This is a genomic window from Roseococcus sp. GW821-FHT12F05, from assembly GCF_058806835.1.
Genome location: NZ_JBXAQB010000009.1, coordinates 171,563 through 225,496, shown reverse-complemented (window position 1 = coordinate 225,496; position 53,934 = coordinate 171,563). Strand labels below are relative to the sequence as shown.

The 53,934-nt window shown below is 70.7% G+C and carries 54 protein-coding genes and 1 pseudogene (2 of these 55 only partly in view); 19 read left to right on the top strand and 36 right to left on the bottom strand.

Features of this window, described 5'->3' with window-relative positions:
- The 7 genes from AC1ROY_RS21470 to AC1ROY_RS21440 all read right to left on the bottom strand — a co-directional run.
- Positions 1 to 437 carry the beginning of a branched-chain amino acid ABC transporter permease gene (locus AC1ROY_RS21470; RefSeq protein WP_493150924.1) on the bottom strand. The gene continues 499 nt to the left of window position 1, outside the view, so the window shows 437 of its 936 coding nt (coding positions 1-437); it begins with the start codon at positions 435 to 437; the stop codon falls past the left edge of the window.
- Positions 434 to 1,288 carry a branched-chain amino acid ABC transporter permease gene (locus AC1ROY_RS21465; protein WP_493150923.1) on the bottom strand — a complete coding sequence of 285 codons (855 nt, stop codon included), beginning with the start codon at positions 1,286 to 1,288 and terminating at the stop codon, positions 434 to 436. Before AC1ROY_RS21465 ends, AC1ROY_RS21470 begins: the two co-directional genes overlap by 4 nt.
- Before the next feature lies 1 nt (position 1,289).
- Positions 1,290 to 2,009 carry an ABC transporter ATP-binding protein gene (locus AC1ROY_RS21460; RefSeq protein ID WP_493150922.1) on the bottom strand — a complete coding sequence of 240 codons (720 nt, stop codon included), beginning with the start codon at positions 2,007 to 2,009 and terminating at the stop codon, positions 1,290 to 1,292.
- Positions 2,006 to 2,743: an ABC transporter ATP-binding protein gene (locus tag AC1ROY_RS21455; protein ID WP_493150921.1), complete on the bottom strand. Its 738-nt coding sequence runs from the start codon at positions 2,741 to 2,743 to the stop codon at positions 2,006 to 2,008. Before AC1ROY_RS21455 ends, AC1ROY_RS21460 begins: the two co-directional genes overlap by 4 nt.
- Entirely contained in the window at positions 2,743 to 4,056 is a 1,314-nt protein-coding gene (locus AC1ROY_RS21450; protein ID WP_493150920.1) for an ABC transporter substrate-binding protein, read from the bottom strand. Before AC1ROY_RS21450 ends, AC1ROY_RS21455 begins: the two co-directional genes overlap by 1 nt.
- A 100-nt stretch (positions 4,057 to 4,156) precedes the next feature.
- A complete protein-coding gene (locus tag AC1ROY_RS21445; RefSeq protein WP_493150919.1) occupies positions 4,157 to 5,116 on the bottom strand; it encodes a tripartite tricarboxylate transporter substrate binding protein in 960 nt (319 codons plus the stop codon).
- Positions 5,117 to 5,120: 4 nt separating this feature from the next.
- Entirely contained in the window at positions 5,121 to 6,131 is a 1,011-nt protein-coding gene (locus tag AC1ROY_RS21440; RefSeq protein WP_493150918.1) for an NADP-dependent oxidoreductase, read from the bottom strand.
- A 99-nt stretch (positions 6,132 to 6,230) separates the two neighbouring features.
- Here AC1ROY_RS21440 and AC1ROY_RS21435 point away from each other — a divergent pair, with 99 nt between their 5' ends.
- From AC1ROY_RS21435 to AC1ROY_RS21425, 3 genes are read left to right on the top strand one after another with little or no spacing between them, the layout of a single operon-like run.
- Positions 6,231 to 7,196 (top strand): Bug family tripartite tricarboxylate transporter substrate binding protein, encoded by a 966-nt coding sequence (locus tag AC1ROY_RS21435; RefSeq protein WP_493150917.1) that lies wholly within the window; start codon positions 6,231 to 6,233, stop codon positions 7,194 to 7,196.
- A gap of 38 nt (positions 7,197 to 7,234) precedes the next feature.
- A complete protein-coding gene (locus AC1ROY_RS21430; protein WP_493150916.1) occupies positions 7,235 to 7,579 on the top strand; it encodes a carboxymuconolactone decarboxylase family protein in 345 nt (114 codons plus the stop codon).
- Between the two features lie 5 nt (positions 7,580 to 7,584).
- Positions 7,585 to 8,517, top strand: coding sequence for an NAD(P)-dependent oxidoreductase (locus AC1ROY_RS21425; RefSeq protein ID WP_493150915.1), 933 nt, complete (start codon positions 7,585 to 7,587; stop codon positions 8,515 to 8,517).
- Positions 8,518 to 8,535: 18 nt separating this feature from the next.
- On the opposite strand, the gene AC1ROY_RS21420 is transcribed toward AC1ROY_RS21425, so the two are convergent.
- The 8 genes from AC1ROY_RS21420 to AC1ROY_RS21385 form a co-directional block, all read right to left on the bottom strand.
- Entirely contained in the window at positions 8,536 to 9,429 is an 894-nt protein-coding gene (locus AC1ROY_RS21420; protein ID WP_493150914.1) for an NAD(P)-dependent oxidoreductase, read from the bottom strand.
- Between the two features lie 16 nt (positions 9,430 to 9,445).
- Positions 9,446 to 10,429 carry a Bug family tripartite tricarboxylate transporter substrate binding protein gene (locus tag AC1ROY_RS21415; RefSeq protein WP_493150913.1) on the bottom strand — a complete coding sequence of 328 codons (984 nt, stop codon included), beginning with the start codon at positions 10,427 to 10,429 and terminating at the stop codon, positions 9,446 to 9,448.
- Positions 10,430 to 10,455: 26 nt separating this feature from the next.
- Positions 10,456 to 11,244, bottom strand: coding sequence for an N-acyl homoserine lactonase family protein (locus tag AC1ROY_RS21410; protein ID WP_493150912.1), 789 nt, complete (start codon positions 11,242 to 11,244; stop codon positions 10,456 to 10,458).
- A complete protein-coding gene (locus AC1ROY_RS21405; RefSeq protein ID WP_493150911.1) occupies positions 11,241 to 12,599 on the bottom strand; it encodes an MmgE/PrpD family protein in 1,359 nt (452 codons plus the stop codon). The genes AC1ROY_RS21410 and AC1ROY_RS21405 overlap by 4 nt, the downstream gene beginning before the upstream one ends.
- 12 nt (positions 12,600 to 12,611) lie before the next feature.
- On the bottom strand, positions 12,612 to 13,439 hold the full coding sequence (locus AC1ROY_RS21400) for an N-acyl homoserine lactonase family protein (protein WP_493150910.1): 828 nt from the start codon (positions 13,437 to 13,439) through the stop codon (positions 12,612 to 12,614).
- A 116-nt stretch (positions 13,440 to 13,555) separates the two neighbouring features.
- Entirely contained in the window at positions 13,556 to 14,938 is a 1,383-nt protein-coding gene (locus AC1ROY_RS21395; RefSeq protein ID WP_493150909.1) for an LLM class flavin-dependent oxidoreductase, read from the bottom strand.
- Positions 14,939 to 14,961: 23 nt separating this feature from the next.
- Positions 14,962 to 15,273 (bottom strand): DUF4387 domain-containing protein, encoded by a 312-nt coding sequence (locus AC1ROY_RS21390; protein ID WP_493150908.1) that lies wholly within the window; start codon positions 15,271 to 15,273, stop codon positions 14,962 to 14,964.
- A gap of 4 nt (positions 15,274 to 15,277) precedes the next feature.
- Positions 15,278 to 16,636, bottom strand: a complete 1,359-nt coding sequence (locus AC1ROY_RS21385; RefSeq protein WP_493150907.1) for an acyclic terpene utilization AtuA family protein — start codon at positions 16,634 to 16,636, stop codon at positions 15,278 to 15,280.
- 259 nt (positions 16,637 to 16,895) lie between these two features.
- On the opposite strand from AC1ROY_RS21385, the gene AC1ROY_RS21380 reads away from it, so the two are divergent.
- The 6 genes from AC1ROY_RS21380 (at position 16,896) to AC1ROY_RS21355 (ending at position 22,766) form a co-directional block, all read left to right on the top strand.
- A complete protein-coding gene (locus AC1ROY_RS21380; RefSeq protein WP_493150906.1) occupies positions 16,896 to 17,885 on the top strand; it encodes an NAD-dependent epimerase/dehydratase family protein in 990 nt (329 codons plus the stop codon).
- 38 nt (positions 17,886 to 17,923) lie between these two features.
- A complete protein-coding gene (locus tag AC1ROY_RS21375; protein WP_493150905.1) occupies positions 17,924 to 18,898 on the top strand; it encodes a Bug family tripartite tricarboxylate transporter substrate binding protein in 975 nt (324 codons plus the stop codon).
- Between the two features lie 12 nt (positions 18,899 to 18,910).
- A complete protein-coding gene (locus tag AC1ROY_RS21370) occupies positions 18,911 to 20,311 on the top strand; it encodes an MmgE/PrpD family protein (RefSeq protein ID WP_493150904.1) in 1,401 nt (466 codons plus the stop codon).
- A gap of 1 nt (position 20,312) precedes the next feature.
- Complete coding sequence (locus AC1ROY_RS21365; RefSeq protein ID WP_493150903.1) at positions 20,313 to 21,281, top strand: Bug family tripartite tricarboxylate transporter substrate binding protein; 969 nt, start codon at positions 20,313 to 20,315, stop codon at positions 21,279 to 21,281.
- Positions 21,282 to 21,396: 115 nt separating this feature from the next.
- Positions 21,397 to 22,164, top strand: coding sequence for a GntR family transcriptional regulator (locus tag AC1ROY_RS21360; protein ID WP_493150902.1), 768 nt, complete (start codon positions 21,397 to 21,399; stop codon positions 22,162 to 22,164).
- Positions 22,161 to 22,766, top strand: a complete 606-nt coding sequence (locus tag AC1ROY_RS21355; RefSeq protein ID WP_493150901.1) for a TetR/AcrR family transcriptional regulator — start codon at positions 22,161 to 22,163, stop codon at positions 22,764 to 22,766. The genes AC1ROY_RS21360 and AC1ROY_RS21355 overlap by 4 nt, the downstream gene beginning before the upstream one ends.
- A gap of 6 nt (positions 22,767 to 22,772) precedes the next feature.
- Here the strand turns inward: AC1ROY_RS21355 and AC1ROY_RS21350 are convergent, their stop codons facing one another.
- Genes AC1ROY_RS21350 through AC1ROY_RS21320 form a run of 7 tightly spaced genes read right to left on the bottom strand, consistent with a single transcriptional unit; the run spans position 22,773 to position 31,746 of the window.
- A complete protein-coding gene (locus tag AC1ROY_RS21350; RefSeq protein ID WP_493150900.1) occupies positions 22,773 to 23,885 on the bottom strand; it encodes an FAD-dependent oxidoreductase in 1,113 nt (370 codons plus the stop codon).
- A gap of 4 nt (positions 23,886 to 23,889) precedes the next feature.
- Entirely contained in the window at positions 23,890 to 25,257 is a 1,368-nt protein-coding gene (locus tag AC1ROY_RS21345) for a metal-dependent hydrolase family protein (RefSeq protein WP_493150899.1), read from the bottom strand.
- A gap of 51 nt (positions 25,258 to 25,308) precedes the next feature.
- Complete coding sequence (locus tag AC1ROY_RS21340; RefSeq protein ID WP_493150898.1) at positions 25,309 to 26,103, bottom strand: ABC transporter permease; 795 nt, start codon at positions 26,101 to 26,103, stop codon at positions 25,309 to 25,311.
- On the bottom strand, positions 26,104 to 26,904 hold the full coding sequence (locus AC1ROY_RS21335) for an ABC transporter ATP-binding protein (protein ID WP_493150897.1): 801 nt from the start codon (positions 26,902 to 26,904) through the stop codon (positions 26,104 to 26,106).
- Positions 26,904 to 27,896, bottom strand: coding sequence for an ABC transporter substrate-binding protein (locus AC1ROY_RS21330; protein WP_493150896.1), 993 nt, complete (start codon positions 27,894 to 27,896; stop codon positions 26,904 to 26,906). Before AC1ROY_RS21330 ends, AC1ROY_RS21335 begins: the two co-directional genes overlap by 1 nt.
- Before the next feature lie 15 nt (positions 27,897 to 27,911).
- Positions 27,912 to 29,648 carry a hydantoinase B/oxoprolinase family protein gene (locus tag AC1ROY_RS21325; protein ID WP_493150895.1) on the bottom strand — a complete coding sequence of 579 codons (1,737 nt, stop codon included), beginning with the start codon at positions 29,646 to 29,648 and terminating at the stop codon, positions 27,912 to 27,914.
- Positions 29,641 to 31,746 carry a hydantoinase/oxoprolinase family protein gene (locus AC1ROY_RS21320; protein ID WP_493150894.1) on the bottom strand — a complete coding sequence of 702 codons (2,106 nt, stop codon included), beginning with the start codon at positions 31,744 to 31,746 and terminating at the stop codon, positions 29,641 to 29,643. Before AC1ROY_RS21320 ends, AC1ROY_RS21325 begins: the two co-directional genes overlap by 8 nt.
- Before the next feature lie 199 nt (positions 31,747 to 31,945).
- Between AC1ROY_RS21320 and AC1ROY_RS21315 the strand changes: the two genes are divergently transcribed.
- Together AC1ROY_RS21315 and AC1ROY_RS21310 are read left to right on the top strand one after the other, a co-directional pair.
- Positions 31,946 to 32,560 carry a TetR/AcrR family transcriptional regulator gene (locus AC1ROY_RS21315; protein ID WP_493150893.1) on the top strand — a complete coding sequence of 205 codons (615 nt, stop codon included), beginning with the start codon at positions 31,946 to 31,948 and terminating at the stop codon, positions 32,558 to 32,560.
- Positions 32,561 to 32,854: 294 nt separating this feature from the next.
- Positions 32,855 to 34,522 (top strand): FAD-dependent oxidoreductase, encoded by a 1,668-nt coding sequence (locus tag AC1ROY_RS21310; RefSeq protein ID WP_493150892.1) that lies wholly within the window; start codon positions 32,855 to 32,857, stop codon positions 34,520 to 34,522.
- 89 nt (positions 34,523 to 34,611) lie between these two features.
- Here AC1ROY_RS21310 and AC1ROY_RS21305 read toward each other — a convergent pair.
- Positions 34,612 to 35,355, bottom strand: a pseudogene (locus AC1ROY_RS21305) (FadR/GntR family transcriptional regulator); the annotation flags it as partial.
- A 174-nt stretch (positions 35,356 to 35,529) separates the two neighbouring features.
- On the opposite strand from AC1ROY_RS21305, the gene AC1ROY_RS21300 reads away from it, so the two are divergent.
- Entirely contained in the window at positions 35,530 to 36,438 is a 909-nt protein-coding gene (locus tag AC1ROY_RS21300; protein ID WP_493150891.1) for a LysR substrate-binding domain-containing protein, read from the top strand.
- Between the two features lie 4 nt (positions 36,439 to 36,442).
- Here AC1ROY_RS21300 and AC1ROY_RS21295 read toward each other — a convergent pair whose 3' ends face one another.
- Positions 36,443 to 37,411 (bottom strand): Bug family tripartite tricarboxylate transporter substrate binding protein, encoded by a 969-nt coding sequence (locus AC1ROY_RS21295; RefSeq protein ID WP_493150890.1) that lies wholly within the window; start codon positions 37,409 to 37,411, stop codon positions 36,443 to 36,445.
- A 16-nt stretch (positions 37,412 to 37,427) separates the two neighbouring features.
- Entirely contained in the window at positions 37,428 to 38,315 is an 888-nt protein-coding gene (locus AC1ROY_RS21290) for a fumarylacetoacetate hydrolase family protein (RefSeq protein ID WP_493150889.1), read from the bottom strand.
- Positions 38,316 to 38,594: 279 nt separating this feature from the next.
- Between AC1ROY_RS21290 and AC1ROY_RS21285 the strand changes: the two genes are divergently transcribed.
- Together AC1ROY_RS21285 and AC1ROY_RS21280 are read left to right on the top strand one after the other, a co-directional pair.
- Positions 38,595 to 39,638, top strand: coding sequence for a cupin domain-containing protein (locus tag AC1ROY_RS21285; protein ID WP_493150888.1), 1,044 nt, complete (start codon positions 38,595 to 38,597; stop codon positions 39,636 to 39,638).
- Positions 39,625 to 40,476 (top strand): SMP-30/gluconolactonase/LRE family protein, encoded by an 852-nt coding sequence (locus AC1ROY_RS21280; protein WP_493150887.1) that lies wholly within the window; start codon positions 39,625 to 39,627, stop codon positions 40,474 to 40,476. Before AC1ROY_RS21285 ends, AC1ROY_RS21280 begins: the two co-directional genes overlap by 14 nt.
- Positions 40,477 to 40,483: 7 nt before the next feature.
- On the opposite strand, the gene AC1ROY_RS21275 is transcribed toward AC1ROY_RS21280, so the two are convergent.
- The 8 genes from AC1ROY_RS21275 to AC1ROY_RS21240 form a co-directional block, all read right to left on the bottom strand.
- A complete protein-coding gene (locus tag AC1ROY_RS21275) occupies positions 40,484 to 41,446 on the bottom strand; it encodes a Bug family tripartite tricarboxylate transporter substrate binding protein (protein WP_493150886.1) in 963 nt (320 codons plus the stop codon).
- 75 nt (positions 41,447 to 41,521) lie between these two features.
- Positions 41,522 to 41,815, bottom strand: a complete 294-nt coding sequence (locus AC1ROY_RS21270; protein WP_493150885.1) for a DUF1330 domain-containing protein — start codon at positions 41,813 to 41,815, stop codon at positions 41,522 to 41,524.
- A gap of 11 nt (positions 41,816 to 41,826) precedes the next feature.
- Entirely contained in the window at positions 41,827 to 43,005 is a 1,179-nt protein-coding gene (locus AC1ROY_RS21265) for an NAD(P)/FAD-dependent oxidoreductase (protein WP_493150884.1), read from the bottom strand.
- Positions 43,002 to 43,772, bottom strand: coding sequence for an enoyl-CoA hydratase-related protein (locus AC1ROY_RS21260; RefSeq protein ID WP_493150883.1), 771 nt, complete (start codon positions 43,770 to 43,772; stop codon positions 43,002 to 43,004). Before AC1ROY_RS21260 ends, AC1ROY_RS21265 begins: the two co-directional genes overlap by 4 nt.
- Positions 43,772 to 45,052, bottom strand: coding sequence for a CaiB/BaiF CoA transferase family protein (locus AC1ROY_RS21255; protein WP_493150882.1), 1,281 nt, complete (start codon positions 45,050 to 45,052; stop codon positions 43,772 to 43,774). Before AC1ROY_RS21255 ends, AC1ROY_RS21260 begins: the two co-directional genes overlap by 1 nt.
- On the bottom strand, positions 45,045 to 45,239 hold the full coding sequence (locus AC1ROY_RS21250; RefSeq protein WP_493150881.1) for a ferredoxin: 195 nt from the start codon (positions 45,237 to 45,239) through the stop codon (positions 45,045 to 45,047). Before AC1ROY_RS21250 ends, AC1ROY_RS21255 begins: the two co-directional genes overlap by 8 nt.
- A 16-nt stretch (positions 45,240 to 45,255) precedes the next feature.
- Positions 45,256 to 46,461 (bottom strand): cytochrome P450, encoded by a 1,206-nt coding sequence (locus AC1ROY_RS21245; RefSeq protein ID WP_493150880.1) that lies wholly within the window; start codon positions 46,459 to 46,461, stop codon positions 45,256 to 45,258.
- Between the two features lie 5 nt (positions 46,462 to 46,466).
- Positions 46,467 to 47,273, bottom strand: a complete 807-nt coding sequence (locus AC1ROY_RS21240) for an SDR family oxidoreductase (RefSeq protein ID WP_493150879.1) — start codon at positions 47,271 to 47,273, stop codon at positions 46,467 to 46,469.
- Between the two features lie 193 nt (positions 47,274 to 47,466).
- On the opposite strand from AC1ROY_RS21240, the gene AC1ROY_RS21235 reads away from it, so the two are divergent.
- Positions 47,467 to 48,156 (top strand): FadR/GntR family transcriptional regulator, encoded by a 690-nt coding sequence (locus tag AC1ROY_RS21235; protein ID WP_493150878.1) that lies wholly within the window; start codon positions 47,467 to 47,469, stop codon positions 48,154 to 48,156.
- Positions 48,157 to 48,220: 64 nt separating this feature from the next.
- Here the strand turns inward: AC1ROY_RS21235 and AC1ROY_RS21230 are convergent, their stop codons facing one another.
- Positions 48,221 to 48,844, bottom strand: a complete 624-nt coding sequence (locus AC1ROY_RS21230) for a CGNR zinc finger domain-containing protein (RefSeq protein ID WP_493150877.1) — start codon at positions 48,842 to 48,844, stop codon at positions 48,221 to 48,223.
- 38 nt (positions 48,845 to 48,882) lie between these two features.
- Here AC1ROY_RS21230 and AC1ROY_RS21225 point away from each other — a divergent pair, with 38 nt between their 5' ends.
- Positions 48,883 to 49,578: an AzlC family ABC transporter permease gene (locus AC1ROY_RS21225; RefSeq protein WP_493150876.1), complete on the top strand. Its 696-nt coding sequence runs from the start codon at positions 48,883 to 48,885 to the stop codon at positions 49,576 to 49,578.
- A complete protein-coding gene (locus tag AC1ROY_RS21220) occupies positions 49,562 to 49,867 on the top strand; it encodes an AzlD family protein (protein WP_493150875.1) in 306 nt (101 codons plus the stop codon). Before AC1ROY_RS21225 ends, AC1ROY_RS21220 begins: the two co-directional genes overlap by 17 nt.
- Positions 49,868 to 49,891: 24 nt before the next feature.
- Here the strand turns inward: AC1ROY_RS21220 and AC1ROY_RS21215 are convergent, their stop codons facing one another.
- Positions 49,892 to 50,998, bottom strand: a complete 1,107-nt coding sequence (locus AC1ROY_RS21215; protein WP_493150874.1) for a Bug family tripartite tricarboxylate transporter substrate binding protein — start codon at positions 50,996 to 50,998, stop codon at positions 49,892 to 49,894.
- Here AC1ROY_RS21215 and AC1ROY_RS21210 point away from each other — a divergent pair.
- Positions 50,979 to 51,905 carry an amidohydrolase family protein gene (locus tag AC1ROY_RS21210; RefSeq protein WP_493150873.1) on the top strand — a complete coding sequence of 309 codons (927 nt, stop codon included), beginning with the start codon at positions 50,979 to 50,981 and terminating at the stop codon, positions 51,903 to 51,905. The genes AC1ROY_RS21215 and AC1ROY_RS21210 overlap by 20 nt on opposite strands.
- Before the next feature lie 50 nt (positions 51,906 to 51,955).
- Here the strand turns inward: AC1ROY_RS21210 and AC1ROY_RS21205 are convergent, their stop codons facing one another.
- Complete coding sequence (locus tag AC1ROY_RS21205; protein ID WP_493150980.1) at positions 51,956 to 52,279, bottom strand: FCD domain-containing protein; 324 nt, start codon at positions 52,277 to 52,279, stop codon at positions 51,956 to 51,958.
- Between the two features lie 179 nt (positions 52,280 to 52,458).
- On the opposite strand from AC1ROY_RS21205, the gene AC1ROY_RS21200 reads away from it, so the two are divergent.
- On the top strand, positions 52,459 to 53,934 hold the 5' portion of the coding sequence (locus AC1ROY_RS21200) for an ATP-binding protein (RefSeq protein WP_493150872.1). Its footprint extends 1,446 nt past the window's final position; the window shows 1,476 of its 2,922 coding nt (coding positions 1-1,476); it begins with the start codon at positions 52,459 to 52,461; the stop codon falls past the right edge of the window.

The window sequence follows — 53,934 nt, the reverse complement described above, 5'->3', positions numbered from 1 at the left end:
AAGGGCGCATCCGGCGCCAGCCGCGGCGTCATGCCGAGCGAGCCGCCCGTATACTCGCGCAGCGCCACGATCAGCAGCCGCACGATCTCGCCGGCGGCGAGCGTCACCAGTGCGAAGTAGTGCCCCACCACGCGCAGCCGGAAGCAGGGATAGCCGAGCAGCGCCGCCAGGATCATCGCCGCGCCCACGCCGATGGGCAGGCCGAGCCAGGGCGTCAGCCCCACATCGTTCCACAGCAGCGCCATCACATAGGCCGCCGTGCCGATGAAGGCGCCATGGCCGAGCGAGACCAGGCCGAAGCGCCCCATCATCGCCCAGCCGGTGCCTGAGACCGCCATCAGCATCGAGGTGATGCCGAGATGCAGAAAGTAGTCCGGCGTGCCGAGCAGCGGCACGACGGCCAGGACCGCGACGATCGCGACGACGGCTGGAATCATCGGGCGAAGAGCCCCTGCGGCCGCGCGAAGATCACCACGATGAAGAAGCCGAAGGCCACGACGTAGCTCATCTCGGTGTTCCACCAGAAGCTGCCGGTGGAGACGATCACGCCCATCAGGAAGGCCGCAAGGAAGCCGCCGAGCATGTTCCCGAGCCCGCCCATCACGCAGATCATGAAGGTGATGGGACCGAAGGAGAGGCCGATGAAGGGATGCACGTCGAGCTGCACGACGAGCAGGCAGGCCGCCAGACCCGCCAACGCGCCGCCCACTGCCGAGGCCACGACATAGACGCGGCGGGGATCGACACCCATCAGCGGCATCACCTCGCGGTCGCGCGCGATGGCGCGGATAGCGATGCCGATATAGGTGAACTTCAGGAAGGCCCAGAGCGCGCCCGCGCCGACCAGCGCCGCGCAGAAGGCGGCAAGCTTGGTGCCGGAGACAAAGACGTCCTGCCATTCCATCGGCGGGAGCTCGACGCCGAGGCTGCGGAAATCCGTGCCGAAGACCAGCATGGCGCCGCCCTGCAGCATGAAGAGCACGCCGCCGGTGGCGAGCAGCTGGTTGATCGGTGGCGCGCCCAACAGCGGCTTCACCACCAGCAGGTGCAGCAGCACACCGAGCACCGCGACCAGCGGCAAGGCGGCCGCAAAGGCCAGATACAGCGGCCAGGCCTGCTGCGTGTGCAGGAACCAGACGGCGTACATCCCCACCATCACAAGCTCGGCGTAGCAGAGCCACACCACGTCCACGACGCCGAAGACCAGGTTGCAGCCCAGCACCGGCAGTGCGAAGACACCGCCCAGCAGGATGCCGTTGACGAGGGCCTCGATCAGGAAGGGATCCATGTCAGTGCCCCAGGTAGGAATTGCGGATCGCGGGGTCGGCGGCCAGTTCGGCGGAGGCGCCCTCGGCCACGACGCGGCCGGCGTCGAGCACATAGGCCCGGTCCACCACGCGCAGCACCTGCGCCACGTTCTGCTCGACGATGAGCACGGTCAGCCCCTCGTCGCGGATGCGCTTCACCAGCTCGAAGACCTGCGCCACGACCAGCGGCGCGAGGCCCGCGGAGGGCTCGTCCAGCAGCAGGATGCGCGGGCTGCACATCAGCGCGCGACCGATCGCGCACATCTGCTGCTCGCCGCCCGACATGGTGCCGGCGAGCTGGTGCCGCCGCTGCGCCATCTTCGGGAAGAGGCTGAAGACGTAATCCGCGCGCTCGGCGAAGCGCTTGCGCGCCGCGGGAATGAAAGCGCCGACCCGCAGGTTCTCCTCCACCGTCAGATGCGGGAAGAGACGACGGTTCTCCGGCACATGCGCGATGCCGCTGGCTGGAAGCGCGTGGGACGGCGTGGTGGCGATGTCCACATCGCCAAAGCGCGCGGTGCCGCTGCGGGGCCGGATCATGCCGGAGATCACGCGCAGCAGAGTCGTCTTGCCGGCGCCGTTCGGGCCGACGACGCCCACGGCCTCGCCGGGGCTGACGCGCAGGCCGACGTCGAAGAGTGCCTGGAAATCGCCGTAGCCGGCGCGGATTCCCTCCAGGACGAGGGCTGGCCCTTCCGTCATGCTGCGCGCGTCTCCGGCGGGCCGAGATAGACCTCGGCCACGCGCTCGTCCTGCTGAGCCTCGCGTGGCGTGCCCTGGAAGATCACGGCGCCGTGGTCCAGCACGACCACGCGATCAACGACGGACAGCAGTACGCCCATGATGTGCTCGACCCAGACGATGGTGATGCCACGGACGTCGCGGATGTGCTTCAGCATGTCGGCGGCCTGGCGCATCTCGCCGGCATCGAGGCCGCCCAGGCTCTCGTCGGCCAGCAGCAGCTTCGGCTGCGTCGCCAGCGCGCGGGCCAGTTCCAGCTTCTTCAGCCCCGCCGCGCCCAGTCCGCTGACGCGCGCCGAGGCATCGACCGAGAGCTGCGCCAGGGCGAGCGAATCGCGCGCGCGGCTCTCGGCCTCGGCGCGCGTGATATGGCCGTTCGCGCCGTAATAGGCGGCGAGCGTGGCATTCTCGAGGAGCGAGAGCTCGCGGAACGGGCGCGGGATCTGGAAGGTGCGGCCGATGCCCTTGTGGCAGGTCGCATCCGCGTTCAGGCCGGCGATCTCCTCGCCGTCCAGCTTCACGCTGCCCGAGGTCGGCCGCAGCATCCCCGCGATGCAATTGAAGGTAGTGGACTTTCCCGAGCCGTTCGGGCCCAGCAGGCCCAGGATCTCGCCCTGGGCCACGCTGAAGCTGACATCGTCCACCGCCGTGAAGCCGCCGAATTTCTTCGTCAGCCCCGAGACCTCCAGGAGCATCAGCTCCTCAGCGCGAAGGGGCTGGAGGCCGGGAAGGGCAGGATCGGCGGGCCGCTGGAGATGGCGGTGGGCCACACGACCTTCGCCCGCGCATTCTCGTACTGCATCACCACGGTCGAGCTGCGCTCGTTCTGTCCGGCCTGGATATGGCCCGGCGGGTTGAACTTCAGCCCATGGCCCTGGATCGTGCCGCCGACCGGCAGGTCCACGCCCTGCGTCGCGCGGATCATCGCCTGGATGCTGCCGTCGCCCTCGCGCACGGCGGGCTTCAGCACATTCTCGAGGAAGGTCCAGCTGCTGTTGAAGCCGGTGGAGGCATGGGTCGGCAGGTCGCGCGCGCGGGTGCGGGCCTCGTAGCGCTGCATCAGCACCTGGCGGAGGTCGCGGGCCTCGGGCGTGAGCTTGTCGGGCTCCAGCATCTGCGTCCCGGCCGGGTCCACGTTGCAGAAGCCGTTCATCTCGGCGCCGAAGGTCTCGGTCAGGCGGTCGATCTGCGAATAGCCTGCGCCCTCGCCGATGATCATGCGCGTGCGCAGCCCGCCCGACTTCGCCTGCCGCAGGAACAGCGTGATATCCGGGTTGTAGCCGGTGTGCATGATCACGTCCGGCCGCTCGCGCCGCAGCTTGGTGACGAGCGTCGAGAGGTCGGGCGTCGTGGCCGAATAGCCCTCATGCAGCACGATCTTCATGCCGGCGGCCTTGGCCTGCTCCTCCGTCGCGCCGGCCACGCCGGTACCGTAGGGGCCGTCCTCGTGGATGATGGCGATCTTCACGTCGCGCGGGGCCAGGCGGAAGGCGCGCTGGCAATGCTCGGCGATGAACTGGACGGAGGCCTCTCCGTACTGGTCGGAGTGCACGGTGGGCCGGAAGACGTGGGTGAAGTTCTTGCCCTTCAGCACCGCCGTCGAGACCGCCGTGGTGATCCAGAGCAGCTTGCGCTGCGCCTCGAAGCGCTGCGCCAGCGGCACGGCGTGGGCCGAGCTGTAGACGCCCAGCACGACATCCACCCGCTCCTGGCTGATGAGGCGCTCGGCCTCGTTGATCGCGACCTCGGCGCGGCTCTGGCTGTCGGCCGCGACGGCCTGCACGGGGCGGCCGCCGGCGCCGCCGCGCTCGTTGAACAGCTCGAAGGCGATCTCCGCGCCGACGGAGCAGGCCTGCGACCCGGCCGCCGCGAAGGGGCCCGAGAGGTCGAACAGCACGCCGATGCGGATAGGCGGGCCGCCGGCGGGCTGGGCCATGGCGGAGAAGGGAAGCGGCGCGAAAGGCAACGCAACGCTGCCGGCGACGAGGCCGCGACGTGAAACGGACATGGACAAGCTCCCTGCGTGATGCGGCTCTTCGGCCGCACTCTTATGGGCAGAGGGTTGCGGGTTGCTCCGCCGCGGTCAAGCAAAACCCGATGGCGATTCCTCAATCCGGGCGCAAGCCGACCGTGCGGACGAGGCGGCCGTACTTCTCGTACTCGGCGCGGATATAGGCGGCGAACTCCTCGGCCGTGCCGGTGGCGACCTCGGTGCCCTGCGCCTCTAGCATCGCGGTGACGTCGGGCCGGCGCAGCACCGCCGTGATCTCCGCGTTGAGGCGGAGGATGGTGGCGGGCGGCGTGCGCGCGGCAGCCAGCACGCCCAGCCAGGCCTCGGCGGCGTAGCCGGGCACGCCGGATTCCGCGATGGTCGGCGCGTCCGGCATCAGCCGCGTGCGCTCGGCCGAGGCGGTGGCGAGCACGATGGCGCGGCCGCCGTCGATATGGCCGCGGGCGGCGACGATGGTGGTCATCACCATCGGGATCTGCCCGCCGACGAGGTCGGTCATCGCCGGCCCCTCGCCGCGATAGGGCACGTGCAGCAGCCGCACGCCCGACATCAGGTTCAGCAGCTCGATCGCGAGATGGTTGGTGCTGCCGGTGCCGGAGGAGCCGACGCCGAGCTCGCCGGGACGGGTGCGCGCCAGCGCCAGCAGGCCGGCGATGTCGCGCGCCGGCAGCGAGGGATTCGCGACCAGCACCAGCGGGTTGCGCACGGCCAGCACGACCGGCGCGAGATCCGCCAGCGGGTCGTAGGACATGCGCATCATGTGCGGGTTGACCACCAGCGCGCCGAGCGCGCTGAGCACGAGCGTATGCCCGTCGGGCGGCGCCTTGGCCACGACGTCGACGCCGAGCATGCCGTTGCCGCCGGGACGGTTCTCCGGAATCACGGGCTGGCCGAGCCGCTCCGGCAGATAGCGGGCGATGGTGCGCGCCACTGTGTCTGCGGCACCGCCAGGCGCGAAGGGGATCACCAGCCGGATGGGGCGATCCGGGAAGGATTGCGCCTGCGCGGTGGACGCAAGCAGAAGGCCGGCCAGCAGGCCGATGACAGGTCGTCTCATGGCGTCAGTCCTCTCCCAGTCGCACGATGCGCTTTCCCATGTTGCCGCCCTCGAGGAGGCCGATGAGCGCTGATGGTGCGGTCTCGATTCCGTCGGAGACGGTCTCCTGTGCTCGCAGCCGTCCCTCGCGCCACCATTCGATGAGCTGCCGCCGCGCGGTCGCGCGCAGCTCCGGCGCGACGAAGCCGATGCGGAATCCGGTCAGCGTCACGCATTGGTCCAGCAGCCGCATCAGGTGGCGGAAGGCGAAGGGCCGCGACGTGTCGTAATGCGCGATGAGGCCGCAGAGCGCGATGCGCGCGCGCATGGCCAGGCTCGGCAGCACCGCATCCAGCACAGCGCCGCCGACATTGTCGAAATACACGTCCACGCCGGAGGGCGCGGCCTCCGCGATGCGGCGCTCCAGCTCCGGGTCGCGATGATCCAGGCAGGCGTCGAAGCCGGACTCGCTCACGACACGTGCGCATTTCTCCGCGCCGCCGGCAATGCCGAGGACGCGGCAGCCGAGGATCCGTGCGATCTGCCCGACGGCGCTGCCCACCGCGCCGCCCGCCGCGGAGACCAGCACCGTCTGTCCCGCCTCCGGACGGCCGAGCTGCGTGAGGCCATACCACGCCGTCTCGCCGGAGGGACCGAGCATCCCGAGATGCAGGGACAGCGGATCGACGCCGGCATCCACGCGCCGCAGCGCACGGGGGTCCATGACCGCGTAGTGCTGCCAGCCGACATCGCCGAGCACCGTCTCGCCGACGCGCCAATCCGCATCGCGGGTTTCCACGATCTCGCCGACGCCGCGGCCGATCATCACGCCGCCTTCGCGCAATTCCGTCGGATAGCCCTGCACGCCCATCATCTGCCGGCGCTGGTAGGGATCGATGGAGAGAAAACGGTTGCGTATAAGGACCTGCCCCACACCGGGCGACGGCACGGGCCCCTCGTCCAGCACGAAGCAATCCGCGGTCAGCTTCTCCCTTGGACGTCGCGCGTAGAGCACGCGCCGATTGCGCGCCGTCATGCGTGTTTCCCCCGTTTTTCCTAGCGTAGCATCGATGTGTCGGGTTGCTAGGACGTGCAGTCGGCCTAAGATCGAATCAACGAAGAAGGAGGCGTTCACATGCAGAGGAAAATCCTCGCGCTGCTTGGCTGTGCCTTGGTTGTCGTGTCGATCGGCTCCGCACGCGCCGCCTATCCTGAACGTCCGATCCGCTTCATCGTCGGTTTCGCCGCGGGCGGCACCAGCGACATCATCGCGCGCCTCGCGGCGCAGGAACTTTCCGCCGCATTGGGCCAGCCCGTGCCGGTAGAAAACCGCCCCGGCGCCGGCGGCAACGTCGCCTTCGAGGCGGCGGCGCGCGCCGAGCCGTATGGCTACACCATGGTGCTGGCGTCGCCGGCCTTCGCGGTGAATCCCGCGCTCTACGGCGACCGCCTGCGCTGGAAGCAGGAGGATCTCTCGCCGGTCGTCCTGCTGGGCTACACGCCGATTGCCATCACCGTCCGTCCGGAATCCCCGGCGCGCGACCTGCGCGGGCTGGTGGAGCTGGCGCGAAGCCGATCGGCCCCGTTGCTGGCCGGCATCTCCGGCAGCGGGACCTCGTCGCATCTCGCGAACATCCTGCTGCAGGCGGCGACGCAGCTGCGCTTCGAGAACGTCTCCTATGGCGGCGGCTCTGCGCCCTTCCTCGATCTCTTCGCCGGGCGGCTCGACCTGATGACCTTTCCCGCGCCCGAGACGGTCTCCTACCTGGAGGCCGGCCGCTTGCGCATCCTCGCGCTGAGCGATCGCACCTCCGCGCCCGCGCTGCGGCATCTGCCGACGGCCGCCGATTCCGGTTTTCCCGATGCGGCGATGAGCACCTGGTACGGCATCCTGGTGCCGCGCCGCACGCCGCCTTCCGCGCAGGCCACGCTGCACCGCGCCGCCGCGGAGATGCTCGCGCGGCCGGCGATGCGCGCGCGGATGATCGAGCTCAGCGTCGATCCCGCCAGCGGCACGCAGGAGGAGTTCGTCGACCTCGCGCGGCGCGAGACCACGCGCTGGCAGCGGGTGATCGCCGAGACCGGCACGCGGGTGGACTGACGACCCGCAACTTCCCCCACCACAACAGGAGTACGCCCATGGCAGCCCCACCTTCCGCGCGGCGCGACCGCATCAACCCGCACTTCCCCAAGCTCGTGGAGATGACGCACACCTACGTCTACGGCGACCTCTGGGAGCGCGAGCAGCTCACCAAGCGCGAGCGCAGCATCGTCACCATCGCGGCGCTGGTCGCGCTGGGCTGGGAAGATCAGCTCAAGAGCCACATCACCCGCGGCCTCGGAAACGGGCTGACGCGCGAGCAGGTCGCGGAGATCATCACGCATCTCTCGATGTATGCGGGCTGGCCCGCGGCGATGACCGCCTCGCATGTCGCCGTCGACGTGTTCGAAGACGAAGACAAGAAGGCCAAAGGGGGAGCATAGCCGTCATGAAGATCGGATTCATCGGCCTCGGCACCATGGGCGCCAGCATGGCCGCCAACCTGCAGAAGTCGCAGTACAAGCTCGTCGTGAACGACATGCGCAAGGCCGCGGCCGACGGGGCTGTCGCCGCCGGCGCGGAATGGGCGGCGACGCCGCGCGAGGTCGCCGAGCAATGCGACGTCGTCTTCACCTCGCTGCCCGGTCCGCCGGAAGTCGAGGCGGTGGTCTTCGGGCCGGACGGGATCGCCGCGGGCGCGCATGCCGGCATGGCCTATTTCGACCTCTCGACCAACAGCCAGGCGATGATGCGCCGCGTGCATGCCGCGCTGGCGGAGAAGGGCGCGCAGGCCTTCGACTCCCCGGTGAGCGGTGGGCCGAAGGGCGCGCAATCCGGCAAGCTCGCCATCTGGGTGGGTGGCGACAAGCCGACCTACGACAAGCACAAGAAGGTGCTCGACGCGATCGGCGACCAGGCCGCCTATATCGGGCCGATCGGCTCGGCCACCGTGGCCAAGCTCGTGCACAACATGTCCGGCTACGCGATCCAGACGGTGATGGCCGAGGTCTTCTCCATGGGCGTGAAGGCGGGAATGGAGCCGCTGGAGCTGTGGAAGGCCGTGCGCCAGGGCTCGCTCGGCCGACGCCGCACCTTCGACCGCATCGCCGACCAGTTCCTCATCGACAAGTACGACCCGCCGGCCTTCGCGCTGAAGCTGGCGCACAAGGATGTGAGCCTCGCGGTCGGGCTGGGACGCGAGGTCGGCGTGCCGATGCGGCTCTGCAACCTCGTGATGGAGGAAATGACCGAGGGGCGGAACCGCGGCTGGGATGCGCTGGATTCGCGCGTCCCGATGAAGCTGCAGCTCGAGCGCGCCGGCGTCACGATCAAGTGCGATCCGCAGGCCGTTCAGGCGGTGCTCGACGCCGACAAGAAGTAGGACGAAACGGTCGGCGGCTCAGACCTTGCCGCCGACCGTCACCCCGGCCATCGCTTCCAGCACCTTGACGACCGAGGCGCCCTCTTCCTTCCCGTAGCCCGCCGCGCGCGCCATCTGGTAGACCTGCTGCGTCACGTTCGCGAGCAGGATCGGCACGCCGAGCGCCTTGGCGAAGCCCGTCTCCAGCTCCTGGTCCTTGAACGAGATGTCGATGGTGCCGGCGGGCGTGAAGTCGCGCTTGATCATGCGCGGCGCGCTGCGCTCGAAGGCGCTGCTGCGGCCGGTGCAGACGCTGATCACCTCCACGATCTGGTTCGGATCGAGCCCGGCCTTGGTGCCCATCACCATCGCCTCCGCGACAGCGACGACATTCACCTGGAGCAGCATGTTGTTCAGCAGCTTCATCGCGAGCCCGTTGCCGAGCGCGCCGACATGGAACACATTCTTGCCGAAGAGCCGGAACATCGGCTCGCACTCGGCAAAGACCTCCTTCGCGCCGCCGACGATCACGGTCAGCGTTCCCGCTTCCGCTCCGACCACGCCGCCGCTGATCGGGGCGTCGAGCAGGGCGACGCCGCGCTTGGCCAGCTCGCCCCCCATGCGCCGCAGCGCGAGCGGGTCGATGGTGCTCATGCAGAGGACCACATGGCCGGGCGCCGCGCCCTGGATGAATCCATCCGCGCCCATGATCACGGATTCCGCCTGCGCCGTGGTGTCCACCAGACAGATGGACCGCGTGGTGCTGCGCGCAATGGCCGCCGGCGTCGCATCCACCGCGGCGCCGAAGGAGGACAGCGCCTGCACCTTGCGCGGATCGATGTCGTGCACGACCAGCTCGTAGCCGCCCTTGAGCAGGTTGCGGGCCATGGGCGCGCCCATGTTGCCCAGCCCCACGAAACCGGTCTTTCCCATCATCGAATCCCTCTGCTCAATCCGCCCGGGCGCCCGCGGCCCGCGCAATGACGCCCCAGCGCTCGGTCTCGCGCTTCACGAACTCGTCGAAGGCCTGGGGCGTCGGCATGGTCATGGCCTCGATGCCCTGGTCCCGGAAATTCTGGCGCACCTCGGCGGATTCGGCGACCTCGGTGATGACCCTGTGGAGCTTGTCGATGATCGGCCGCGGCGTGCGCGCGGGCGCCATCACGCCGAGCCAGTTCACCGCCAGCAGGTTCGGGAAACCCTGTTCGACGGTCGTCGGCAGTTCCGGCAGGAGGGGCGTGCGATGCTCGCTGGTGACGGCGAGCGCCCGCAGCTTGCCCTCACGGATCAACGACACGAGCGGCGGCAAATCCATGATCACGCCATTCACCTGACCCGAGACCGCGTCCATGATCGCCGGCATCGCGCCGCGATAGGGGATGTGCGTGATGCGGAGATCGGCCGCCGTTCGCAGGAGCTCGATCGCCAGATGCGGCAGGCCGCCATTGCCGGAAGAAGAGAAGGTCAGGTCCTGCCGCTTCCCCAGCGCGACCAACTCGGCCAGTGTGCGCACGCCGAGCGCCGGATTGACGCAGATGACCTCCGGCGTCATCGCCACAGCGGCGACGCCGGCGAAGTCGCGGGCGGTGTCGTAGGGGATGTTCGCATAGGTGTGCGGGCTGATGGCGAGCGGGCTCGCACCGGCCAGAGCGAGCGTGTAGCCGTTGGGCTCGGCGCGGGCGACATAGAGCGTGCCGATGGTGCCGCTGGCACCGGTGCGGTTGTCCACCACCACCGTGGTGCCCAGGACCTCGCCGAGGCGCGGCGCGATGATCCGCGCGACGGAATCGTTGGAGCCGCCCGCCAGGAAGCCGACGACCATCTGGATGGGACGCTCGGGATAGGTCTGCGCATGGCCGTCACCGGAGACGAGCGCGGCGCCTGCAGCGGCGGCTCCGAGCACATGGCGGCGGGAGATCTTGTCTTGGGACATTTTTTCCTCCTGGGTTTGTTGGGCCGTCAGTCCAGCCGGGCGACGATGCCTTTCATACTCTCTTCCGGTGCCGGGTAGCGTTCCATGACCAGCGGGTCGTGGCCAGGGACGATGCGGTCCGCGTCGCCGGCGAGCCGCACCAGCGAGCGGAAGGTGTCGAGCGCGTCGCCCACGCTGAAGACCAGCCGGAAGGGCCGCGAGGCGCTGAGATTCTCGTAGTAATGCGCGGTGTCCGAGGCGAGCACGAGCCAGCCGCGGCGCGTCCAGAGGCGCACGAACTGCAGGCCCGGCGTGTGGCCGCTGCCGGGATGCACGGTGAGGCCGGGCAGGATCTCGTCGGCGCCGTCGTGGAAGTCGATGCGGCCGCCGTAGTTCAGCTTCACCGCCTCCAGGACGTGGTCGAGCTCATAGGCGCGGCCGCAGCAATGGTGGCGCATGTGCCGCCCCGTGGCGAAGGCCATCTCTCGGTCCTGCAGATGGAACTGGGCCTTCGGGAAGAGCGTCAGGTTGCCGGCGTGGTCGTTGTGGAGATGCGTGACGATGACGTGCTCGACCTGCCCCGGATCGATGCCGAGCAGCGAGAGGGTCTCCACCGGGCAGCGCAGGAAGATTCGGCCTCGGCGCTCGCCGACCTCGCGGCTGAAACCGCTGTCGATGAGGACCGTCTGCTCCGCGCTGCGGGCGACCCAGATGAAGTAGTCCATGCCGAGCGGACCGGCATCATGCGGGTCCGGGTCGATGAAGGCCTCCGCGCGGCGCGCGCCGCGCGTGGCGTAGCGGATGGCGAAGACCTCGTATTCCGGCAGGGCGGTCATGCCATGGCCGGCGCCGGGATCGTGCAGCGCAGGAGCCCGCCGATATCCGGCAGGTCCTCGATGCGGCCGGTCATGTCGATCAGCCGTCCGACGGAATCGGCGCCGATGACGGGATCGCCGAGGAGATGCACCTTGCGCCGCATCTGCTCCTCGCTCATCGGGTTCTCGATGGAGCCGCTGGGATGGTCCACCTGCGAGCGCAGGATCTGCCCACCCGCGGTCTCGACCACCAGCGCGCAGGAGACGCCGCGCGGCAGCGTCTCGTCCGTGACGATCTGCAGCAGGTCGGAGAGGCGCAGGACCTCCGGCTCGTCGAGCTTGTCGTCCTGGTATTGCGGCGGCAGCGCGCCGCCCTCGATCAGCGCGATGGCGAGCGAATAGGGCAGGCTCACCTGCGCCTCGTGGTAGGTCTTCGGGCGCGGGTTGAGGTGGTAGTGCGCCCAGGCGGGATGGCGGCGCATGGTCATCGCCGTGATGGCGGAGACCGGCTCCTTCAGCTGCCGCCGGACCTCCAGCGCGCAGTCGATCGCGTTGTGGATCGGGCGCGCGCAGGAATAGGGCTTGTACTCGAGGTAGATGGGGAAGTCGGTGCCGAGGCCCCTCGTCAGCGCGTCCAGGTCGATCTCATCGGAGAAGGTGCGGCAGAAGCCGCGTTCGCCCTCGAAGATGGTGGCCGCGCCGGTGAAGCCGAGCTTCGCCATGACAGCCGCCGTGACGCCGTTGCGCGCCGCCGGTCCCGGGTTGAAGCGCTTCTGCATGGAGGGGCCGTACATCTCCATCAGGCCGGAGGCCTGCGCGCCCGCCAGGCCGAGGGCCGAGACCATCTGCTCACGGTCGAGGCCGAGCAGGCGACCGGCTGCCACCGTGGCGCCGAAGACGCCGCAGGTCGGCGTGGTGTGGAAGCCGCGGTTGCGTAGGGAGATGTTCGTCGCGTTGCTGGCGCGGGCCATCATGTCGCAGCCGGCGACCACCGCGGCGAGGAAGTCGGCGCCGCTCGAACCCGCGCGCTCGGCGGCGGCGAGTGCCGCGGAGACCACCGGAGGGCTGAAATGGAACAGCGCGAGCACGTCGACATCGTCGAGCTCGATGCTGTGAGAGGCGATGGCGTTGGCCAGCGCCGCATGCACCGCCGGCACGCGCCCGCCATGGCCGATGATCGTGGCCTCCGGCTTGCCGCCGGTCTCGACGGCGAATTCGGCCGCGATGCGCGCGCTGTCCGTCACGCTGCCGCCGAGCGCCACGCCGAGATAGTCGCGCACCAGCGTCCTGCCGTCCCGCAGGTGCTTCGCCGGGATGTCGGCGATGCCGAGCCCCACATAGTGATCGGCGAGGATCTCGGCGATGGTCTGCGTCATGCCCCGGCCCTCTCAGTGATGCGCATGGCTGGGGCCGGGCGCCGGCCCGCCCACCGGATCCACGTCGAGCCGCGCGACGATGCCCGCGAGATCCGGCCGCGGCGCGGGATAGCGGCGCATCACCTCGGGATCGTGGCCGGGGATGATGTGCTCATGCGAGGGCGCCAGTTCCTCCAGTGTCTCGAAGCCTTCCAGCATCTCGCCGACATGGAAGGCCGTGGTGAAGGGCCGGCCGCTTTCCATGTTCTCGTAGAAATGCGTGACGTCGGAGGCGAGCACCACGGGCCCGCGCTCCGTGTTCACGCGCACGCATTGCAGCCCCGCGGAATGCCCGCCGATGCGGTGGAGCGTGATGCCCGGTGCGAGCTCCTTCATGCCGTTGTAGAAGCGCACGCGTCGCGCGAAGTTCAGCCGCACCATGCCGACGACGTCGTCCGGCTCGAAGGAATGCGCGAGCTTCGGGAAGCGCATGTAGCGGCCGGTGGCGTAGTGCATCTCCGGCTCCTGGAGATGGAACTGCGCGACGGGGAATTTGTGGAAGTTCCCGACGTGGTCGTAGTGCAGATGCGTCAGAACCACGTCCTGCACATTGGCGGGATCGACGCCGACCAGCTTCAGCGATTCGATCGGGCAACGCAGGAACTCGCGCTTGCGGCGGATCGCGACCTCCTCGGTGAAGCCGGTATCCACGACGACGGCGCGGTCGCCATCGACCGCCACCCAGACGAAGTAGTCCATGGGCATGGGCGCGTCGTGCGGATCGCCGCCGATGAAGTGCTCGTGGCGCTTCGCCGCACGCGCGGCGTAGCGGATGGCGTAGAGGTCGTAGACGCCACTCATTGGCGCCCCCTGCGGCGAAGGCCCTGGACCATGCTCAACTCCCGTCGCGGCGTCCGTTGACGGCGCCGCCTTGCCTTTACGCTACGTCACGTATCGGAAGAGTCAAGCGAAGGCGATCACGCGTCCTGCAGCGGGCGCGCATAGTCCCGGCACTGCGCGGCGGTGGGCCGGGCGATGCCCAGGTTTTCCCGCAAGGTCGAGCCGGCATAGTCCTTATGATAAAGGCCGCGCCGCTGCAGCTCCGGCACCACCAGGCGCACGAAATCCTCGTAGGAGCCGGGCATGTGCGTCGCCGCCATGACGAAGCCGTCGCAGGCGCCGCCCACGAACCATTCCTCCATCTGGTCGGCGATCATCTTGGGCGTGCCGACGAAGGCGTGGTGCTCGCGGATAGTGCCGCGGCCGGAGACCTCCACGAAGTCGCGCACGCTCGGGTTCTTCTTGCCGCTCAGCGTGACCACGCGGTCGCGGAAGCCGTGCCAGGAGAGCGCGCCGAGCTCCGCATCGGTCAGCGGCTCGTCATAGGGCTTGCGGCCGAGATCATAGTTCAGCACCTCGGAGAGCAGGGTCAGCCCGTCGATTGGCCGCGCGGTAGATTCGATGATGGCCTTCTTCTCGGCGGCCATGTCGGCGCTCTCGGCGGGGATGACGTAGCAGGCGGGCGCCACCGTCACCTGGTCGGGGTCGCGCCCGGCGGCGGCCACCGCATCCTTGAACTCGCGATACTGCTTCTTGCCGGCCTCCAGGCTCGGATAGACGACGAAGATCACCTCGCCCCAGCGCGCGGCAAAGGCCTTGCCGCGCCCACTCTGCCCGGCCTGCAGCAGCACCGGATGGCCCTGCGGAGACCTCGGAACGGTGAAAGGTCCGCGGGACCGGAAGAATTTTCCCTGATGGTCGAGGCGCTGCACCTTGTCCGGATCGGCGAAGCGATCGCCCTCTTTGTCCTGGATGAGCGCGTCATCCTCCCAGGCGCCCCAATGGCCCATCACCACTTCCATGAACTCGTCGGCGCGGTCGTAGCGGAGGTCGTGCTCCAGATGCTCGTCCTTGCCGAAGTTCAGCGCCTCGGAATTGTTGAGCGAGGTGACGACGTTCCAGGCGATGCGGCCCTTGGTCATCAGGTCCGCCGTCGCGAAGACGCGGGCCACGTGGTAGGGCTCGTAGTAGGTCGTCGAATAGGTCGCGCCGAGGCCGAGCTTGGACGTGACCATGCCCATCGCCAGCATCACCGATACGGGATCGAGCTTCACCGCGCGCACGCCGTGGGCCACGGTGTTCCGGAAGTCGTTGCCGTAGATGTCGGGCATGGCCAGCCGGTCGTCGAAGAAGGCCATGTGGAACTTGCCGTCCTCCAGCACGCGGGCGATGCGCTGGTAGTAGTCGGGCGACATCATGTCCGGCATCGAGGCCGGATGCCGCCACGAGCCCGGCAGGTTCGAGCAATTTTGGGCCTGGAGGAAGGCCACCATGGCCATCTGGCGGGGCTGTTTCGGCATGCTTGGCGCTCCTGATTTCTTGCTTAAACGGGGAGGTCGACGTCGAGCAGCGGTGCGTGCTGTTGGCAGCCGTAGACATCGGTGTCGCCGACGTCGCCCGAGGGGACGAGGCGCGGAAACGTGGCCTTGAAGGCGGAGGCGGCGTCGTAGGGCGTGAACAGCACCTGGTTGGCGCTGACGCCGTACAGGCGCGCAAAGAGCTCCGGCCCCAGCACGCCGCTCGCTTTCACGCGCTGGTAGAGGGCGGGATCGTCGAAGACGACGTCGATGGTCAGCTCGAAGGGGCCGGCGTTCTTGCTCTTGCAGACCTTCGCGATGTCGCGGATGAGGGCCATCGCCTCAGACCTCCTCGTACTCGATGGGGAAGAGCTCGCAGGGGTCGTCCAGCTCCAGCACGTGGTAGATGCTGAAGCGATAGACGGCGCCCACCTCGATGTCCGACGGCGAGAAGGGGAAGGCCATGTTGCCCTCGCGGCAGAGGCGGCCCGGGAAATCCGTGTGCAGCATGTTGGTGCGGGCGATGCCGAGTACCGCGGTCGCGACCTCCTGCGTCTCGCCGACGACCTCGATGACGAAGCCGAGCTCGTGCGGCGTCACGTCGCGCAGCGGCTCGCGCTCCGCCATCACGCCGTCGCGGCCATAGACGCGGAAGGTGAGCTTGTACTTCTCCGGCGTGGCGCCGAAGGCGGCGGCCTTCTCGGCGACGATGCCGCGAATCTCCTGGAGGAAGGTGTCGATGCGGCCGATCAGCAGCGGGTCGCGCGTGCCGCAGACGCAGACGCTGCGATAGCCGGCGAGTTCCACGCCCTCCAGCTTCACCGTGTAGGGCTTCTTCTCCCAGCTCATGCCGGAGATCCGCACCGCGCGGTCGCTCAGCGCGTCGAAGCGGCAGTCGGAGGTGTCGAGCAGGCCGCCCGGCTCGATGTGGTGGATCGGGCTGGAGTTCTCATGGAGGCTGTGGTTCGCGATCGAGAGCGGCGTACATTTGCGGATGGGGTTCAGCGGCTCGCAATCCACATGGTCCTCGCGCACCGTCACGAAGAGGCAGTCATGCCCTTTGGGGATGGAGGGCGTGGCGCCGCATTCCAGCATCTTCCCGGCGTACCAGGCCGGCGCCGGCGGCAGGCCCGCGCGGAGGCAGGCGGCCGCCCAGGGGGCGGGGTCGCTGGATCGTCCGGCCAGGATGACCTGGGCGCCGGCCTCCATGGCCTCCAGGAAGGGCTCCGGCCCCATCATGCTGACGATGCGGGTGGCGCGCTCGACGACCGCCGGCTCCAGCTGCGGCAGGCCGGCCAGCGGATGCACGCGGCCGGCGGCGAGGCGGGCCAGCAGGTCGCCCCGGTCGGGCTCGGCGTGGATCAGCGCAAGGCGGAAGTGCAGGTCCTCCTCGCGGGCGATTTCGCGGACCAGACCGGCCACGGTCTGCAGATGCGGCTCGCCGCCGCTGCCGCCGGAGGTGCCGATCACCAGGGGAATGCCGGCCTTGATGGCGGCGCGCAGCATGAGCCGCAGGTCGCGGCGGATCGCCATGATCGAGCAGAAGGGCTTTCCCGCACCGAGATAGTAGGGCCCGGGATCCACGCTGCCGCCATCGACACCGATCATATCCGGCTTGCGGGCCATGCCCGCTTCGAGCGAGGCCTCCGGAAAGCCGTAGCCCAGGATGGCACTGGTGGAGAGGAGGCGAACTTCCTTCATCGCGAATCCCGACGCGCGCGCCCGGGATGTGCTGGGCACGCCCCCGACCGGGCCACGCCACGCCTCCCCGACTTGTTGAACCGTTGCCCGGCAGGCTACGGCACGCCGATCAGGCCGACAAGCACATTTCTGGATTCTCATGTATGCATGAGAACGCCGCCGCATTGACTTGGCCTGGAAGCCATGGAAACCTCCCCCTCGTCCAAGGCGAACAACGCAGGTCCCCCAGCTGAAGCGGGATCGCGGGAAGGGAGTGCGAATGAGCCGATCGGCTGCCGGCAAGGCGTATCTGATCTGTGGCGGGGCGAGCCTGATCGGCTCCCATCTGGCCGACCAGCTGCTGGCGGCCGGCGCCAGCGAAGTCCGGCTGCTCGATAACTTCTCGCTCGGCACGCCCGAGATCATCGCCCATCTCGAGGGCGAGGCCCGGGTGAAGCGCATCCGCGGCGACATCCTGCGGCTCAACGAGCTGGTCGAGGCCTCGGCGGGCGTGGACGGCATCTTCGCCCTGGCCGGCTTCCTGACCCTGCCGATGTCGCAGAATCCCCCGCTGGGCGTGGCCGTGAACACCGAGGGCATGGTGAACATCCTGGAGGCGGCGCGGCTGGCCCAGGTGCGCCACGTGGTCTTCTCCTCCTCCGTCGCGGCCTACGGCAACATGGCCGCCGACACGCTGACGGAGGACAGCCCCTCCCTCATGTCGTCCGTCTCGCCGATCGCCGCCGTCTACGGCACGACCAAGCTGCTGGGGGAGCAGCTCGGCCGGCTCTATGCGCAGAAATACGGCCTGGGCTTCAGCGGCATGCGCTTCTCCTCGGTCTATGGCGAGCGGCAGCACGCCCGCGCCGTGAACGCCAACTTCATCGCGGAGACGTATGACCGCATCGTCAGTGGGGAGCGCCCGGTCATCGTCGGCGACGGGCGCGAGGTGCACGACTACGTCTACGTCACCGACGTCGCGGCCGGCTGCATCGCGGCCATGCTGAACGGCCAGGGCGCGCAGGTCTTCAACCTTTGCACGGGCGTGGACACCACGCACACCGAGCTGGTCCGCACCATCCTCGATGTCTGCGGCTCGAAGCTGGAGCCGGAATACCGCGAGGACACGCGCGCCGTGAAATCGGCCGGCGGCGACCATCTCGGCTTCTCGCCGGCCAAGGCTATCAGCGAGATCGGCTGGAAGCCGGCGGTGTCGCTGCGCGACGGCGTCGCGCGGACCATCGCCTGGCGCGAGAAACACGGCGGATAGCGCCGGAGAAGCGCACCGCAGGGGAGGAGAAGAACAAGATGCCAAAGGGACATGACTTCCGGCGCCGCGCCGCCCTCGCCGGGCTGGCGGCGCCCTTCCTCCTCCCGGGCGCCGCGCGAGCGGCCTGGCCCGACCGGCCGATCCGGCTCGTCGTCCCCTTCCCGCCCGGCAGCGCCACGGACACGCTCTCGCGCCCCTTCGCCGAGGCCCTGGCGCGCGAGCTGGAGCAGCCGGTCATCATCGACAACCGCGCCGGCGGCAACGGCGTGGTCGGCACGGAGAACGCGGCACGCTCGCCCGCGGACGGCAACACGCTGCTGATCTACAGCACCTCCGGCGCGTCGGTGAATCCGCACACGCTGCGGCGCATCCCCTACGACCCCATCCGCGACTTCGCGCCGATCGGCTTCATCGCGGAGATGCCCTATATCCTCGTGGTCGCCGCCGACCATCCCGCGCGCGACATGGCCGGCTTTATCGACTACCTCCGGCGCCGCAACGGCGAGGCCACCTTCTCCTACGGCAATTCCGCCTCGCTCATCGCCGTCAGCCTGCTCGGCCAGGCGACGGGCACGCGGGTCCAGCCCATTCCCTATCGCGGCGGGCCGGAGGCCTTGACCGACGTGATGGCCGGCCGCATCGATGGCACCTTCACCGATCTCGGCCCGGGCCTGTCCCAGGTGCGCGGCGGGCGGGTGCGGGCGCTCGGCATCACCACGCTGAACCCCTTCCCGCTGGTGCCCGAGGTGCCGCCGCTCTCGGCCACGGTGCCGGGCTACGACCTCACCGTCTGGTACGGGCTGGCCGCGCCGGCGGGGACGCCACAGCCCATCATCGAGCGCGCCGCCATCGCGCTGAACAAGGCGATCGACGACCCCGCGCTGGGCGATCGCTTCGCCCGCCAGGGCTTCGTGCCGCGCCACATGACGGCCGAGCGGTTCGGCACCTTCCTGCAGGAGCAGCTCGTGCTCTGGGGCGAGCGCGTGCGGCTCGCCGGCATCCAACCGGAATAGCGGAGAACCTTCATGAACGTGCTCGCCGCCGCCACGACGACGAAGCCCGCGGAACGCATCGCCGGTTTCGCCGCCGACCTCACCTACGAGGATATCCCCGAGGCGGTGCGCGAGCGCGCGCGGATCCAGATCCTGGACGGGCTCGGCGTCGGCCTCGCCTCCAACGCCTTCCCCTTCGCGGAGAAGGCGCTGGCCGGCATCGCCGCGCTGGGCGGGCCGGGCGACTGCACCGTGCTCGGCCGCACGCTGCGCCTGAAGCTGCGCGACGCGGCGCTGGCCAACGGCCTGCTGATCCACGGGCTCGACTTCGACGACACGCACCTCGCCAGCATCGTCCACGCCACGGCGGCGAGCCTGCCCTGCGCGCTGACCCTGGCCGAATCGCTCGATGTGCACGGGCGCGAGCTGATGGTCGCCTACGTCGCCGGGATGGAGACCGCCATCCGCATCGGCCTGGCCGCGCGCGGCGGCTTTCATCACACCGGCTTCCATGCGACGGGCGTGATCTCGCATTTCTCCAGCGCTGTCGTGGCCGGAAAGCTGCTGGGCCTGGACGCCGCAGGGATCACCTGCGCGCAGGGCATCGCCGCCAGCACGGCCTCGGGCGTCCAGGTGTTTCTCGAGGAGGGCGCCTGGACCAAGCGCTTCCACCCCGGCTGGGGCGCGGTGGCGGGCATCACCGCCGCCCATCTGGCGAAGCACGGCTTCGTCGGCCCGACGCGGCCCTATGAGGGGAAATTCGCGCTCTTCGACTCGCACCTGCAGTCGCACATGGCCGAGGCCGAGCTGTCGGAGCTGGACGCCGGGCTGGGCACGCGCTGGCACCTCGCCGACACGGCCATCAAGCCCTACCCGGTCTGCCACTTCGCACATGGCGCGGCCGATGCGGCCATCATGCTGCGGGAGGAGATTCCGGATACGGACGCCATCGCCGGCATCCGCATCCTGGTCCCCGCCATCACGCTGCCGATCATCGCCGAGCCCGCCGCCGAGAAAGCGCGCCCGCAGGGCGAGTACGCCGCCAAGTTCAGCGCGCCCTTCATCATCGCCACCTGCCTGCGGCTCGGGCATTTCGGCCTGGCGGAGCTGCGGCCGGAGGCGCTGAAGGATCCGCGCACGCTGGCCCTTTGCGCCATCACCCGCTGCGAGGCGGACCCCGACACCGGCTATCCGGAGTTCTTCTCGGGCGGTGTCGAGGTGACGCTGCGGGACGGCACGCGCCTCTTCCGCCATGTCCGCGTGAACAGCGGCGCCGGCGAGCGCCAGCTCGACCGCGCGGCGGCCACCCGGAAATTCCTGCTGGCGGCGGAGATGCACCTCACGCCGGCCCAGGCTCGGCGCGCCTGCGACGCCATCCTGTCCATCGACTCGCACGATGTCCGCGCGACCACACGCCAGCTCGGAGCCGCCTGACATGATGCCGAACCTGCCGCGCCGCCTCGCCCTGGCGCTTCCCCTTGCACTCCCTGGCCTGCTGCCCGCCGGCCGCGCCCGCGCCGCCTGGCCGGAACGCCCGCTCCGGCTCATCGTGCCCTTCCCGCCGGGCAGCGGCACCGACATCCTGGCCCGCGTCATCGCCGATCCGCTGAGCCGCGTGGTCGGGCAGCCGATCGTGGTGGAGAACCGCCCGGGCGGCAACGGCGTCATCGGCGCCCAGGCCGCGGTCAACGCGCCGGCCGACGGCACGGTGCTGCTGATGATGGGCGCCTCGGTCGCCGCCATCAATCCGCACACGGTGCGCCGGCTGCCCTACGACCCCATCCGCGACTTCGCGCCCGTCGGCGCCATCGCCGAGCAGCCCTATATCCTCTCGACGCCGCCCAACGCACCCGGCACGGACGTGGCCAGCTGGCTGGCGGCCGTCCGCGGCCGCGACCTGACCTATGGCCACGGCAATGCCGGCGGGCTCATCATGGGGGCGATGCTCGCCCAGATGGCCGGGCTGAAGCTGACCGGCGTGCCCTATCGCGGCACCGCCGAGGTGCTGACGGACCTCTCCGTCGGCCGCATCGACCTCACCTTCGCGGATTTCGGCCCCGGCCTCGAGCAGGGCCGGTCCGGCCGCATCCGCCTGCTGGCGCAGAGCCTGGCACACCCCTTCGCGCTCGCGCCGGAGATGCCGCTGCTGGCCAGCACGCTGCCGGGCTTCGATGCGGGCGTGTGGTTCTCCATGGTCACACCGGCCGCGACGCCGCCGGAGATCGTCCGGCAGATGGAGGCGGCGCTGGACACGGTCGTGAAGGATCCGGCCTTCGCCGCACGGCTCGTGGCGCTCGGCCTGGCTCCGCTGCGCATGGGCTCCGCCGACTTCGGCAATTTCCTCGCGCAGCAGATCTCGGCCTGGGGCGAGCGGGTGCGGATGGCCGGAATCGAGCCCCAGTAGAGCGGGCGGGACCGCGTCCTTGCACGGCGTCGGGCGCGGCCGATAGATTCTGCACTGCAGCAGGGCCTTGCCTTGGGTCCTGCGGCGGATGATGGCCATGGACGTTAGAAGGAGCATGACGATCGAGGATCTGACCGAGGCACCTCCGGAAGAGGAAGGCCGCGGCGCACGGGGCCGGAACGAATGGGCCTACGACATGCTGCACGAGGCCATCCGGGAAGGCGCCATCGAGCCGGGGCAGCGCATCATGGAGGTCGACGTCTCGGCCTGGCTGCGGGTGAGCCGCACGCCGGTGCGCGAGGCCATGCGCCGCCTCCAGGCCGAGGGGCTGCTGGAGCATGCCGCCGGCGGCGGGCTCGCGGTCGCGATCTACGACCTCCGGGCCATCGCGGAGTTCTATGCCACGCGCGAATCGCTGGAAGGCACGGCCGCCGCCCTGGCCGCGCGCCATGCCGACACGACGGAGATGGGCATCCTGCGCGCCATCCTGGAGGGCATGCGCAGCCTCGGCGACGATCCCCGGGCCCAGGCGCGCGAGAATCAGGCCTTCCACGGGCACATCTACCGCGCCGCGCACAACCGCTTCCTGCTCAAGAGCCTACAGGCACTGCTGAACTTCGTGCCCCTGCTGGGCCGCACGACCTATCACGATCCCGGCCGGGCCGGCAGCGCGATCGAGGAGCATGCGGAGATCGTGGCCGCGATCCTGGCGCGCGACCCCGTCCGGGCGGAGGAGGCCGCGCGGGCGCATATCCGCCGTGCCTATGAGAGCCGCGTGCGGGTCGTCACCCAGGATGTGCGCGAGGCGGCGCAGCGCCGATCGGTCCGCCGCCCGCCCATCGGCCTCGCCGAGCGCCGGCCGAAAGCCGGCACGGCGGAGTGACGGAAGCCGCCGCAGCGGCCGAGGCCCCGCGCCGGGGCCGCCCGCGCAGCCCCGAGGCGCGGGAGAAGATCCTGGCCGCGACGGCGGAGCTGCTGGCCGAGGGCGGCTTCCACGCCGTCACCATGGAGGCGGTGGCGGCGCGGGCGGGGGTGGCGAAGACGACGCTCTACCGCTGGTGGCCGAATCGCGCGGCGGTGGCGCTGGCCTGCGTCTCGGCGCGGATGGCGCCCATCGCCGAGGACGGGCCGGCGGAAAGCTTCCGCGACCGCTTCCGGCGGCAGCTCAAGGCGACGAACCGGCTGCTGAACAGCGCCGAAGGCCAGGCGATCACCGCGCTGATCGGCGCCAAGCAGACCGACCCGATGCTGGCCGAGGCCTATTCCGAGCAGATCGCGCGGCCGCGGCGGGCGCAGACCCGGCTGTTGCTGCAGCAGGCGATCCGCGCGGGCGAGGTGGCCGCGGGGACGGATCCGGACGAGTTCCTGGATGCGATCTACGGGCCGGTCTACTACCGCAAGATCGTCTCCGGCGAGCCGGTGACGGACGCCTTCATCGACCGGATCGTGGACGCGGCCTTCGCGGGGTTTTCCGCGCCGGGCTGAAGGGCGTCAGCCCATCGCGAAGGACGCGGAGGTGCCGGTCGGGATGTGGCGGGCGGCGCGCAGGCCCTCGTCGTCCCAGGCCATGCCGGAAGCCAGCGCCCGGCTGGCCGCGATCTCCGCGGCGCGGCGCTGGGTGTGGTCGGTGAGCGGCCGCTCACGGGCCTCCCAGAGCAGCAGCGCGGCCTCGACCGTGTCCGTCTCGTCCAGCGCCACGGCCAGGCCGAGCGCATTGGTGATGGCGCAGCCCGCGCCCTGGGCGAGGGTCGGCGGCATGGCGTGGGCGCTGTCGCCGACGATGGCGACACGGCCGGACGACCAGCGGTCGAGCTTGGTGGTCTCGTAGACGTCGTAGCGGCCGCGGTCGCCGAGGGTGGTCAGCACCGGCTCCAGCTCCGGGAAGGCTTCGATCCAGGGGGCGGGGCGCACGGGCACGCCGGCGGCCTCGCGGTCGGCGGCGGGGGCCATCATGGCCATGTAGAGCAGGTCCGGGCCGCTCGGCGTGTAGAGGATGCGCAGGAGGCGCTCGCCGGTGCGCCAGAAGTCGATCACGTGGTCCCAGGTCTCGCCCTTCAGCGTCGCGCGGTCGGTGAGGACGCGGATGATGCCGTCCTCGTAGCGGCGCCGCGCCACGTCGAAGCCGAGCGAGTCGCGCACCGCGGATCTCACGCCGTCGGCGCCGATCACGAGGTCGGCGGGCAGGCGGCGGCCATCGGCCATCAGCAGCTCGCCGCGCGGATCGGCGCCGACCGCCTCGGAGCTGGTGAGGATCTCGGCGCCGGACCGCAGCGCCGCGGCCAGCATCGCCTTGTAGAGATGCTGGCGGCTCATGGTCAGCAGACGGTACTCGCCGGGCCGGTTGATCGGCTGCGAGACCAGCGTCTCGCCATTGGTGCGGGAATCGTAGCGTGGCGCGGCGAAGGCGCCGTCCAGCACGGCATCATAGGCGCCGATGGCCTGCAGCACGCGCAGCCCGTTGTCCCAGATGAAGATGCCGGCGCCGAAGGCGCGCAGCTCGTCGTTCTTCTCGTGCACCCGCACGGTCCAGCCGCGCTGACACAACGCCGCCGCGGCGGCGAGGCCGGCGAAGCCCGCGCCGGCGATCTCGGCATGGCGTGCCACGAGGCTATTCCGCCGCCAGGTTCATGCGCTTGAGGCGCAGCTCCTTCACGTGCTCCTGCGTGTAGAGCTCGGTCCAGTTGGACCAGCTCTTGTCGGTCACCTGGCGCGGGTCATAGCCGCGCTCGGGGATCTGCATGCGCTTGCCGGCGATGTGGACATGCTTGATGCGCGACTTGTCCTGCAGGAGGGAAATGTTCTCCAGCGGCGAGCCCTCGACGGCGATGAAGTCGGCGAAGCGCCCGGGCTCCAGCACGCCGAGCTTGTCGCCCTTGGCCATGAAACCCGCCGTCACCGAGGTCGCGCAGCGCAGCGCCTCGCCCGGGGTGAAGCCGAGGTCGCGGACGAAGATCTCCAGCTCCATCGCGTGCCATTCGCCATAGGGCGTCACCGCGAAGCCGGAATCCGTGCCGGTCAGCATCGGCACGCCGGCCTTGCGCGCCTTCTGCAGGTTGGCGCAGCCGATCTCGTATTGCCGCTGCACCGCGCTCGGCCGGCCCTTGATGCCGGCGGGCTCGTGCGGCTGGGTGAAGTCCACGATGTTGCGGGGAAACGTCATGGTCGGGCCGATGGCGCTGCCCGATTTCACCATCGCCTCCAGGCATTCGTCGTCGAGGTAGTAGGCGTGGAAGATCAGATCGATGCCGGCGCGCGCGGCGTAGAGCGTCGCCTCCCGGCCCACGGCATGGCACACCACCTTGCGGCCGAGGCGATGCGCCTCCGCCACCATCACATTGGTCTCGTCCTGGTTGAAGGCGGCGATCAGCTCGCCGTCGGGGCGGGTCTGCGTGCCGTCCATGGCGAGCTTGATGCAGTCCACGCCGTTCTTGGCCTGGACGCGGATCTCCTCGATCGCCTCCTCTTTGGAGGTGACGAGCCGGCCGATGGAGGTGTCGGGCACGCCGATCCAGGTCGGGTACCAGTCGGTCAGCCCCTGGCGCGTGGTGAGGTAGCGGCCGGCGGCGGTGACGCGCGGGCCTTCGAAGAGGCCGAAATTGATGGCATCACGGACGGAGAGGCTGATCTGCCCGGCATCGCCCGGCGCGCAGATCGAGGTGTAGCCGGCGGCCACCACCTTCTGGGCGAAGAAGAGGCCGCGGATCGCGCGGAATTCCATGGGCTGGTAGAGGTCGATGTCCTCCTCGGTCTTGGCATTGCCATAGGCGAGGTGGGTGTGGACGTCGTGCAGCCCGGGCATCACGAAGAGGCCGGAATAATCGAGCACCGTGTCGGAGATGCCGACCGGCGGCGCGGTGGACGTGGCGCCACTGAAGGCGACCATGCCGGAATCGTCGAAGCACAGCGTCCAGTCGGATTGCGCCGTCGTGGTGTCGCCGGCGAAGAAGCTGCCGCAGCGCACATGCTTGACCATCATCTGGCTCCTTCCTGCATGACCAGGCGATGCCTGGAGATTATCATGATTGCGTCACCGGTGCGCGCCTGAATGCTCGTTGCGCTGGGAGGTGTGCCAGGGCAGCGCCAGCCGCTCGACGGCCTCGACCATGTAGAACAGCACCGTGCCCATGAGGCCCAGCAGGGTCAGCGCCGTGAAGACGCGCGTGGTGTCGAACTGCCCCTGGGCCGTCAGGATGACGAAGCCGAGCCCGCCGGAGCCGCCGACGAACTCGCCGACGATCGCGCCCACCAGCGCGAAGCTGATCGCGACCTTCATGCCCACGAAGAGCGCCGGCAGCGCGTTGGGCAGCCGGATCTTGGTGAGGATGGCCCAGCGGCTCGCATGGTTCACGCGGGCCAGCGCCAGCGCATCCGGATCGACCGAGCGCAGCCCGAGCGCCACGTCGGCCACGATGGCGAAGATCGCCAGCAGCAGCGTGATGGCGATCTTCGGCTCCGCGCCGATGCCCATCCAGATCACGAAGAGCGGCGCCAGCGCCACCTTGGGCAGGCTGTTCAGGATGACGAGCACCGTGGTGATCACCCGGTCCAGCAGCCGCGAGCTGACGATCAGCACCGCCAGCGCCACGCCGAGCACGGTCGCGAGGCCGAAGCCCACCAGCGTCACCCACAGCGTCATAGACGCCTGCCGCAGGTAGTAGGAAGGCGTCTGGAAGAAGTCCCGGATGATGCCGCTCGGCGCGGGCAGCAGGATGACCGGCGGCCTGAACCACCAGACGGCGGCTTCCCACAGCAGCAGGATCACGGCCAGGGTGGCGAGCGTGCTGCGCAGGCCGGCGGAGCGGTGCCAGAATGCCTCCAGCATTCAGTGCTGCGCCACGCCGAGGCGCGTGAAGAGGTCGCGGATGGCGGCGACGTAGCGCGTGAACTCCGGCGTCTCGCGCACGGAGAGCGGGCGCGGACGCGGCAGGTCGATGGTGAAGACCTCCGCCACGCGGCCCGGCCCGGCCGACATCACCGCGACGCGATCGGAGAGATAGACCGCCTCGGCGATCGAGTGGGTGACGAAGACCACCGTCCTGGCTCCCGCCGCGTCCCGCGGTCCCATGATGCGCGACAGTTCGAGGTTGAGGTCGTCGCGCGTCATCGCGTCCAGCGCGCCGAAGGGCTCGTCCATGAGAAGGATCTCGGGCTCGCAGAGCAGTGCGCGGCAGATCGCCGCGCGCTGGCGCTGGCCGCCCGAGAGCTCCCAGGGATGGCGGTCGGCGCAGGAGGCGATGCCGAAGCGGTCCAGCAGCGTTCTGGCACGCTCCACGAGCGCCCTGCCCTTCTCGCCGCGGCGCGAATGCCCCTGGAATTCGGCACCGAGGAGGACATTGTCGAGGATGGTTCGCCAGTCCAGCAGCACGTCGCGCTGGAAGACCATGCCGATGTCCCGCGGCGGGCCGGACAGCCCCTGCCCGCGCACGCGGATCTCGCCGCTGCTCGGCTTGTCGAGGCCGGCGATGCAGCGCAGCAGCGTGCTCTTGCCGCAGCCGGAGGGGCCGAGCAGGGATAAAAACTCCCCGTCGCCGATCTCCATGGAGACATCGGCCAAGGCGACGACCCCGCCGCGCGCCGTTCCGTAGATGCGGCCAGCCGACAGGACCTCGACGCAGGCGGCCATCAGCCGATCAGGTCGTTGGTGTAGTAGTTGGCGATGTTCCAGCCGGGGCGTACGGCGTTCGCGGTCTCGAGCGAGCGGAGCGCCGCCGTCCAGTCCTCCTCGGACTGCCAGCCGATGGGCTTGCCGACCGTGGAGGGCGTCTCGAAGAAGTCGAGCGTGAGCTCGATCTGCTCCTTCTGCACCGCGGGGTCGAGCCGGGCGTCCGGCCGCTGACGCAGCATGGCGTCCACGCCGTCCTGGACGTTGGTCTTGATATGCGCCCAGGCGCGCTGCTGCGTGGCGACGAGCCGCTTCAGCGCCTCGCGCTTGCGGCCGAGCGTCGCCTCCGTGACGACCAGCCCGTAGCTCGGGAAGTTGATGCCGGCGTCGCCCGCCAGCACGCCGCGGCTGCGCCGCTGCCGCGTGACGGAGGGCAGCGCGGAGGGGAGCGTGGACATCAGCCCGTCCGCGCGGCCCGTCGCATAGGTGCCCCAGATCGCGGCGGGGTCGAGCATCTGCAGGTTGACCGTGGTGCGGTCGAGGCCGCCGGCGCGCAGCCAGGCGTCGATATAGGGCGCCCAGGGCGAGGCGGCGAAGCAGACGAGCGTCTTGCCGCGGAAATCGGCCGGCGCGCGCAGCGGCCCGTCCGCGTCGACCATGACGGCGAGGTCCGTCTTGCGGCCGAAGCAGGCGATGGAGCGCACGGTGGCGCCGTTGTCGCGAGCCTGCGGCAGCAGGCCGACCGCGATCTGGCCGACATCCACCTGCCCCGCGTTCACGAGCTGCAGCGTGTTGCCGGAGCCGCGGCCGTCCTGCACGTCGACGGTGAGATCGGCCTCGCGGAACCAGCCCTTCACCTGGGCGACGTGCATGGCCGCCTGGATGCCCCAGGGGGCGAAGTCGCAGCGCACGGTCAGCGCGTCGGCCGCCCTCGCGATGTGCGGGGCGGCGAGGCCGAGCCCCGTGCCGGTGATCAATACGGCGCGACGGCCGAGGGGGAGGGACAGGGTCATGCTCTTCGGTCCTCTTCAGCGGGTCTTGCGCAGGTTGTCGGTGGCGGCCTGATCGAGGCGGCCCGTCTCGGGATCGGCGACGACGCCATAATGCACGCGGGCCGCGGCGGCGCTCACCTTTCCGTTCCAGATGTCGCGCGCCACGGCTTCAGGGTCGCGCGTCCAGGGATCGCCGTGGCCGCCGCCGCCGGCCTGGTGGTGCAGCAGGATCTCACCGGCCCGCAGCGTCATCGTCACCTTGCCGGGCAGCGACTTCTGGGCCTCGCCCTCGCCGAGCCAGTTGGCGCTGCGGCCGCCGGGCTCGCCGCCGTCGAGGCCATAGGGCGGGAAGATCAACCGGTCGGAACGGAGTTGCAGCACGGCCTCCTCGGCCAGCAGCCGGTAGGAGCGCGCGAGGCCGAGCCCGCCGCGGAAGCGTCCGGCGCCGCCGCTGTCGGGGACCAGCGCGTATTGCTCGACGCGGACGGGATGCTGGCGCTCCAGCACCTCGACCGGCGTGTTGGACAGGTTCTGCGAGGGGTTGGTGATGGCCTCGATGCCGTCCTGGTCGGGACGGCCGCCCCAGCAGCCGCTGATCATGTCCACCATGATGAAGGGCGAGTTGTCGGGGTGACGCCCGCCCAGCGCGATCACGGTGTTGCCGCCCTCGCCGGCGGCCGGGATCAGGTCGGGCACGATCTGCGCGAGCGCACCGAACATCGTGTCCATCACGCGGTAGCCGGTGAGCGCGCGGGCCGCGACCGGCGCGGGCGAGCGCGGATTGAGCACGCTGGCCTCGGGAGCGGTGACGGTGATGGCCCGGAAGATGCCGGCGTTGTTCGGGATCTCGCCACGCAATGCGCAGCGCACGGAGAGAAACGCGTTCGACTTGGTGAAGGAGAGCGTGCTGTTGATCGCCGCGCGCACCTGCGGCGAGGAGCCGGACCAGTCCACGGTGAGATGGTCACCCTCGACGGTGATCGCGACGGAGAGCGGCACCGATGCGTCGGAAAGCCCGTCGCTGTCGATATGGTCGGTGAAGCGGAAGGTGCCCTTGGGCCAGGTGGCGATCTCGGCGCGGGCCATGCGCTCGGCATAGTCGAGCAGCGCGTCGAAATAGTCGCGCAGACCGTTGTCGCCGTAGCGCGCGGCGAGGCGGTGGATTTCCCGCGCGCCGACCTTGCAGGCGGCGTATTGCGCGCGCAGGTCGCCCAGCACGCGGTCGGGCACGCGGACGTTGAGGCCGATCAGCGCCTCCAGCGCCTCGTCCGCGACGCCTGCGGCGAAGAACTTCAGCGGAGGGATGCGCAGGCCCTCCTGGTAGATCTCCGTGCTGTCGGCCGCGTTGGAGCCGGGGACGCGGCCGCCGACATCGGTGTGGTGGCAGATCACCACGGCCCAGGCGAGGATCTCGTCCCCCGCGAAGATCGGGTAGAACATGAAGATATCCGGCAGGTGCATCCCGCCGAGATAAGGGTCGTTCATGATGACCGCGTCGCCGGGCGCCAGCCGCCCGGCCCAGCGCGCCTGCACCGCCTGCATCGCCTCGGGGATGGCGCCGAGATGCTGCGCGATGGTTTTCGCTTGTGCCACCATCTCGCCGCGGGCGTCGCAGATGGCGGCGGAGTAGTCCATCACGTCCTTGACGATCTCGGAGCGCGCGGTGCGGATGACGGTGTAGGCCACCTCGTCGACGATGGCGTCGAGCGCGTTCTTCACCACGGCGAAGGTGATGGGATCGGCCTCGGCCGAAGGTTTTTTCCGGTCAAGCATCGCCGGTCTCCGGGCCGATGGTGATGGCGATGCAGCCAGCCCCGGCAGCGACGGCCGTGCAGCCGGGCGGGATGACGATGGTGGTGTCGTAGCTCTCAATGATCGCGGGGCCGGCGATGGACTCGGCGGTCACGGCGTCGCGCGGCATCAGCCGCGTCGGCAGCTTTGCGGCACCACGCGCGAAGGCGACGTCGCGCGTGCCTTCGGCGCCGGCCAGGGCTCGCGCATCGAGGCGGAGCGTCTCGAACTGCAGCCGGTCACCGGTGCCGACGGCGGCGAGGCGCAGGTTGACCAGTTCCATGGCCTCCTCCGGCCGGTAGCCGAAGGTCTCCGCGTAAAGCGCGCCGAAGGCCTCGCCGAGCGCGGCCGCATCGAAGGGCGGCACGAAGGGCACGGTGAGCTGCGAGGATTGCCCCAGGAAGCGCAGGTCCACGGCGAAGCGCAGCACCGCCTGGGCGCCGTCATAGCCCTCGCGGGACAGGACGGTCCGTCCCTCGGCGGCCATGTCGGCGATACCGTCCGCGAGAGCGGCCGGGTCGGCCTCCGCCAGCGGGATCATGACCGGGCGAACGAAGTCCTGCACACAATCGGCGGAGAGCATGCCGGCGGCCGAGAAGACGCCGGAGACCGGGCTCACCAGCACGCGCCGGATGCCGAGCTGACGCGCCACGTCCACCGCATGCAGCGGCCCGCCGCCGCCGAAGACCATCAGCGCCATGTCGCGCGGGTCGAGGCCGCGCTCGACGGTCACGGCGCGCAGCGCGCGCGCCATGTTGGCATTGGCGACCTGACGGATGCCATGCGCCGCCGCTTCCACGGAGAGGCCTAGCGGCCCGGCGACATGCGCCTGCACCGCCTGCCGCGACAGCTCCGGATCGACCTTGAGCGAGCCGCCCGCCAGCGCCTCCGGGTTCAGCAGGCCCAGCACCATGTTCGCATCGGTGACCGTGGGCCGCATGTTGCCGCGCCCGTAGCAGGCCGGGCCCGGATCGCCGCCGGCACTCTCCGGCCCGACCACCAGCAGCCCGCCCGCATCGATGCGCGCGAGCGAGCCACCGCCGGAGCCGACTTCCGCGATGTCCACCGCCGGCACCTTGAGCATGTAGCCGCCGCCCTTGGTGAAGCGGCTCGGCGAGGAGATGCCGTCGCGGAACTCGTATTCCGTCACCAGCGAGGGCTGGCCGTCCTGGATGATCGCGGCCTTGGCGGTGGTGCCGCCCATGTCGAAGACGATGAGGTCGCGCGCGCCCGTCGCCGGCCCCAGCCGCGCCGAGCCCGCGACGCCGCCCGCCGGCCCCGATCCCACGGCGAAGACCGGCCGCATCCGCGCCGTGTCGAGCCCGATCATGCCGCCGTTCGAGGCCATCACCTGCACGGGCGCCGTGATGCCGAGCGCCGCCAGCCGATCCGCCAGCCGCGAGAGATAGATGCGCATGTTCGGCAGCAGGTAGGCGTTCACCACCGCGGTGCTGGTGCGCTCGTATTCCTTGATCTCGGGCAGCACGTCGCAGGACGCCGTGAGCAGGATATCCGGCGCCGCCTCCGCCAGGATCTCCGCCGCGCGGCGCTCGTGCTCCGGGCGGACGTAGCTGTTGAGGAAGCAGATCGCGACCGCCTCGATCCCTTCCGCGAGGAAGGTCGCTGCCGCCGCGCGCACCGAAGCCTCGTCGAGCGGCAGCACGACGGAGCCGTCGGCCCCGATCCGCTCGCGCGCCTCCAGCCGCCAGCGCCGTGGCACCAGCGGCTCCGGCTTCTTCCAGGTCATGTCGAACATGCCGGGCGTGCGGATGCGGCCGATCTCCAGCACGTCGCGGAAGCCCTGGGTGGCCAGCAGGCCCGTCCGCGCGCCGGCCTTCTGCAGGATGGTGTTGGAGGCGACGGTGGTGCCGTGCACCACCTCGACGATGGAAGCGGCCGCGATGCCGGTCTGCTCCAGGATCGCGGCGATGCCGGCCAGCACGCCCTCGCCCGGATCGGCCGGCGTCGTGGAAGTCTTGTTGACGTGCAGGCGGCCGTCCGGCAGCGCCAGCACCACGTCGGTGAAGGTGCCGCCGACGTCGACGCCGATCCGCGCGCCGCGACCCGACGCGCTCAACATGCAGACCTGGACACCATACCGGACCGCTCTCCCCGCAGGACAGGCAGCGCCGTGATTGCTGGCAAATTCTCCCTGACCGCCGGTTTCGATGTTGACCGGCTGGTCAATAGACGGGAACTATCACCGCATCGTGCCCCCCCGTCAACGCCCTTCCGCACGCGATGCCACCCGCGATCCCGAAGCGGCGCGGGCACGCATCATGACGGCGGCGATCGCCGAATTCGCGACGCACGGCTTCGCCGGCGCGCGCATGGACCGGATCGCCCGGACGGCACCCGTGGCGAAAGGACTGCTGTTCCACCATTTCGGCAGCAAGGAAGGCCTCTACCGGGCGGTGCTGGAGCGGATCTACGCGATGCTGCGCGAGCGGCAGGACGAATACCGCCTCGCCGAGTACGGCCCGCTCGAGGGCATGCGGCGGCTGGTGGTGGACACCTTCCGCAGCTTCCGCGAGATGCCCGAGATCACCGCCCTGATGAATGAGGAGAACCTGCATCGCGCGCGGCACCTCAGCACGGTGGCGCGCGTCCCGATGCTGTACAATCCGCTCTTCGAGGCGATGGCGGAGCTTCTGCGGAAGGGGCGGGAGCAGGGCCTCATCCGCGCCGACGTGGATCCGGTCGAGCTCTATGTCGCGCTGTCGGGGCTTGGGTATTTCTACTGCGCCAACCGCTGGACGCTCTCCGCCGCCTTCGCGGGCGACCTGTTCCAGCCGCAGCGGATCGACAGCTACGAGAAGCTGATCGGCGACATGGTCGTGGCCTATCTGCGGCCGGGCGGCGCGACAGGCCTTCCGACGCCCGGGGACGGGTAACCCGGCTCGACAGGCCGCCAAGATCGCAGCGCCGCGGCTTCTTCCTTCCGCGCCGGCGGACGGCCCCGGATACGGCACATGATCCATCCGATCCCGATGCGCCCCGCATATCCGTCGAATTTTGACGCATCAAATGGTCAGACCATTCATTGTCTGGCCGGGCATGCCGCGTTATGCTGGCGCCGACAGCCGGCGGAGGGGCGATGCCGGGTGGGAAGGGCTGCCGGCGCCGTGCGCGCCGGTCAGGCCCGCAGGATTTCGGCGCAACACGCCCGATCGGGAGGATTTTCCAGGATGCCCAAGACGTCACATGTTCCCGTCCTCGTCATCGGCGCCGGGCCGGTCGGCCTGGCCCTGGCCGGCGACCTCGGCTGGCGCGGCATCGACTGCCTGCTGGTGGAGAAGGGCGACGGCGCCATCACCGCGCCCAAGATGGACATGGTCGGCATCCGCACCATGGAGTTCTGCCGGCGCTGGGGCATCGCGGATTGGGTGGAGAACTCGCCCTACCCGCGCGACTACCCGCAGGACAATATCTACGTGACGGCCCTGACCGGCTACGAGCTGGGCCGCGAGGTGGTGCCGCCGAAGAACCAGGAGCCGCGCCCGCCGCAGAGCCCGCAGAACCGCGAGCGCTGCCCGCAGGATATGTTCGACCCCATCCTCCGCCGCTTCGTCGCGACGCTCCCTTCCGTGGAGGTCCAGTACGGGACGGAACTGGTCGGGCTGACGGAGGAGGCCGGCGGCGTCGTGGCGGTGCTGAAGGACGCGGCGACGGGCCAGACGCGGCGGATGACGGCGGACTACCTGGTCGGCACGGATGGCGGCGCGAGCACCGTGCGCGATAGGATCGGCATCGGCATGAGCGGGCAGCCCGTGCTGACCTATGCCACCAACATCATCTTCCGCTGCCCCGACCTGCCCGCCCTGCACAACAAGGGCAAGGCCTACCGCTTCATCTTCATCGGGCCGGAGGGCACCTGGCTGACCATCGTCGCGATCAACGGCGCGGACCGGTGGCGCATGTCGATCGTCGGCACGGAGGAGAAGCGGAGCTTCACCGAGGCCGAGATCCGCGCCCTCATCGACCGGGCGATGGGCAGGCCCTTCGACTACGAGATCCTGTCCATCGTGCCCTGGGTCCGGCGCGAGCTGGTCGCCGACAGCTACGGCACGCGCCGCGTCTTCATCGCGGGCGATGCCGCCCATCTCATGTCGCCGACCGGCGGCTTCGGCATGAACACGGGGATCGGCGATTCCGTCGATCTCGGCTGGAAGCTGGAGGCGGTGCTGCGCGGCTGGGGCGGCCCGGGCCTGCTTGCCTCCTACGAGGTGGAGCGCAAGCCGATCGCGCAGCGCAACGTCGCCGAGAGCAGCGGCAACCTGCGCCGCATGCTCGCCTCCCGCGAGCGCCGGCCGCCCGCCACCATCTTCGAGCCCGGTCCGGAGGCCGACGCGGCGCGCAAGGAGTTCGGCGACTGGTACGCGGAGATGATGCGGCGCGAGTGGTACACGCTCGGCATCCATCTCGGCTATGTCTACGAGAACTCGCCGGTGATCGTGCCGGACGGCACGCCGCCCCCCGCCGAGAGCGTGGCGACCTACGAGCCGACCACCCGTCCCGGATCCCGCGCCCCGCATGTGTGGATGGCCGACGGCCGCTCGACGCTGGACCTGTTCGGGCGCGGCTTCGTGCTGCTGCGGCTGGGCGCCGGCGCGCCCGCGGCCCAGGGCTTCGCCGCCGCGGCCGCCGGGCGCGGCCTCCCCCTCGAGCGGATCGCGATCGAGGAGCCCGCGGTCGCGGAAGCCTACGAGCGGCGGCTGGTGCTGGTGCGCCCCGACGGCATGGTCGTCTGGCGCGGCGACGAGGAGCCGCGGGATCCCGGCGCGGTGCTGGACGTCGTGCGCGGCGCCGCCCGCCTGGCCGCGGAGTCGGAGGCGCTGGCCGCCGCCTCCGGCTGAGGCTCGGACGGCGCCGGCGCCTCGGCTCCGGCGGCGCGCCGGCGCTGCTCCCAGCGCGCGAGGTGGCGATGCAGGATCCGCAGGTGCTCCGACATCAGGGCGGCGGCACCGTCGGGGTCGCGCGCCCGCAGCAGGCCGAGGAGCTCCCGCTGGAAGGCGAGCGTGTCCATGCGCGGGTTGGGCATCACCCGCATGAGCACGCTGCGGACGACGCCGGTCAGCGCATCCGTGACGAAGGAGAGCACCTCGTTGCGGGTCGCGCGGCAGATCAGGATGTAGAAATCCGCGAAGGCGTGCAGGCGCTCGTTGTAGCTGCCCGCGGCGGTGAGGGCCTCGGCCTGCCGGATGTTGTCCTCGATCAGCGCGAAGTCCTCTTCCGTCGCGCGCTGGGCGGCCAGGCGGACCACGGCCTCCTGGATCAGGAGGCGGGCCTCGGTCAGGCTGTCGAGCGAGACGCGGCCGAGCGAGACCATGTCCTGCATCATCCCGGTCACCATCGCGGGGTCGCCGGTCCTGATGAAGGCGCCGCCCTTGACGCCCTTGCGCAGCTCGACGATGCCCGCGATCTCGAGGCTCCGCAGCGCCTCCCGCACGGCGGACCGGCTGGCGCCGAACTGCTTCGACAGCTCGCGCTCCGCCGGCAGCTTGTCGCCGGGCCCGAGCGTGCCGACGTTCAGCTCCTGGCGGATGCGGTCGCAGATCTCCTCGAAGACACGCCGGTTCTTCAGCGGCGCGAAGGTGACGGGCGCGCGCGGGCCTGGCTGCGGCGGCGCTGCCGGCGGAACGGCGTCGTCGGGAAGGCGGGCTTGCGGGGGTCTCGGTCGGCCGGCCATTGGGGAGCCCTCTCTCGACCCTGTCCTTTCCCGCCTCGGTGAGGTGGGGTGGACCAGCCCGCGAAGCTTGTGGTCCGATGTACTAGCATCGGCACCCGGCCCTCGAAAGGGCGTCGCTTCCGGCGCCGCTCCCTATGGTCCGACCTTTGCATCGTTGGCCCAGGGATGACCGGCATGGACTTCAGGCAGCTCCGCTACCTTCTCGCCGTGGCCGAGGAGCTGAACTTCACCCGCGCGGCCCGGCGCGTCGGCATCGCGCAGCCGCCGCTGAGCGCGCAGATCCGCGCCCTGGAGGAGGAGCTGGGCGCGGCCCTCTTCACCCGGGACAAGCGCCACGTCGCCCTCACGCCGGCCGGCGCGGCGATGGTGCGCCACGCCCGCCACATCCTTCAGCAGGCGGCCCGCGCGGCCGAGGAGGTGCGCGCCATCCGGGAGGGACGTGAGGGCACCATCGCGATCGGCGCCGTCTACGCCACCATCTACGGGCTCATCCCGCAGGCCCTGCGGCGGCTGGCCCGCAGCCATCCCGGCATCACGGTGCGGGTGGAGGAGATGACGGTGGCCCAGCAGGTCCAGGCGCTGAAGGACGAGGCCATCGATCTCGGCGTGCTGCGGGGCTCCCTCACCGATCCCGAGCTGGAGGCCCGCGCCATCCAGGACGAGCCCTTCATCGTGGCCCTGCCGGCGGACGACCCCCTCGCCGCGGAGGAGAGCATCGACCCGGAGGCGCTGGCGGCGCAGCCCTTCATCGTCGTCAGCCAGCGGCTCGGTTCGGACTACGCGACCCGGATCGGCGACGTCTTCCTCCGCACGCGGCAGACGCCGCGGATCGCGCAGGAGGTGAAGGACATGCACACCCTCATCGGCCTCGTGGCGGCGGGGCTGGGCACGGCCCTCGTCCCCGTCTCGGTCGCGGCGCTGCAGGCCCCGCACGTCGCCTTCCGGCCGCTGCGCGGGAAGGCCCCGCGGATGGTCACCAGCATCGCCTGGCGGCGCGGCGACGCCTCCCCCCTGCTCCCCCTGCTGGCCGCCGCGCTGGAGGAGGAGGCGCGGCTTTCGCAGCCTCCGGTCGAAGCGGCCTGACCGCTCACTGCGGCTCGATGCGGGCCGCGCGGATGATCTCGCCGACCGCGGTGGTCTCGTCGCTGATCTCCTTCGCGAGCGCGGCCCCGTCGCTCGCCACGAGGTCCAGTCCGCGATTGGCCACCTGCGCCTCCGCGAAGACGGGCGCGTTGAGGACCGCGCGCAGGTCCGCGCCCACCTTGTCCACCACCTCGGGCGGCGTGCCGGCCGGGGCGAAGAGCCCGTACCAGATGGAGGCGCGGAGATAGGGGTAGCCCTGCTCGCCGGTCGTCCGCACCTCCGGGAACTGGCCGATGCGACGGGCGCCGGCCGCGCCCAGCGCCTTGAGCCGGCCGGTGCGGATGAGCTCGCCGGCCACGCTCGCGCTGCCGGTGGCCAGCATCACCTCTCCGCGCGTGGCGGCGACCAGGAGAGGCGCGACGCCGGCATAGGGCACGTGCAGGATGTCGAGCCCCTCGTGCTGGTTCATCGCCTCGTAGACGAGCTGGGGCTGGGTGCCGCTGCCGAAGGAACCGTAGGTGAGGCTGCCCGGCCGGCCCTTCGCCAGCCGGACCAGCCCGGCCACGTCGTCGGCCTCCAGCGAGGGATGGGCGAGCAGCATGTGGTCGCTCTGCACCATCAGGCTGATCGGCACGAAGCTCCGGTCGGGATCGTAGGGCAGCGCGCGGTGGAGGAAGCGGTTGGTGGTGAAGGTCTGGTTCACCGTGCCCAACAGCGTGTACCCGTCCGGCGCGGCGCGCGCCGCGGCCTCCGCGCCGACGATCCCGGCGGCGCCGCCGCGGTTCTCGATCACCACGGGCTGGCGCCAGCGGGCGGACAGGTCGGCGCCGGCCGCGCGGAGGAGGAGGTCGATGCCCCCGCCCGGCGGGAAGGGGATGATCACCCGCACGGGCCGCGTGGGCCAGGATTGCGCCCGGGTCGGCCGCACGGCGAGCGCCAGGGCCGGCGCGGCGAGAAGGGTCCTTCGCAGCATGGTCTTTCCTTCCGGCTCAGAACACGCGCGGCGCCGCGTCGGCGGCCGCCACGACGTTCAGCGTCATGCGGCCGACGCGCTCGATCTCGATGGTGACCTGGTCGCCCGGCACCACCGGCCCCACGCCCTGCGGCGTGCCGGAGGCGATCACGTCGCCGGGCTGCAGCGTCATCACCGAGGAGATCAGCTCGATCAGCTCGGCGACGCCCACCGTCATCTCGCTGGTGTTCGCCTCCTGGCGCAGCTCGCCATTCACCCAGAGCCGGTTCGAGAGGACCTGCGGATCCGGCACCTCGTCGGCGGTGACGATCCAGGGGCCGAGCGGGGTGAAGCTGTCGAAGGATTTTCGGGTGCAGCGCTCCTCGGCGGGGCGGCCGGGCTCGATGCGCATGCTGAGATCGATCAGGCAGCTGTAGCCGAAGACATGGGCCAGCGCGTCCTCGCGCCGGACGTGGCGGCAGGTGCGGCCGATGATGACGCCGAGCTCCGTCTCGTGGTCGAAGCGCCGGCCGGAATTCACCGGCAGCACGATCGGCTCGTCCGCGCCGGTAAGGGACGAGGTGGCCTTCAGGAAGAAGCCGACGTCGCGCGCCGAGTTGCCCTTGGGGGTCACGCCGCGGTCGCCGAGCTCGCCCACGTGCTTCGTGTAGTTCGCCGGCGCCGCGACGATGTTGCCGGTGAAGGGGATGGGCGAGCGGAGGGTGACCGAGGCGCGGGGGATCGCCGCCGCGTTCCGCCGCGCCGCGAGCAGCTTCGGCGCCATCGCCGGCCAGTCCGCGATCACGTGCTGCATGAAGACGGGCGGCCAGGCGGCGCTATGGCCAGGCACGGCGGCGCTGACGTCGAAGAGATCGTCACCCTCCACGAGGGCGAGGCGGTTGTCGTCGAAGACGGCGAGCTTCATGGGCGGATCCTCATACTGACTTGGCGCGAGCACAGCGGGGAGAGTTCAGCGAGGCGGCGGCCATGCGCCGCATCCTGTCCCGCCATGGCTTGCCTCCTCCGTCACGGCCTTCACGGCCGGCTTCGCGATACTCTGCACCTCTCGTTCGTCGGAAAAAACTGCGTCTCTTCCGTATGGGAAGGGCGGCCAATTCGTATTGGACAGACTGTCACCCAGACGTTCACCTCTCGCGCAATCCCGCGTCCGCGGACGCGACGAAAGAGATGAGGAGGACGCCGCATGGCCGATGCCGTGATGACCGATGCCAAGGCCCGCACCGACCTGGCCGCCGAGCTGGCCGCCCACAACATCGCGGTCGCCCAGCCCACCGACCCGCCGCTGTTCACCCGCACGCCCAACAGCAGCATGGTGCCCTGGCACTGGCGGGCGGCGGAGCTGGACGCGCTGCTGGAGAAGATCGGCGCGAGCCTGAAGCTGGAGGCCGGCGGCCAGCGCCGCACGCTGCGGCTGGCCAATCCCGGCCTGCCCTACGGCACCACGCCGACCTTCTGGGCCTCGATCCAATACATCCTGCCCGGCGAGGTCGCGACCGCGCATCGCCACGCGGCGACGGCGCTGCGCTTCATCATGAAGGGCCGGGGCTCGGACACCGTCGTGGACGGCGAGCTCTACGAGATGAACGAGGGCGATCTCGTCCTCACACCGAGCGGCACCTGGCACGACCACGAGAACAAGGGCGACAAGCCCATGGTCTGGCTGGACGTGCTGGACATCTCGCTGGTGCGCGCCCTGCACGCCGTGTCCTTCGAGGGGTCGGAGGCCCCGCGGCAGCCGGTGTCCCGTGTCGCGGACCGCTCCTTCCGGGAGTTCGGGAGCGGTATCATGCGCCCGCCCGGCGCCGCGCATGCCGGGCGCGCGAGCCCGGTGCTGGCCTATGGACGGGACCGCGCGCTGGCAGCGCTGGAGCAGGCGGCGGGGCTGGATCCGGACCCGTTCGACGACGTGATCCTCGAATACCAGAACCCGCTCACCGGCGGGCCGGCGCTGCCGACGCTGGGCACCGCGCTGCAGATGCTGCGCCCGGGCGCGCGCACCCGCGCGCATCGTCATACGGGCAGCGTCGTCTATTATGCCGTGCGGGGCAGCGGCCGCATGGAGGTGGACGATCAGGTCTTCGACTGGGGCGCAGGCGACTTCATCGCCCTGCCGCCCTGGGCGAAGCATGCCCACGCCAATGACGGGGCGGAGCCCGCGATCCTGTTCCAGGTGAATGACATCCCGGTGCTGCAGGCCTTGGGGCTGCACCGCCATGAAGCGGCCTGACGGGGCGGCGACGGCCGTCCGTGTCCTGGCAGAAGGCCTCGGCTTCATCGAAGGGCCGGCCCTGCATCCGGATGGGCGCCTCGCGATCGCCTCGATCAGCACGGGGCAGGTGCACATCCTCGATCCGTCCGGCGCGCTGCTGGAAAGCCATGTCACGACCGGCGGACCGAACGGGCTGGCCTGGGCAGAGGACCGGCTCTACGTCGCGCAGAATGGCGGCATCTTCGGCGCTTCGGGCCTCGCGCGGCCCGGCGTGCAGGTGATCCGGGAGGGCCGGGTGGAATACGCCTTCGACTTTCCCTTCGAGGCGCCCAATGACCTCGCCTTCGGACCCGACGGCCGCCTCTGGGTGACGGATCCCCGGACGGACCGCGCGCTGCACGAGCCCATCGAAGGCCGCGTGGTCGCCTGCGACCCCAAGACCGGCCGCTGCGAGGCGATGATCGAGGCCCGCCACTTCCCCAACGGCCTCGCCTTCGACGCGAGCGGCGAGCAGCTGTACCTCGCCTGCACGCATGACCGCGCCGTCGAGCGGTTCACGCTCGGCGGCGGGCGCCCGGTCTCGGAAGGGATCTTCTGCACCACGGCCAAGGCGCGGCCGGATGGGCTGGCGCTGGATGCCGAGGGCCGTCTCTGGGCCTGCACCCCGGGCTCGGGCGGCGTGGAGGTGTTCGACGCCGACGGCGCGCCGCTGCGCCGCATCGAGGTCGGCGAGGGATCGATGACGACCAACCTGTGCTTTGCCGGCACGGCCTTGATCGTCACGGCGGCGGGGCGCGGCCAGGTCCTCGCGCTGGACGCCGGCGCGGAAGGGCTGCTGCTCCACCCCTTCCGCTGACGCCGCGCTATTCCGGCTGGTAGCGCGCCTCCCGCAGCAGCGCCACGCTGCGGGCCAGGTTGTCCCGGATATAGTCGGCGAAGGCCTCCGCGCTGCTGGAGGCGGGAACCAGGCCGAGGGCATGGAGGCGCTGCACGGCGGCCGGCGACCGCACCGCCTCCGTCATGGCCTCGTTCAGCCGGGTGACGATCGCAGCCGGCAGGTTCCGCGGCCCCCAGAGCCCGTACCAGCCCACCATCTCCAGCCCGGGCATGCCGCTCTCGGCCGCCGTCGGCACCTCGGGCAGGAGGGGATGGCGGCGGGATCCCGTGATGGCGAGGGCCTTGAGGCGGCCGTCCTGCACATGGGGGAAGCCACCGGGATCGATCATCAGTTGCAGGTTGCCGGAGATCAGGTCCGTCAGTGCGGGGCCGGAGCCCCGGTATGCGACCATGGTCAGGTCCACCCCGGCCTCGCGGACGAATTGCAGCACGGCGAGATGGCTGGCCGCACCGAGGCCGCCCAGGCCGATGGTGAAGCGCCCGGGATCGGCGCGGATGGCGGGCAGCGCCTGGGCGATCGTCGTCGCCGGAAAGCCGGGGCCGACCAGGACCAGCATCGGCCCCTCGGCGTAGCGCGCGATGGGCGAGAAATCCGCCTGGGGATCGTAGGGCGCGGCGCGGAGGACATGGCGCGCCAGGATGTGCGAACTGGGCGAGGCCAGAAGCGTGTAGCCGTCCGGCGCCGCCTGGCGGACCACCTCGCCGCCGATCGTGCCGCTCGCGCCGGAGCGATTCTCCACCACCACCGTCTGGCCGAGCAGCCGCTGCAGCTCCTGCCCCGCGAAGCGGGCGGTGGCGTCGGCGGCGCCGCCCGGCGCATAGGGCGAGACGATGCGGATGGTGCGGCTGGGCCAGTCCTGGCCAGGGCTCTGCGCCTGGACGGCACAGGTGCCGAGCAGCCCCATGGCCGCCGCGATCCATTTCAGCATACCGGTCTTCTCCTTGGACGTTCCTTGCGCCGGCCGGGTCGTTGCCCGCCGGTCCTTCGGCTTCGCGAAATCAGGTCAGGGGGGCAGGCCGTCGACGAGGTAGAGCGTGCGATGCATCGCCTCCCCGCTCACGCGCCGCGCCTGCGCGTAGTCCTCCGAGTGGTACCAGCGCGCGGCCTGCTCCATCGAGGGGAAGGCGACGATGATGACGCGGCGGAAGCGATGCTCCCCCTCGGTCACCGCCTTCTCCTGCCCGCGCACCAGGAAGGTGCCGCCATGCGCGGCGATGGAGGCACCAGCGAGGGTGCGGTAGCGATCCAGCGCGGGACCCGGGATGAATTCCACCTCGGCGACCATATAGGCGGGCATGGCGATGCTCCTCAGGCCGCGGCGGCTGCGGCGGGGCCGAGCTGCGCCAGGTAGCGCATGGTCCGCGCCCCCGCGTTGCAGCCGGCCACGCCGACGATCCGGCCGCGATTCCAGTATTCCGCCAGGAAGGCGCCGCGTGCCTCGTCGCGGTGGACGAAGCGCGCGTCCTCGGCCGCGGCGGTCTCGCCGAGCACCTGGATGCGCCGGCCGTGCAGGTCGGACCAGAAATAGGGCACGAAGGCCGCCCAGGGGGTCGCCTCCGTGCCCGCGATGGCAGCGGCGACGATGCGGGCCTGCTCGCGCGCCGCGGTCCAGTGCTCGTGCCGCTCGTGCCGGCCGGCCAAGGGGCTGAACCAGGCCGCGACGTCGCCGGCGGCGAAGATGCCGTCCTGCGCGGTGCGGCCGGAGGCGTCGCAGAGCACGCCGTTGCGGATGGGAAGGCCCGATCCCTCCAGCCACTCCACATTGGGCAGGCATCCCAGCCCGGCCACGACCAGATCCGCCTCCACCGTGCTGCCGTCCGAGAGGTGCAGGCGCTGGACGGCGCCGTGCTGCGAGACCTGATCCACCGTCACGCCGCAGCGGAGCGCGACGCCCGCGGCCTCGTGCAGGCCCGCGAGTTCGGCCGCCACGGCAGGGCCGAGGATGCGCAGGAAGGGCGCCGGCGCGGCCTCGAAGATGGTCACCTCCAGCCCGAGCTTGCGGGCGCTGGAAGCGGCCTCCGCACCGACGAAGCCGCCGCCCACGACGGCCAGCCGCGCCCCCGGCCGCAGATGGGCGCGCAGCCCCCGGGCGTCCGCCAGGTCGCGGATGGTCCAGACCGCGCCCGCCGCGCGGCCGGACGGAAAGAACCGGGCCCGCGCGCCGGAGGCGATGACGACCGCATCGCCCTGCAGCTTCGTGCCGTCGGCCAGGGTCACCGTCCGGTCGGCCGCGTCCAGCGCCACGGCGGCGCGGCCCAGCTCCAGCGTCACGCCCAGCGCGGCGTAGTGCGCCGCCTCGTGGAAGGGGAGGCTCGCCTCCGCCTCCTCGCCCAGCAGCACGGATTTGGAGAGCGGCGGACGGTCGTAGGGCAGGTGCGGCTGCCCATCCGCCAGCACGATCCCGCCCGCATGGCCGCAGCGCCGCAGCTCATTGGCCACGCCCACCCCGGCCACCGAGGCGCCGACGATCACCACCCGCGCGCTCATCCGTCCACCCAGACGGGCTCGCGCTTCTCCAGGAAGGCGCGCGCGGCCTCGGCGGCATCGGCCGTGGCCATGAGCTCGGCCTGGGTGCGCTCGGCCAGCGCGTCGTATTCCGCGGGGGTCGCCGCCGCCATCCGCCGCGCCAGGGCGATCGTGCCCTGGATGGCGCGCGGCGCGCCGGTCAGGACGGCCCGCGCCATCTCCCGCGCCGCGCCGAGCACGTCCGTGGAGACGTGGTTGATCATGCCGGCCGCCAGCGCCTCCTCCGCCGTCAGCCGACGCCCGGTCAGCGCCAGCTCCCAGGCCAGGGCCGAGGGCAGCCGGCGGAACACCAGGGGCAGGCAGTCGCCGCCGGCGATCAGCCCGCGCATCGGCTCGGGCAGCGAGAACTGCGCATGCGGCGCGGCCACCACCAGCTCGCAGGCCATGGCGATCTCCAGTCCGCCGCCCACGGCGAAGCCGTTCACGGCGGCGATGAAGGGCTTGCGCCGGGGCCGCCGCACAAAGCCGGCGAAGCCATGGGGCGCGATGACCGCCCTGCCCTCCCCGCGCGCCCGGGCGCGCAGATCCGCGCCGGCGCTGAAGGCCACCTCGCCCGCGCCGGTGAGGATCGCCACCCGGATGGAAGGATCGGCCTCCACGGCGTCCACGGCCGCGGCGAGCCGGTGCGCGGAGGCGAGGTCGATCGCGTTGCGCAGGCGCGGGCGGTTCAGGGTGATGGTCGCGACCGGTCCGTGGAGGGACAGGTCGATGGAATCCGTCTCCTCCATCAGATCACGCCTTCCGCCTTCAGACGGCGCATCTCCTCGGGCGGCAGGTCCAGCAGGCCGGCGAGCACGGCCTCGGTGTGCTCGCCGAGCAGCGGCGGGCAGGCGGTCGCCGGCGTGGGGGAATCGCTCATCCGCACCGGCCAGCCCGGCAGCACGATCTCGCCGCGCTGCGGGTGCTGGACGGCGGTCAGCATGCCGGTCGCGCGGAAGGAGGGCTCGTCGATCAGGTCCGAGGTGTCCATCACCGCCCCGGCCGGCACGCCGGCGCCGTTCAGCCGCGCCATGGCCTCGCGCTTGTCGTGGCGCAGCATCCAGGGCGCGATGATGGCGTCCACCTCCGTCCGCCGCGCGAAGCGCTCCTGCGGCTCGGCGTAGCGGGGATCGCCGATCAGCTCCTCGCGGCCGATCACGGTCAGCAGCGTGTTCCATTGCCGGTTGCCCGTGAGGGAATCCCGCGCCGTGTAGATGAAGCAGTAGTCGTTCGGTCCGCCGCCGGCGCAGGCGAAGACGCCCGAGGGCGCGGAGGAAGAGCTCGGCGAGCCGTTCCCCACCCGCTCCGCCGGCCGGCCGGTGATCTGCTGCCGCGCGAAGGCCATGCGGCAGAAGTTCACCACCACCTCCTGCATCGCGACCTTCACATGCTGGCCGCGCCCGGTCGCATGGCGCTGGTGGAGCGCCGCGACGAGGCCGACCGCCAGGTGCATGGCCGAGCCGGTGTCCGCGAAGGTCGGGCCGGGCTTGACCGGCGGGCCGCCGGGCTCGCCGCTGACGGAGACCGCGCCGCCCATGCTCTGCGCGACGGCGTCGAAGCAGCGGAAGTCGCGGTAGGGGCTCTCCTCGCTGAAGCCGCTGATCGAGCCGTAGACCAGGCGCGGGTTGATGGCGCTCACCGCCGCGTAGCCGAAGCCCAGCCGCTCGATCGTCCCCGGGGCGAAGTTCTCGACCAGCACGTCGCTCTCCGCGATCAGGCGGCGCAGCAGCGCCTTGCCCTCGGACCGGCCCAGATCCAGCGTCACACCGCGCTTGTTGGCGTTCAGGACGAGGAAGTAGAGCGAGTCCATCTCCGCGGAATCCACGGAGGCGATGCGGGCGGGGTCGCCGCCCTTGGGCCGCTCGATCTTCATGACGTCGGCGCCGAGGAAGGCGAGGGTCTGCGCCGCGACGGAGCCGGCCTCCCACTGCGTCAGGTCCAGCACCCGGATGCCGGAGAGCGCCAACCCTCCCGCGACGGCCGGTGGCGCGACCGCCTGCGCCGCCTCACTCATGGCCAGGTCACTCATGGATCGTGATCGCCTCGGCCGGGCAGAGGCGCGCCGCGCGGCGCGTGTGCTCCTCCTGCCCCGGCTGCGGGCTCTCCTGCAGCAGGATGACGATGCCGTCCTCCTCCCCTTGGTCGAAGAGGAAGGGGGCGTTGAGGACACATTGCCCGGCCGCGATGCAGCGGCTCTTGTCGATGGTCACGCGCATGGATGTCGTTCCTTCCTCACCAGGCCAGCGGCAGCTCGTGCACGCCGTAGACGAACATGTCGTGGCGGAAGCGCAGCGCCTCGAAGGGCACGGCGAGCCGCAGATTCGGCAGGCGATGGAACAGCGTGCCGTAGACGATCTGCAGCTCCGCCCGCGCCAGCACCTGGCCGAGGCACTGGTGCACGCCGAAGCCGAAGGCGACATGCGCGCCGGCGTCGCGCGTCACGTCGAAGCGGTCGGGATCGGGGAAGAGACGGCCGTCGCGATTGGCCGCGGGGATGGAGCAGATCACCCCCTCCCCCGCCTTCACGAGATGGCCGTTCACGTCGATATCCTCGAGCGCCACGCGGCGCGCGCCGGTGTGCAGGATGCTGGAGAAGCGCAGCAGCTCCTCGACCGCGCCCGGGATGAGCGCGGGATCGGCCTTGATCAGGGCCAGCTGGTCCGGGTGCTGCAGCAGCGTGAGCACGCCGAGCGCCGTCATGTTCTGCGTGGTCTGATGGCCGGCGCTGAGCAGCAGGCGCACGATGTTGATGAGGGTGATGCGGTCGATATGGCCGGGCCGGTACTGGTCGTGCACGAGGCGCGAGACGATGTCTTCCTCGGGCGCCGCCTCCTTGCGGGTGATCAGCGCGTCGAGATAGCCGAAGAGCTCGTCCAGCGAGGCCCGCACCTCCGCGGGCGTGGACTTCGAGCCGAACTGGATGCGCGTGGCCCGGTGGAAGACCTCGTGGTCCTCATAGGGAATGCCGAGCAGGAGGGTGATGATCTCCGTCGGCAGCGGCGCGCCGAAATGCTCCACGAAGTCGCTGCCCTGGGGCATGGCGCTGTATTGGTCGATGAGCCGGTCCACGGTCCTCTGGATGTGCGGGCGCAGCGCCTCCACCTTCTTGACCGTGAATTCCTTGGTCACCATCCGGCGCAGCCGGTCGTGCTCCGGCGGGTCCAGCCGCAGGAAGGACCTGTCCGCCTTGTCCGCGACCATCCGGCCTTCGTAGACATGCGGGAATCCCTCCCGCACGGGCTCGCAGGAGAAGCGGGGATGCGCGAGCACCACGCGGATGTCCTCGTAGCGCGTCAGCAGATAGGGGTAGGACCCGTCCCAGAGGCGGACGCGGGCGAAGGGCTGGCTCTCCCGCAGCGGCGCGTAGGATTCCGGCGGATGGAAGGGGCAGCCGCGCTGCATCGGGTAGGAGAGCTCGGTGGTGGTGTCCATGTCCATGGGCGTCATCCTGCGTCTTGAAGGGTCGGGGCCGGCTGGACGAGGCGCTGCCGCGCGCGCGCCATCCCGGCGATCCAGCGCTCGCGGTCGCCGGCGCGGCGGACCTCGTATTCGGCGGTGCGCGGATGCGTCAGAACAAGGAATCTTCCGTCGCGGAGGCCCGCCATGAGGGCTTCGGCGATGTCGCCGGGCTCGAGAAATTCCCCGGCGCCGGAGGCGGTGCTGTCCGCGCGGGTCATGGCCGTGCGCACGCCTTCGGGGCAGAGGCAGGACACCCGGATGCCGTCGCCGGCATGGGCGACGGCCAGCCACTCCGCCAGCGCGACGGCCGCATGCTTGCTCACCGAATAGGGGGCGCAGCGGAGGTCCATCAGCAGGCCGGCCGCGGAGGCCGTGACGACGAAATGCCCCGCGCCACGCCGGGCCATGCGGGGCAGGACGATCCGGGCGGCATGCACGTGGCCCAGCAGGTTCACGTCCAGCGACCGGCGCCAATCCTCCGCGTCCCCGAGGCCGGCCCCGCGATGGATGCCGGCATTGGAGCACCAGAGCGCGATGGGGCCATGCTCCGCCTCGATATCGGCGACGGCGGCCTCGAGCGCGCTCTCGTCGGTGACGTCGACCGCAAGGGCCCTGGCCCGCCGCGGATCCAGGACGGCGGCGGAGCGCAGGGCCGCATCGCCATCGCGATCCAGCATCACGACGCGGGGGGCGCCGTCCTGCAGGAGGCGCTCCGCGATGGCGCGCCCGATCCCGCTGGCCGCTCCCGTCACGACGGCCGTTCCCGCCCCTGGCCTGAACCCCTCGGACACCCAGTCTTCCTCCTGTTCGTTGGTAGGACCATTAAACCAATAAGCCGAAGCCCGTCAAGCGGAGCATTCCGGATCAGCGGGCCTTGATCCGGCCACCCGGCCTTGCGAAACGAGGATCCATGAGGACAGCGCGATGACCCGCCCCAGGCACGAGGCCCCGCCCGAGCCAGATCCGCAGGATGGCCCTACCTTCGTGCCAGCGCGTCCGCGCCGGGCCATCGAGGAGATCACGAGCCAGATTCAGGCGCTGATCGCCAAGGGCGCGCTGCAGCCCGGCGACAAGCTGCCGGCCGAGAGGGCGCTGGCCGCGCAGCTGCAGGTCAGCCGCAACACCCTGCGCGAGGCGCTGCGGATGCTGGAGATCACCGGCGTCCTGATCCTGCGCAAGGGCGGCAGCGGCGGCTCCTTCGTCGCCTCCCCCGATGCCCGGCGGCCGGAGGACCAGCGGATCGGCACGCTGCGGCTGACGGATTTCTCGGTGGCGGACCTCACCGGAGCCATCCGTGCCGTGACCATCATGCTGCTGCAGGAGGCGCTTCCGAACTACACGGAGGACGATCTCGCGGCGATGGAAAGCAACATCACCCAGGCCGAATCATGCCGGGACGATTCCCGCCGGCGATCGGAGCTGATGATCGAATTCTATCATCTGCTCGCGGAGGCGAGTGGAAATCGCGTCCTGGTCGCGCTGACCGACGTGCTCGTCGACATGCTGCGCGACTGGGTCTCGCGAATCGGATCGGTGTCGGACGACCGGGTGATCCGATCGCGGCGAACGCTTCTCGACTGCCTCCGACGCCGGGATGCGAAGGGAGCGATCCAGGGCCTGGAAAGATACCTGCACGAACTGCACAAGTTCTGGCTCGAGGGAAAAGCCCCCTAGGCTCGCCGTCGGCTGGGGCCGCGCTCGACGGACAGGCGGGCGAACAGGGCGGCCGGCACCTGGCTCATCCGGGCCGGTTGAGCTTCCGGCGATAGTGCTCCCGCGCCTTCGCGCGATTGCCGCAATCGTCCATCGAGCACCACAGCCGCGAGCGGTTGCGGGTCTCGTCCAGGAACACCCAGCCGCATTGGCGGTCGGCACAGCTCCGCACGCGTTCCCTGGGGTCCTGGACCAGCAGCGATGCCGCGTTCACCGCCACCGGAATCAGGGGGAGCCGCAGGTCCGCCACCTCCTCCGCCGGCATCCAGCTCGGCCGTCCGCCCCTGACGTCCAGCACGGCGATGGCGCCCAGCCGGCCCAGGAGATTGGACAGCTGAGCGGGCACGGGCGCCGCCCCCGGGTTCATCGCGAGATCATGCAGCTCCTCGCGCAGGGCCACTGCGCATCGCAGGGCTGCGGCGGCCAGGCGCGGCGCCTTCTCCGCCCGCGCCGTCAGCTCCCGGGCGAGGGCAGCGCTCACGATCTGCGCCGCCTCCGCCCAGCGCACCAGACCGGCATAGCCGCCGATCCTGTCCTCGCGGCGGGCGGGATCGCCGCGCCACGCGACGGTGTTCACGAAGTCGAGGCAGAGCGCGCCGGCGATCATCCGCGGCGCCTTCTTGCCTTCGTTGACAGCGGCTCTGGCCATGGCCCATTCTAACCGTCTGGATGGTTAGGTAAAGCAGATTGATCCCTCGCCCGTTCACCTGGCGTGGCATCCGCCGAGGGTGGGTTGCCGCAATCCCCCTCGCGATCGGCGTCTCCGCCTACGGGCTGATGTTCGGCGTCCTGTCGACGAGCGCGGGCATGACGGCCCTGGAGGCGACGCTCCTCAGCCTCTTCGTCTATTCGGGATCGGCCCAGCTGGCGCTGGTCCAGAGCTGGTCGCCCACCGTCTCCATGGCCGCGCTCGTCCTGACGGTCCTCATCGTCAACGCGCGCTACGTCGTCTACGGCGCCACGCTTCGGCCGTGGCTGGAAGGGCTCGGCGTCGCCCGGATCGCGTCCTGCCTCGTCGTGATGGGCGATGGGAACTGGGCGCTGTCCCTGCGCAGGTTCGAGGACGGGGACGACGACGTGGGTTTCCTGCTGGGCTCCGGCCTCGCCATGTTCGTCCCCTGGGTTGCCGGCACCACCCTGGGCCACGTCATGGGCCAGGCCCTTCGCGATCCGGCGGTGTTCGGGCTTGATTTCATGCTCGTCGCATTCTCCGCCGCGCTGGGCATGGCGATGTGGCGAGGGCAGAGCGACCTGTGGAACGCCCTGGCCGCGCTCCTCTCCGCCGCGGCCTTCGCCGCGATGGGCTATCAGGTCTGGGCCGTGATCGCCGCGGGCCTGTCGGCGGGCGCGGTCGCGTTCCTTCGCCATGTCGACCAGCACTGACTTCCTGATCCTGCTTGCCGCCCTTGCGGCAGCCTCGGTGAGCTGCCGCATCCTCGGCTACGTGCTGATGGGCGTCGTGCCGATGACCCCGCGCGTCCAGGCCGCCCTGCGCGCCATCCCCCTCGGCGTCATGATCGGCATCGTCACCCCGACCCTCATGAGGGGACACTGGCCCGAGCTTCTCGCCGTTCTGATCGTCGGCCTGGTGATGCGCGCCTCCGGCCGCGACCTCCTCGCCGTGACGGCGGGGGTGACCATCGTGGCCCTGGCGCGGCTCGTTCCCGCCTGACGCCCCCGGTTGGGTCCGTGCGCGCTACTGCTTCTCGATGCCAGCCGCCTGAATGACGCCCGACCATTTGCGGAGATCCGCCTCGATCTCGGATCGGAATGCCTCGGGCGTGGACCCCGCGACGGGGACGCCGATCTCGACGGCCCTTGCGCGAAGGGCCGGATCTTCCATGGAGGCACGAAGGGCCCGGTTGAGGCGATCGACGATCGGACGAGGCGTTCCGCGGGGTGCGAACAGGCCTTGCCATGTGTAGGCCTCGACCTCGGCCAGGCCGACCTCCGCCATGGTGGGAACGGCCGGCAGTGAATCGACGCGCTGCCGCGATGCGACGGCCAGAGCGCGGACGCGCCCGCCCCGGACATAGCCGACGGCCGAAGAGGACGGGGAGAAGCAGAACAGCACCTGGCCGGCGATCAGGTCGGTCACCGCGGGCGCTTCCCCGCGATAGGGCACGTGCACCGCCTCGGTGCGCGACGCGATGCCGAGGAGAACCCCGGACAGGTGCATCGGGCTGCCGATCCCGGCCGAGCTGTAGGAGTGCCGGCCGGGCTCGCGCCGGAGGATCGCCAGCAGATCCTCGACGCTGCTGATCGGCCCGTCCGCACGGACCAGCAGGGCGGTGGGCGTCGTTCCGATTGTGGAGATGAACTCGAAGTCCGTCAGGGGGTCGAAGGGCGGCTCCCGCATCAGCAGCGGGGCGATGAGGTTGCTGCCGAGCGAGCCCGCCAGGATCGTGTACCCGTCCGGCCGGCTCCGGGCGACCGCCGCGGCGCCGACGGTGCCGGCGGCCCCGGTGCGATTCTCGACGATGAGCGTCTGGCCGAGGGACTGCGACATCCGCTCGCTGAGGAGGCGCACCACGACATCCGTGGCGCCTCCGGCGGGGAACGGCACGATCACGCGGATCGGGCGGTCGGGATAGGACGCGGTGCCGTCCTGCGCCATTCCCGGTTGCGCACCCAGGCCCGCCATCGCCGCCGCAACCCAGGTCCGTCGCCGCATGACCCCACCCCCCGACTGGCGTCTCAACCTCCAGCTTTGCCGGAAGGTGGCGCCTTGTTGCCGACGATAGGTCGTCGGATAGTCGTTGCCAATGCGGGAGGACAAAGAGTTGAAGGACGATCTGCGCATCGTCGACGCGCACCATCACCTATGGGATCTCGAAGGCGCGATCCGCTATCCGTGGCTGTCGCCGCCCTATGAGTCGCGGCACGGCGACCATTCCGCCTTCTGCCGGACCTATCTGCCTGACGAGTATCGGCGGGACACGGCGCTGCACAATGTGATCGCGACCGTGCATGTCGAGGCGGAATGCGCGCGGGAGCACGACCTCGACGAGACGCGCTGGCTCACGGAGCTCCATGCCCGCCACGGCATGCCCAATGTCATCGTCGCGCATGCCTGGCTGGACACGCCGGACGCGGAGGAGATCATCGGGCAGCAGAGCCGCTTCACATTGGTCCGCGGCATCCGCTCGAAGCCCGCGACCTCGGCCGGGCCGCAGGAGAGCATCCGCGGCCAGCCCCGCACGATGCAGGACGACAGGTGGCTGCGGGGCCTGGGACTGCTTGAGAAGTACGGGCTCTCCTGGGATCTGCGCGTGCCCTGGTGGCATCTCGAGGAGGCCGCGGAGGTGGCGCGGCATTATCCGCGCCTGCCCATCGTGCTCAACCACACCGGCTGCCTGTGGGACCGGGACGAGGCGGCCATCGCGGCCTGGCGGCGAGGCATGCAGGCGCTCGCCGCGAACGCCAACGTGCACTGCAAGCTCTCCGGGCTGCTCGTCACGGGGCGGCCCTGGACCTTCGCGGACAACGCGCCGATCATCCGCGAGGCGATCCGCATCTTCGGCGTCGATCGCTGCATGTTCGCGTCGAACGTCCCGCCCGATACGCTCAAGGGGAGCTGGGACTACCTGTACACGAACTTCAGGCGTGCGGTGTCGGACCTGCCGCGGGCCGATCAGGAGAAGCTCTTCTCGGAGAACGCGCTGCGCTTTTATCGGATCGAGGTGCCGGGAGAGCCGGGCCTGGGATGACATGGCATGGGGCGGCGCGAACGCTCCGCCTCGCAGTCCACGCGCACGCTTCACCCTTTGCCGCCGTCCTGCGGGCAAGGCCCGGGATTGCCGGCCGGGGCCTCCGCGAACACCGGCGCGCGCAGCTTCTCGTCGCACGCGCCCCCGAGATGCCGCGGCATCGCCTCGGCGGCGCTGCGGTGATCGTCGCCAGCCAGGTGCGCGGGAATATCGAGGTGTTCCGCGCTCCGCCGGCGCACGCGCGTGCGGTCCGGATTCTGACGGTACTCGACCAGGCGGCGCAGCTGATTCTGCCGGACGATCGCCTGCGCCAGGAACCGGTTGCCGGACATGACCGCCAAGGCCTCGTGGAAGCCGGAATTGGTCTCGAACAGCCCGGCGCCACCGCGTATCGGTCCGATCCCTCAGGCGATACCAACGCGGCCTCGGCGATTCGGCTTGCCTTCACCCTGATGCTTCAGGAAAATCTCCGGCCTGAGGTCTCTTCCGGAGCCAGCGGAGCGACGCGCCCCTAAGACCGTTTGGTCCTATCCATCACGGGATTCTACCGCACATGGCCGACTGCTCCACGATCCCGTACGAGCGCGCGTTCTTCTTCGGCCCCTTCCGGCTTGTCCCGGCGCGGCAGCTCCTCCTGGAGGGCGAGACGCCCGTGCCGCTCGGCAGCCGCGCCATAGAAGTCCTCGCTGCCCTGCTGGAGCGCCCCGGGGAGCTGGTCAGCAAGGGCGAGCTCCTGGCTCGCGTCTGGCCCGACACCTTCGTCGAGGAGAGCAACCTCAAGGTGCAGGTGGCGAAGCTGCGGCGGGTGCTGGAACGGGACGTCAACGGCCATCGCTACATCGCGACCGCCTCCGGGCGCGGCTACCGCTTCGTGGCCCCCGTCGAACAGCCCCTGGACAAGCCGCCGACGGCCTCGGACGGCCCGGCGCGCGCGGCGGGCAACCTGTCCACGCCGTCGACGCGCATCATCGGGCGCGCGAAAGAGATCGACGAGCTCCTGCGCCAGCTGCCCCGGCACCGCCTCATCACGATCGTGGGTCCGGGCGGCATCGGCAAGACGACGGTCGCCCTCGCCGCGGCCAGGGAGCTCGCCGGCGCCTACGAGCACGGGGCCTGGCTCGTCGAGCTGGGACCGCTGCGGGAGCCGCAATTCGTCGTGAGCGCGCTGGCCTCCGCGCTCGGCCTCACCGGCGCTTCCGAGGATGCGGCCGCCGCGCTGATCGCCTATGTGCGGGACCGGCGGATGCTGATCGTGCTCGACAGCTGCGAGCATCTCGTCGGGCCGACGGCCTCCATCGCGGAGCAGATCATCGCCGGCGCCCCCGGCGTGCACATCCTGGCGACCAGCCGCGAGCCGCTGCGCGCGCAGGGCGAGCGCGTGCACCGCATCCCGCCGCTGGAAAGCCCGCCCGGCTCGGTCCTGATGACGGCCGCGGAGGCGCTCGCCTTCCCCGCCGTCGAACTCTTTGTCGAGCGGGCCGTGGGCAGCCATGACGATTTCGAGCTGAGCGACGCCGACGCGCCGGTCGTGGCCGACATCTGCCGCAGGCTCGACGGCATCGCGCTGGCCATCGAGCTCGCCGCGACGCGCACCGACGCCTTCGGGGTGCGCGACCTGCTGGCGCTCCTCGACGACCGTTTCCGGCTCCTCGGACCGGGCCGCCGCACCGCCGACCCGCGGCACCGGACCCTCGCTGCGACCCTGGACTGGAGCTACGATCTGCTGTCCGAGGACGAGCGGACGATCCTGCGGCGCCTCTCCGTCTTCGCCGGGGCCTTCACGCTGGAATCCGCCCGCGCCCTGGCGGCCGGCACGGCCAGGGCCGCGCCCGGGTTGATCGAGGGGCTGGGCAACCTCGTCGCCAAGTCGCTGATATCGGCGGATGTCGGCGGGGTGGCGACGCAGTACCGGCTGCTCGACAGCACGCGCGCCTATGCGCTGCAGAAGCTCGCCGCGAGCGGTGAGCACGAGGCCCTGCTGCGGCGCCACGCCGAGCACCATCGCGACCTGTTCGAGCGTGCCTCGGCC

What these genes read in the sequence shown, in the direction of transcription:
- AC1ROY_RS21410 (WP_493150912.1), bottom strand. Translation starts at nt 11,244, where the DNA reads ATGACCGCCCTGCCGGAATACGAGGTCTTCGCCATCCGCTACGCCACG.
- AC1ROY_RS21325 (WP_493150895.1), bottom strand. Translation starts at nt 29,648, where the DNA reads ATGCTTGACCGGAAAAAACCTTCGGCCGAGGCCGATCCCATCACCTTC.
- AC1ROY_RS21360 (WP_493150902.1), top strand. Translation starts at nt 21,397, where the DNA reads ATGACGATCGAGGATCTGACCGAGGCACCTCCGGAAGAGGAAGGCCGC.
- AC1ROY_RS21395 (WP_493150909.1), bottom strand. Translation starts at nt 14,938, where the DNA reads ATGCCGAAACAGCCCCGCCAGATGGCCATGGTGGCCTTCCTCCAGGCC.
- AC1ROY_RS21230 (WP_493150877.1), bottom strand. Translation starts at nt 48,844, where the DNA reads ATGGCCAGAGCCGCTGTCAACGAAGGCAAGAAGGCGCCGCGGATGATC.
- AC1ROY_RS21275 (WP_493150886.1), bottom strand. Translation starts at nt 41,446, where the DNA reads ATGCTGAAATGGATCGCGGCGGCCATGGGGCTGCTCGGCACCTGTGCC.
- AC1ROY_RS21335 (WP_493150897.1), bottom strand. Translation starts at nt 26,904, where the DNA reads ATGGCCGCCTGCGTCGAGGTCCTGTCGGCTGGCCGCATCTACGGAACG.
- AC1ROY_RS21430 (WP_493150916.1), top strand. Translation starts at nt 7,235, where the DNA reads ATGGCAGCCCCACCTTCCGCGCGGCGCGACCGCATCAACCCGCACTTC.
- AC1ROY_RS21375 (WP_493150905.1), top strand. Translation starts at nt 17,924, where the DNA reads ATGCCAAAGGGACATGACTTCCGGCGCCGCGCCGCCCTCGCCGGGCTG.
- AC1ROY_RS21465 (WP_493150923.1), bottom strand. Translation starts at nt 1,288, where the DNA reads ATGGATCCCTTCCTGATCGAGGCCCTCGTCAACGGCATCCTGCTGGGC.
- AC1ROY_RS21330 (WP_493150896.1), bottom strand. Translation starts at nt 27,896, where the DNA reads ATGACCCTGTCCCTCCCCCTCGGCCGTCGCGCCGTATTGATCACCGGC.
- AC1ROY_RS21250 (WP_493150881.1), bottom strand. Translation starts at nt 45,239, where the DNA reads ATGCGCGTGACCATCGACAAGAGCCGCTGCATCGCGGCCGGGCAATGT.
- AC1ROY_RS21390 (WP_493150908.1), bottom strand. Translation starts at nt 15,273, where the DNA reads ATGGCCCTCATCCGCGACATCGCGAAGGTCTGCAAGAGCAAGAACGCC.
- AC1ROY_RS21425 (WP_493150915.1), top strand. Translation starts at nt 7,585, where the DNA reads ATGAAGATCGGATTCATCGGCCTCGGCACCATGGGCGCCAGCATGGCC.
- AC1ROY_RS21440 (WP_493150918.1), bottom strand. Translation starts at nt 6,131, where the DNA reads ATGACGGCGCGCAATCGGCGCGTGCTCTACGCGCGACGTCCAAGGGAG.
- AC1ROY_RS21220 (WP_493150875.1), top strand. Translation starts at nt 49,562, where the DNA reads ATGTCGACCAGCACTGACTTCCTGATCCTGCTTGCCGCCCTTGCGGCA.
- AC1ROY_RS21345 (WP_493150899.1), bottom strand. Translation starts at nt 25,257, where the DNA reads ATGATGGTCAAGCATGTGCGCTGCGGCAGCTTCTTCGCCGGCGACACC.
- AC1ROY_RS21340 (WP_493150898.1), bottom strand. Translation starts at nt 26,103, where the DNA reads ATGCTGGAGGCATTCTGGCACCGCTCCGCCGGCCTGCGCAGCACGCTC.
- AC1ROY_RS21255 (WP_493150882.1), bottom strand. Translation starts at nt 45,052, where the DNA reads ATGAGTGACCTGGCCATGAGTGAGGCGGCGCAGGCGGTCGCGCCACCG.
- AC1ROY_RS21280 (WP_493150887.1), top strand. Translation starts at nt 39,625, where the DNA reads ATGAAGCGGCCTGACGGGGCGGCGACGGCCGTCCGTGTCCTGGCAGAA.
- AC1ROY_RS21460 (WP_493150922.1), bottom strand. Translation starts at nt 2,009, where the DNA reads ATGACGGAAGGGCCAGCCCTCGTCCTGGAGGGAATCCGCGCCGGCTAC.
- AC1ROY_RS21450 (WP_493150920.1), bottom strand. Translation starts at nt 4,056, where the DNA reads ATGTCCGTTTCACGTCGCGGCCTCGTCGCCGGCAGCGTTGCGTTGCCT.
- AC1ROY_RS21435 (WP_493150917.1), top strand. Translation starts at nt 6,231, where the DNA reads ATGCAGAGGAAAATCCTCGCGCTGCTTGGCTGTGCCTTGGTTGTCGTG.
- AC1ROY_RS21420 (WP_493150914.1), bottom strand. Translation starts at nt 9,429, where the DNA reads ATGGGAAAGACCGGTTTCGTGGGGCTGGGCAACATGGGCGCGCCCATG.
- AC1ROY_RS21445 (WP_493150919.1), bottom strand. Translation starts at nt 5,116, where the DNA reads ATGAGACGACCTGTCATCGGCCTGCTGGCCGGCCTTCTGCTTGCGTCC.
- AC1ROY_RS21320 (WP_493150894.1), bottom strand. Translation starts at nt 31,746, where the DNA reads ATGTTGAGCGCGTCGGGTCGCGGCGCGCGGATCGGCGTCGACGTCGGC.
- AC1ROY_RS21315 (WP_493150893.1), top strand. Translation starts at nt 31,946, where the DNA reads ATGACGGCGGCGATCGCCGAATTCGCGACGCACGGCTTCGCCGGCGCG.
- AC1ROY_RS21380 (WP_493150906.1), top strand. Translation starts at nt 16,896, where the DNA reads ATGAGCCGATCGGCTGCCGGCAAGGCGTATCTGATCTGTGGCGGGGCG.
- AC1ROY_RS21245 (WP_493150880.1), bottom strand. Translation starts at nt 46,461, where the DNA reads ATGGACATGGACACCACCACCGAGCTCTCCTACCCGATGCAGCGCGGC.
- AC1ROY_RS21300 (WP_493150891.1), top strand. Translation starts at nt 35,530, where the DNA reads ATGGACTTCAGGCAGCTCCGCTACCTTCTCGCCGTGGCCGAGGAGCTG.
- AC1ROY_RS21385 (WP_493150907.1), bottom strand. Translation starts at nt 16,636, where the DNA reads ATGAAGGAAGTTCGCCTCCTCTCCACCAGTGCCATCCTGGGCTACGGC.
- AC1ROY_RS21365 (WP_493150903.1), top strand. Translation starts at nt 20,313, where the DNA reads ATGATGCCGAACCTGCCGCGCCGCCTCGCCCTGGCGCTTCCCCTTGCA.
- AC1ROY_RS21265 (WP_493150884.1), bottom strand. Translation starts at nt 43,005, where the DNA reads ATGAGCGCGCGGGTGGTGATCGTCGGCGCCTCGGTGGCCGGGGTGGGC.
- AC1ROY_RS21405 (WP_493150911.1), bottom strand. Translation starts at nt 12,599, where the DNA reads ATGACGCAGACCATCGCCGAGATCCTCGCCGATCACTATGTGGGGCTC.
- AC1ROY_RS21455 (WP_493150921.1), bottom strand. Translation starts at nt 2,743, where the DNA reads ATGCTCCTGGAGGTCTCGGGGCTGACGAAGAAATTCGGCGGCTTCACG.
- AC1ROY_RS21295 (WP_493150890.1), bottom strand. Translation starts at nt 37,411, where the DNA reads ATGCTGCGAAGGACCCTTCTCGCCGCGCCGGCCCTGGCGCTCGCCGTG.
- AC1ROY_RS21285 (WP_493150888.1), top strand. Translation starts at nt 38,595, where the DNA reads ATGGCCGATGCCGTGATGACCGATGCCAAGGCCCGCACCGACCTGGCC.
- AC1ROY_RS21400 (WP_493150910.1), bottom strand. Translation starts at nt 13,439, where the DNA reads ATGAGTGGCGTCTACGACCTCTACGCCATCCGCTACGCCGCGCGTGCG.
- AC1ROY_RS21415 (WP_493150913.1), bottom strand. Translation starts at nt 10,429, where the DNA reads ATGTCCCAAGACAAGATCTCCCGCCGCCATGTGCTCGGAGCCGCCGCT.
- AC1ROY_RS21290 (WP_493150889.1), bottom strand. Translation starts at nt 38,315, where the DNA reads ATGAAGCTCGCCGTCTTCGACGACAACCGCCTCGCCCTCGTGGAGGGT.
- AC1ROY_RS21370 (WP_493150904.1), top strand. Translation starts at nt 18,911, where the DNA reads ATGAACGTGCTCGCCGCCGCCACGACGACGAAGCCCGCGGAACGCATC.
- AC1ROY_RS21270 (WP_493150885.1), bottom strand. Translation starts at nt 41,815, where the DNA reads ATGCCCGCCTATATGGTCGCCGAGGTGGAATTCATCCCGGGTCCCGCG.
- AC1ROY_RS21215 (WP_493150874.1), bottom strand. Translation starts at nt 50,998, where the DNA reads ATGCGCAGATCGTCCTTCAACTCTTTGTCCTCCCGCATTGGCAACGAC.
- AC1ROY_RS21260 (WP_493150883.1), bottom strand. Translation starts at nt 43,772, where the DNA reads ATGGAGGAGACGGATTCCATCGACCTGTCCCTCCACGGACCGGTCGCG.
- AC1ROY_RS21310 (WP_493150892.1), top strand. Translation starts at nt 32,855, where the DNA reads ATGCCCAAGACGTCACATGTTCCCGTCCTCGTCATCGGCGCCGGGCCG.